Genomic DNA, 57,671 nt, shown 5'->3' with positions numbered 1-57,671 from the left:
GAAGGAACTTTTTCAATAATAAAATTTCCATCAATATCAGACATTGTACCTTTTTTAGTACCTTTTAATAAAATAGATACACCCGGTATTCCAAGTCCTTTTTCATCTACAACTTTACCTTTTACTGTTATTTCATTTTGAAAAAATGGAAACAAATCAAAAGGAAAATTGTTGTGGTTCTTAATGTTTCGCGAAAAATCAAAACGGGTTAATCTTGCTGAATTTGAGTCTGTACTGGCACTGGCAGAAAAATCAAAGAGTAAAACTACTGCTGAAAGCAAAGCGGCTTTATTCCTGACTTTCTTTACCATGCCAAAGTGGTTCTTTGACAAATTCGTTTTCATACGATAATGGTTTAATTGGTTAGTTGGTATAGTTAATAGTTATTAAAAAAAAAATTGTTCAACGGCATGGTTTCGCAGCCGACACAAGACCTTATTTAACAATATTTAAATAATGAGCATAAAAAAACACATTCTGAAAAAAATAGATCCTTTTTATGATTTATTACTAAAGCAAAACTAGATTTTAATCATAAATTGAAGGAGGTCTAAACACAATATGATAGGGGACATTTCACATAAACACTTTATTTACATGACTTTAAAGAATAATATCCAAAAAACACCACTGCTTTTAACGATCATAATTCCTGCAAAAGATTCAATGCTTCCTCCTAAAAAAAAAAGAACTGTGATTTTAAGATTATCACAGCTCTTTTTTGTCTTTAGAGAACAATCAAAAATTAGTCAGCATACTTAAAAGTATAACTTTTTCCCTTTTCAGTTTTGGCATCAAATTCGAATGTCTTTGCTACTGCTGTTCCCTTAAATTCGGCACTGGAAGAAATCACTGGTTTTTCAACTGGCTGGTATTTGTAAAAAGTGTTTGGATTGTTTCCTTCAGCTTCACTTAAGCCAGAACCTTTTAATTGGGTATAAGTTCGCAGACGCATATTTCCTCCTAGGTTCGATTTAATCGTTACAGAAACCAATCTGCCGTTTTTCCACTCCATATTTTCGATTTCAAAACCGCCGCGAGCTTTTAGCCCTTTGATTGTACCATTCTGCCAAACATCCGGCAAAGCAGGCAGTAAACTTAGAGCACCGTCATGGCTCTGAATAAGCATTTCGGCAATACCAGCTGTACATCCAAAATTCCCATCAATTTGAAACGGAGGATGCGCATCAAACATATTGGTATAAGTACCACCATCCGGATCCTTAATAGTTGTATTGGCAGGTTTCAAATTGAGCTGATTCGTAATCAGTTTATAAGCATGATTTCCGTCTAAATATCTAGCCCATAAGCATACTTTCCAGCCCATTGACCAGCCTCGGCTGGCATCTCCCTTGCCAATAAGTGAATTTCTGGAAGCTTCAAAAAGTTCAGGAGTTTTAAAAGGAGAAACTTCTCGCCCCGGAAACACACCCCATAAGTGCGATAAATGACGGTGCGAATCATTTTTGCGATCCCAATCTTCCAGCCATTCCTGCAACTGTGTATATTTTCCAATGCGCATTGGTGGCAGTTGTTGGCGGATTTTTTTCAATTCCGTTACCCATTGTTGATCCTCTTTAAGTATTTCTGCGGCATCAATGGTGTTAGACAGTAAATCAAACACCATCTGATTATCCATCGTGACACCCGCAAAAACAACACAACGTTCCGTACCTATACTCCCATCTGGTTTTACATATTCATACGATTGTAAACCGGGAGTATGTTCCGGGGAAATAGATGGAGAAACTACTAAATATCCAGTTCTCTTGTCTTTAATTAAGAAATCCTGATAAAACTCGGAAGCACTTTTTAGTATGGGATACACTTCTTTTAAATAAGATTGATCTCCCGAAAAAAGGAATTTTTCCCATAAATGTGAAGCAAACCAAGCATTACAAGTAGGCCAGATTCCTGCGGTCGCATCAACAGCACCCGTAGAACGCCATAAATCAGTATTATGATGCAGTGTCCATCCTCGGGCTCCATACATTTCAGAGGCTGTTTGTTTTCCTGTTTCACTAACTTCTTTAATTAACTTTATAAAAGGTTCATGGCATTCTGAAAGATTAGTTACTTCGGCAGGCCAATAATTCATCTCGACATTAATGTTAGTAGTGTATTTACTATCCCAAGCTGGATACTGCCCTGCATTTGGATTCCAAATTCCTTGTAAATTGGCAGGTTGAGTACCAGGCTGAGATGAGGCAATAAGTAAATAACGTCCGAACTGGAAATAGGTTGACACTAAATCAGGATCATCTGCCTTTGAAAATTCAGCAATACGTTGATCCGTAGGTTTATTTATCTGTGGAGAACTACCTAAATCTAACTCAACCCGATTGAATTGTTTTTGATAAAAAGCAATATGATCTTGTCTGGCTTTTTGAAATGATTTGGAAAATGCAAGCAAATAATCTTTAGCTCGTTTTTCGGCATCGGCACTGATGTCTTTGTAATTCTTAAAATTGGTAGCTACCGCTATATAAATAAAGACTTCGTCGGCATTTTTCACATTGATTGACTCTCCTTCTTTTGATTGAATTCCGCCTTTCGCCTGTACTTTTATCTGCGTATTAAAATGCAATAAATTGACTATATTTTCTTCTTTCTCACGGGCACATTTACCATCAACAACAAGTAATTGATTCTGGTTATCAGGTACCGAAGCGGTCACTTTTACCATATTGGTTTTGAGAGGTCCTGCAAAAGAGACATTAAAATTAAGCGCTCCTTTTTTATCTGCAGAAAGTCGAATAATAATAAGCTGGTCTATAAAAGAAGTAAAAACTTCGCGCTGAAAGTTAACCCCGTCTACAGTATATTTAGTCGTTGCAATTGCTGTCTTTAAATCCAGATCTCTGTAAAAATTAGTATACTTTTCATGACCCGGAACTGATAAAACTAGATTTCCAATAGATTGATAAACTTGGCCATGTGAAGTTGTTTTGCGATCTGCAATGATATCAGATAAAGCCAGTTTTTGGGCTTCTATAAAATTTTCATCTTGAAGATAATTTTGAATCTGCTTTAAACTTTTTTTCGCATTTGGATTAACGTTCTGATAAGGACTTCCTGACCAGAAAGTATCTTCATTAATTTGAATAGTATCCGATTGAGGCACACCGTAGACCATGGCTGCTAATCTGCCATTGCCAAGAGGAACTGCATCTGTCCATGCTTTGGAAGGCTTATCATACCATAAAACCAATTTCTTCTGAGCAACGGAATTGAACAAAAAAAATATAAAGAATGAAAATGATAAAACAGATTTATTTAAAAAAAAATTCATAGACTACTATTTAGCGGAAGGTATCCAGTTATCAGATCCATTTAAGACATTTTCCATCGAATACAACTTAGCTTCAGCAACAGAAAGTGCTCTTAAACCTTTCCACTTCGCCCGGCCAGCCATATCAGCTCCTTTTCCTTTGTTGTTGTATTCATACAGATGCAGATCGGCACTGGTAGAAGCATAATCCATACGCCATGTAGTCGGCCATCCCTGCGGATTTAATTCTTTTGCTATTTCACAATTCAACCAGGCTACTTTAGGAAAATTATGCCAGGGGCGCCCCAGACTGAAAGGTTGTTTATCATCATTTTGACGAGGACTGTTCCCAAGAAAAGTCAACTTACATTTGTTAAACACGAAACCGTACTTTTGATCTTTTGGCGTACTCGGAGCTGTAATCCAGCCACCACCGAAACTTCTGATTTCACAGCTTTCAAAATAGCCAATCCCTCCCCCATAGATATAATCTGTTCTACCTAAAATCATACAGTTTTTAAAATAGCTTCGTGTGCCATCTTCCCCCAGCAACATGGTATCCTGGTATCCTAAAAAATTACAATTAATAAAAACATTTTTATCTGATGTAATAAACACTGCCAGAGCCTGCCCAACAGGTCCTGCTGTATTTTGAAAGGTTATATTTTCAGCTCTAAATTCATCTCCCTGAATGGTTACTGAAGCCGAAGTTCGGATATTCTGTCCTTCCCATTTAGCGGCGTCTTCTGCTGGACATTTATTGTTTAGCCCACCTGTACAGTCGAAAATATGATAACTTAAAATCGTTTTTTTACGATTTTCTCCTCTAAATGTGACTTTCTTTTTATCAGCAGGAACAATGATTTTTTCGTTATTATATAAACCGTTTTTTATAAAAATTACCGTGCGTTCTGCTCGATCAGACGGCACTGCGTTAACAGCGTCCTGAATTTTAACATAATCACCGCTGCCATCTATTGCTACTGTAATTTGATCGTTAATCTGAGCCGACAAGCAATTTGATATAAATAATATAGAGACAGTAAAAACAGCCCGTTTGTAAAAGGAATTTTTCATAATTTAAGTTCGAAAGTTATTTATGTGGTTTAGTAAGCTAATTGCTTATAGATAGTTAGTTGGATTTCAAAATTATTTCTGTGGCTTAGCAAGAAAGCCCATTTCAGATAGCCAAGCCTCACATAAAGCTGGCCAGAATTGTGTAGAACCGGGATTATTGCGAAGGGCAATATTATGATCTCCTTGTGGGAAAATATGTAAAGCCGCTTTCACCTTGCCTTTTAAAAGTACTTGATAATATTGAATACTATTGAGCGGATTTACCACATGATCATCAGCTGCACAAATAACAAATGCAGGAGGTGTAGAAGCGGTAACATTTAATTCTCCTGAAAAAAGCTCTTCGTTTTTCGGTTCTGGATTTACACCTAATAAAGCTTCGTAGCTGCCTTTATGGGCATTTTGTTTCATACTAATAGCTCCAGAAACAAGAATTTGAAAATTTGGCTGTATGTGTACTGAATCCAAATCGTCTTTAATTTGAGCATAATCGGTAGTAATTGTGGCAAGATTGGCCGTTAGACCACCTCCCGCAGAAGCTCCCATTACTCCAATTTTCATGGGATCAATTCCCCATTGAAGCGCACGACTTCGAATAATTTTAATCGCTCTCTGTCCATCCATAATAGGACCGAATGGCGGGTTTGTCAAATCTGGAGAAGTGGGTAGGCGATACATTACAACAAAAGCATTTACACCAAAAGTATTAAACCACTTAGCCAATTGAAATCCAGCAATATTATAAGTCAATTTTTTATAACCTCCAGGAGGAAAAATTAAAACCGCCGTTCCTGTATTTTCTTCTTTAGAAGTAAAAAAAGCATATATCGAGGGGACATCAACCTGAGTTATGCGTTCACGGTCTTCTATCTTTTTTAATTTCATTCCTTTGGAATTAGGCATTTTACCCTTTTCCCAGAGCGGGATAATTTCCTGGCTAAAAGCTGTATTTATAGAAGATATGAAGAGAAAAAGAAGTATAATATTTTTCATTTTATTTGTCTTTTTTTATGAAAGGTATTTTTACTAGGGACAAGAAATTATTGCCTTGGATTACATCTGAATTAACCGTTTCAACGAAAACTGAAGCAGGTACTTTCTGAAAGCAATTGTTGACTAATATTGTTTTACAGTTATCTAATTTAAGTATAGGTTGGTCTGCAATCGGTTTTTTAGATTTCACATCATTAAACAACAGTTTTTCACAATTCGTAAACTCAAAAGCAGGGCCTTTTTCGGTTACGATATCTACATTAGAAAAGGTCACATTGCTTGCTAGATTCCCTGTAAAGCCTTCTTTAGCTTCCATATTAATATTCGTAAAAGTAAGTTCATCTATAGGCATTTCTTCTATACCATAAATTACTCCGACTTTATTAATACTTCTTCCTGTTACATTACTGATGGCTATATTTCTAAAAATTGGAGTACGCTCTGAAACGGGTTCGACTTTGGATGATCTATCATAAAAAAGATCAAACGTAAAGGCATTACGGCTTATATTACGCATCACAATATTGGAGACCATAATGTTTTCAACTATTCCTCCACGACCTCTGGAAGCTTTCATTCGGATACCTGCATCTGTTCCATCAAAAACACAATTCGTAATTACAACATTTTTTACCCCGCCGGACATTTCACTTCCAATTACAACACCGCCGTGTCCTGCCAGCATTACACAATTAGTAATAGTAATGTTTTCACACGCTTTTCCATATTCACGCCCATTAAAATCTCTACCTGATTTTATAGTAATACAATCATCACCTACACTGATAAAACAATCCGAGATCCTGACATTCGAACAGGATGAAGGATTAATGCCATCTGTGTTGGGCCCATGAGGTTCTTTATCCGGATTCAAAATAGTCACTCCATGTATCCGCACATCATTACAACCCACAGGATTAATCGTCCAAAAAGGCGAATTTATAATGCGGATTCCCTCAATATTAATTTTATTGCATTCAACGAATTGAATAAATGGTGGTCTAAAAAACTGCGTTTTTAAAGTATTTTGATAATAGGGTTCCACTTGCAGCCTGCTGTTCTGCCTTGCCCAAAGGTTTTGTAATTCGGTAGGCTGCGCAAGCTCACCCTTCGATTTCAATTCTTTATTGATTCTCTTAGCTTCCTCCCACCAAGCAAAACCGTTACCGTCTATAGTTCCTTCGCCTTTAATGGTAACATTGTCCGCATTTTGTGCATTGAGCAAAGGGGCAAATGTTTTCATAAACACTCCCTCATAGCGGACTTTTTGAAAAGGCAGGTAATCTTTAAAATTAGATGAAAATTTCAAAGTCGCCCCAGCCTCTAAATAGATTGTAATATTGCTTTTTAAAGTTATAGGCCCGGTCAGGTAATTACCCGCTGGAAAATAAAGCGTACCTCCGCCCTCTTTTGAAGCGAGAGCTATGACCTTATGAATGACCGCTGTACAGGATTTATTTCCTAAATTATCAGCTCCTAATGCTTTAATATCATAATTTTTAGCCCATGCACTTAGAGAGCATAGAAAAAAGAACAAATAAAAGATTTTTTTTAAAAAAATATATTTCATAATTTAAAATGTGTGATAACAAATGATAGTCTTACAAAATTCAAAGTGCAGCTCCAGCGGGCAGCCATTGATTTTCAATTTTGAAAATAGTATTCAAACACAGCTTATTATTTAGTTCGGTAGAAAGAAAATGAGTCCATTTGACACGTCGGCTTGTCACAGCACCTGGACCATAATTATTACATTCGGCGTAATAAGCCGTTTTTTCACTAGATGGTTTTCCCCAATTGTGCCACCCTTCCTTACGAATATGAGCATCCATAAAGCAGCCGGAAAAAATCACATTAGCATATTCACGCCACGGACGCCCCAAATAAACTTTACGAACTCCAGGCGCGGCCAGAAGTTTACATTTTAAGAAGACAAAACCATATCTGCTGTTTTTAGAAGTATTTGCTGCAGTAATATAAGAATTGGCTTTACTGTATAAAGTACAGGTATAAAAAACAGCTGTAGCAGAACCAAAAATATAATCAGTAGTTCCTTCGATGTAACAATTACTAAAATAGTGACGCCGATTTTCTCCGGCAGTATACAAAGTATCCTGATTACCCAAAAAATTACAATTGTAAGCTTTAAAATAATCTCCTTCAACATGGAGCGCCACGGCCTGACCAACAGCTCCTGCAGTGTTCTCTATTGTTATGTTTTCAATACTAACATTATCGGCAAGTATTTTTAGAGTATAACTTGTAAAAGTGCCAATCGCAGGCTGGCCGTTGTAATTATCAAATGAAATAATGGTGCGCTCTTTGTTTTCACCAATGAGGCATATATTACTATTAAAAGAATCGATAATGATTTTCTCCTTGTAAATGCCGTTTTTAACAAAAATAGTCTTTGCTTGGGAAGGAAAAGCACCACAGGCAGTAACTGCCTTCTGAATCGAAACAAAATCAGCAGAACCATCTAATGCAACCGTAATAGTATCTTTAGCACCTGCACACCATGCTTTCGATAAAGGATATAAAAATAGAAAAAAGTATACTATTAGTGTGATATTTTTTTTCATGGATAGTATTTAAAATAAAAACAACAAATCTGTATGGTCAGTTGTAAGCTTGGAGTATCTTGACTTCTAGGGATCACTTTAAATTAAGATTGCCTAGAGGAGCAAAAATAGAAGGTTCCATATAAAAGAATATAGGGCATATTACAATTACTGCAGGGTGAAATCACAAAAATTGGCAATAAATACTCTTTGGTAATTAAACATGCAGTCAATTAAAAAATCATGTGGGGATAAAAAAGTAATGCTCTCGCTATTTGGAAACATGTGAGAAAAAACACAAAGGAGAAAAGAAACAGCTGAGTACATAGATACATAAGACTATATCTTGTATTTTTTATTGTTCCCAGGTTTATGTTCCTGAATATTTGGTGGCGATCTAGAACAGGTATATAAATATTTCAACTAATACCTCGCTGTATACTATCTGTAAAAAAATGAAATATATTTTTCTTTCCTAGCGTATACAATATTTATTCTTATTAATTGTACTTATAGAGTTAAATCATATATGAAAAAACTCAAATTGTTATTTTTGAATACGAATATGAAGAGAATAAATCTAAAATACTTTTCTTAAAAACTCTCGAATTATTTGAAAATGAAAAACCATGTCAAGATCCTGATTTCAAAATTAAATCTTTAATATCACATTTGAGCTAATCAAATCAACAGTTTTTTAAATTCCTACAGCCGAGAACAGAGTAGCAGCGACATCGAATTTCCTGCCACTTTCTTTCATAAATAATGTTATTACGATTAGTTGGGTAAATGGATCCAGAAACAAAAATATTCCACATAAATGGCATAAAAAAGGATGGTTTCTGATAATATTGGTCAATTTCCCCCTTCATAAAGCGACCCAATGAGCCCGAATTTATTTATCCTCTTTATGATTTTCTATACTTTCGCTGACGCTATCGAAGACAAATCCTTTGCTATTAAATTCTATAGGGTATTCGGGCATAAAATACGCAATTCCCATATAACTTGTCACCACGCCCTGTCCTTGTATGAGTTTATCTCTACTGCGCAGAAAAATGATCGGGCTTATGGTCTTGCTTCCCCCATAACTGATGTATCGGAATTTACCCCGTAGGGTATCGCCTGATATGAGTCCTTCCACAGCTCCAGAATCTTTCATAGCCCTGCTGCCGTAGCAAACTTCATAGCTCCCATAAAATCTCTTTTCATAAGATGCAATGCTTAAAAATGCAGTGTCTTTACCTTTTACTGCCCTGTAAAAAGCTTTTTTTTGCTGTACATCATTACAGCCAGTTATGCACAACAAAGCGATAACCACACCAATTCGGCAAATAACATCTCTTAATTCTTGAAAGTTCATATCGGTAATTTTTAAAATAATATTATATTTCATGTAGACAAAAAAGACATGAAAAGCATAATGATAATCTTCAAAAGTTTTTAATTCATTGTTAAAATCAAAAGTATTTTTTTCAAAATTATATGAACAATGTATCAATTAATATTTGTATCAATTGCTAAAAAAAGCAACATCTAAGTATGGCTTGAAAAAAGCGGCCGTATTTGATTCAATTCAGACACTTCAATGTTCTGTAGCTCTGGGAAGATCTCCTATGATAATGACCTAAACAATTAGCTCTTGCTGCTGCTTTGATCATTTCAGACGTCGCAATACTGTAGATTAGTTCTTGAATTATCAGATATTTAATAATCCACGAATTATTCTTCCACTAATTTTTTTTATTTACTAGTATTATGGAAAATCTTCAAAATAATTTTAGATTACGTAAATATCATTTAACTTCCATATTAACTGTTTAACTTTAGAATTTAGAATTTATAAAAGAAAATGCTTCCCATTTACTTTTATTGATTTCATATAGATAGTTTAATTTTGGAGCTTCTCCAAAATAATTTACTTCCTGCTCTGCTATTTTTTCTGCACCAAGACGTCTAATGGCAATCTGGGAACGGATATTGTCTGCCCCAATATGGAAATAAACTTTTGAAACGAATTGAAAAATATAATTCAACATTGTGGCTTTCACCAATCGGTTTATTCCTTTCCCCCAATAAGCAGTCGCATAAAAGGTATAACCTATAAATATACTATTTTCCTCTTCGTTATAATCGTAAATCCGAGTACTGCCTATTGTCTCTCCTGTTGTTTTATCTACAATTTTAAAGGCTCCCTTACTTTGCAGTGCGCCATCAAAGAAGATTTTGAACACTTCTTTTTTCCAACGGTCTTTGTTAGGGTGCTGCTCCCATATTTTCGGGTCGGAAGCAGCAGCAAATAAGACATCAAAATCTTTTTCCTGTAAAGGATAAAGCAAAACATTATCATTTTCTAATGTAGGCTGAATGTTAATATTCATAATATTTTTTTTTATAATTGACTAAATCTTTTTCCTTACTCTTTGTTATCTTGTTTTTATGTATGGTAATATAAAAAATGACAAGTCGCTTTGTGCTTCAATGTATTTTTACTACTCATTTGCTATCAGCAAAAAGGTACATAACTATCAGTTTATTGCAAATTTCATTTTTGACAGACAGCTATTGGCTGGTGATAAGTAAATTGTCTCTGACTGTAATAGTCTCAAAAATTTATTGCTTCATAAAAGCAATAAATCCTATAGCTTCCTCAAACTGAAATAAGAAGGTATTATAATTTTTTTTTCATCATAATATCTGTCTGTTCATCATCTCCCAATTTGAAAATGTGTTTATCAAATTCAATAAATCCGTTTTTCTGATAAAAGCGGATAGCTCTTGGATTTTCCTCCCAAACACCCAGCCATACATAATTTACATTTTTTTGATCCGCTATCTGCATTGCTTTTTTATACAGCAGCTGTCCCACCTTTTTACCGTGATATTCCCTTAAAACGTAAATCCGTTCTATTTCAAGACTGCTGTTATCCTGGAGCTCTGTTTGGGAATTTCCAAAATTTAGTTTCAAATAGCCAATAACTTTCTGATCTAAAACAGCAAAATAAAATTCCGAATGCTTGTCTGCGATCTCAGCTTCTAATTTTTCTTGGGAAAACCCTTCCTCAAGATACTTACCCATATTTTCCTGGCTGTTTCCCTCCGAGAAAGTTTCGTAAAATGTTTGTCTGCCAATTTTCTGCAATAAACTCACATCACTCATTGCTGCCCTTTTAATTTCTACACTCTCCATATGTTATGAATTATCTCTTGTTTAATTATTATTTATTTTAGTTGGGATACTGCTTTAGGCCCATTATTAACACTATTAATGTAAAAATAAAAAGCAATTGCAGAAAAGCTGGTTCTTTTAATACAAATCCCTATCACTACGTCTCTTCTGCTCCAATTCCTGTCCAAACCCGGCAAAATACAAATGCTGCTTGAGTTAGACCTGCAGTACTTCATATAAACCATTTCAGAATCTCTTGCTTTTTAATTTTAAATATTCCACTCGTAGTTTATCCATTCTATATTTTGCTTTGCCCCCAAACGTTCATAGAATTTTTTACCAGCTTCGTTCCACGGGGCCACCGTCCACTTAATCTGTCCGCAATTGTTTTTTTTAGCTTCTTTTTTTAACGCATCCATTAACTGTTCACCGATTTTTTGTCCTCTGCACTCTTCCTTTACATAAAGCTCTTTCATATAAATTGCCGGTTTGTGCTGCGCTGTATATGGTAAAAAATAATAAACAAGCATCCCGAGAATCTTATCGCTCTGCTCTGCAACAATGCAATAAAAATCAGGCGGATTTTTACGAAAGCCACTTTCGGCAACAATCTCTGGTGTTATTGCAAAAATGTCAATATATTTTTCGAAAATCGCCAAGTCTCTCATTAGTTCCCAAACTTTTTCATTATCAGTTTGAACGGCATTTCGTATTTTTAATTCATTATTATTCATTGCTCTATTATTATTATTATAATTACTCCTAAAAAAAATGGCCATTAAATTGTGATTCTCTTTTGACAATACAAAATTAAGCGGATATTGGATTATATTTGTAGACCAATACCAATAAAATGAATAGGCCAATTATAGAAAAAATATTTAGTCATATTAAAATCTTTAATACTGCTGAAAGAGTCATATATCTTCAGTTATCGGATGAAATCCTGGCTTTAATCAAACAGGGGAAATTAAGAACAGGGGAAAAATTGCCTTCCTCAAGAGTGACTGCAAACCTCTTGCAAATTAATAGAATTACCGTATCAAAGGCATTTGAGGAATTGCAGATGCAGGGCTGGCTGGAAAGCTTTGTAGGTCGTGGTACCTTTGTGTCATCGCACATTCCCGAACTTGAGCCTCAAAAGCTTCAAGACAAAACTGTAAATAGAGCTCAAAAAATTGCTGGCTTTGATCTCTGTGAAAACGAATATTTATCTAATCCATATTTTGTACCTACATCAGAATTTCATTTGGATGATGGTTTTCCGGACCCCAAATTAGCCCCACTTAAAGAACTTTACCGATCCTACCGTAACCAGCTTACCAGAGGTGGATTGTATAATAAATTTGGTAGCTACAGTTTTGCTGATGGTTCAGAAATTTATAAGGATGCACTATCTCGTTACCTCAATGAAACAAGGGGTTTGAAAACTTCTCCTAAAAATATATTATCAGTACGAGGTACTTTGATGGGGATTAACTTGGTTTGCACTGCCCTTATTAATCCAGGTGATGTTGTAGTTTCAGGCATCCCTGGTTGGCAACGCGCTGAACATAATTTTTTACACGCAAAAGCAAAACATATTGGTATTCGGGTAGATGAATACGGATTAGTTGTTGATGAATTAAAAAAAATATGTATGCAAACAAAAGTAAGAATGGTATATGTGACACCTCATCATCATTACCCTACAACGGTTTCACTTCGCATTGACAGGAGATTAGAATTACTTCAACTTGCCAGCGAGTATGGTTTTATCATTTTTGAAGATGATTATGATTTTGATTTTCATTATAACCATCGACCTTTACTGCCGTTAGCAAGTGCTGATGACAATGGGATGGTGATTTATTGTGGCTCTTTTAGCAAGAGCTTTTCCCCCGCCTTTCGTATGGGGTATTTGGCTGCTTCTGAAAATGTAATTGATCATCTTACCAATGTACGTGTATTGCTTGATAGACAAGGTGATCATATTTTAGATAACTCAATGGCAGAATTACTAAATGACGGCACAATACAACGATACCTTAGAAAAACATTGACCGTATATGAGCAAAGACGTGATTTTTTTTGCAGTTTGTTAAAAAGTGAGTTAAGCGATTTTACTGACTTTGCTATTCCTGAGGGCGGTATGACTGTATGGACTAAATTTGACACATCAATTAATCTTGAAATAGTATCAAAAAAAGCCTATAATAAAGGTCTGTATATATCTGATGGCAGAATACACCAATATCCAACCTATAGTAAAAATGCAGTTAGGTTAGGTTTTGCTTCTTCTTCTTTGGAAGATTTAGCAAAAAGTGTGGATATAATCAAAGGCATACTTTAACATATTAATTAGACCTTTTGTTTTTATTGCAGCAAATACTGTAAGTTAGCATCATTCTTAAGGTTAAGTGACCCTTCAATTCATTCACAAAAGCTGCATCTACTGGAGATTTTTTTGTAAAATAAAATATCCAGCCTTTCTGTTGTGCTGATATAGATACCCTCTCTGTTAATACTGGAAAGTATGAAGGATTTTCGCGCGCACTCTGGCAGCGAAAAAACTTAATCTATTTTTGGCTACTAGCCCGGGAGCCAAAAATTTCTATTTAATCACAAATACACATGAACCTCATTTAAAACCAGATTAGTAAAATTTAACATCAAGATTATAATTAATTTCAGCAGTATAAACGGCTCTTTTTATTGATTTATAATTTATTTATAATCCCCGACCTGAAATGGCAACATCACCAGACTAATTTTAAACATTAGTCTTAGAATTCAAAGTCTGAAAAACTCTCTTTTAATTTCAAGTATTTAGAAATTCATTAAGCGCTTTATTGAATTCATCAGGTTTCTCCATCATCGGAGCATGTCCGCACTCAGAAAGATAAACCAGTGTAGCATTAGGCAGCAGAAGTTTAAATTCTTCCGCTACACTTTTAGGGGTAATCCTGTCTTCAATGCCCCAAATTAAAAGCACGGGCAAATCAATTCCGGGAAGTATATCGGTAGTATAAGATCTTTGGGTGATTTTTGCTGTTTTAATGATCTTAAAACATTTTTTATTGTCAGATAAAATTTCGAACACTTCGTCAACAAGTTCTTTCGTTGCACATTTTGAATCATAAAAAGTGTTTGCTACTTGGTGCTGAATGTACGAATAATCATGTCTTCTTGGGAAACTGCCTATAGAATAATTTTCGTAAAGTCCAGAACTTCCAGTCAATACCAGCTTTATCACTTTTTCAGGGTATCTGCTTGCATAGAGTATTGCTATATGTCCTCCCAAAGAATTTCCGACAAGAACCAAGTTCTGTAAGTTTCTACTCTCGATATACTGTTTAAGATCGTTAACAAGGAAATCCAAAATATTTTCCCTGTGATCATCATATATCGGGATTTCAGGTGCATGAATATTAAACGCATCACTAAAGTTGTTTATGACGTGTTTCCAGTTACTTAAACTACCAAATAGCCCGTGCAGTAAAATAATGTTTTGCTTCATCTTTTTTTTAGCAAAGATATTTTTCAACCTGTTTACAAAACGTGATTTCAATCACAAAACAATTGTTTTTTGACCAAACTTACCCTAGCCCTGCTGAGTGCTTCCCGGCTAACATATAAGTATTTAGCTATGCTTGTAATCGATATTTTCCTAATAATAGCAGGCCTATGTTTCAGGAGGAATTTGTAACGTTTAACAGGGCTCTTTAATGATAGAATATATTGGTGTTCTAAGTCTTTTTCGGCAATTTCCTGAAAGATCTGAAGATTCACGCGTGACAGGCTCATATGCAAATCATACAGAGGACTTAATGTTTTAATGTTTATGCGTCTTATCACCGAATCTTCTAAAGCCGTTATAGTTATAGCTGAACCCTTCTTTTGATAATAACTTTCACAGTTTGCCAAAAAATCATCTGCAAAGGCAAACCTAATTATTTTTTCATTGCCCTCATCATCAAAAATGGAGAATGCAAATTTGCCTGAAATTACAAAGGCAGCATAACGGGCAATTCTACCATACGATAAGAAATTTTCACCTTTATTAATTTTTTTCAGGATGGTCATCTGATCCAGCAGTTTCCACTCTTCCGTTGAAACTATAGGATATTTTTTTCTGAGGCTTACAGACCAGTCATTCTGATTATGCTTCATAATATGTTATTTTACTTAAGTTAATTGCAACAAATCTAGAAATATTATCTTACTTGGCTATCAGTTAATTATGATAGAAGATTTTCTTAATTATTATTTTTACATTATTGCCTCTTTTATTTTTTGGTTAAGAACCAGTAATAATTTAGTCTCGTCTTATCAGTGTAGTTTTCAAAATTTCATGTTTAAAATTATTTAAACAAAGGTCATGCATTCTTTTGCACTTAACTTATCCAAAATCCGTAATTTTCTAATCCCATACACTGATATAAAAATGAGCACCATAGAAAGTGCCTGCCTCAAGCAGAAGAGCATTACCAAGTCAAAGATTCTAAAGGTTCTTTAAAAAACTTCATTTACACAAAAGTTTCAACAGGCTTTTTTAATTCAACATGAACGTACTTAATTGCACCAATCAAAAATATTAGAAACACTTTGGTTTATATAATAAAGATCACCTTACGACTATATTTAGAAAAAAAGGTTATTAAGTTTTTTTTAAAACTGAATAACCCAAAATAATTATACTATTGGACTTTTACTTTTATAGGCCAAAGAACGCAGTTTAACTGCGGTGTGCGGATCACAGATTGTTTACTACAATTATTATCTAGGCTGTATCAGATTTAATACGCAAAAAGAATTCGTCAAAATTCCCGGTTATCAGCAATTCACGGCTGCCTATAAAGCTAAACAAAGCAGATAAACTACAGTAGCCCTGGCAGGGATTTTCATCCTTCGAGCCATCAAAAATCCAAATCCAATAAAAAATTGCACTAACTAGTGAAATATCTAAACGCCGTTGCTTTTTGCTGCCAAATCCTATTTATTTGCGTAAATTTCAGTAAGGTATTCTTTTAAGTTTTTTGGCTCTCTGCCTAAAAGCCCAACAAAATCGTTACCCGTTACATTAAATTCGTCCTGAGCCTGAGCTAAGGCAAAAGCCGTAAAAGCACCAATCATATTTGCAGGAGCACCTGCATTTTTCAGTACCTCGCTGAATTCTTCGGGATCTGGAGAAACGTACTTTATATTTTTCCCTGTAATCTCTGATATGTAATCTGCAAGTTGCTGATAGCTGTACGCTTCCACATTAGTAATATTATAAGTTTTTCCTTCATGACCCTGCGTAGAAAGAAGATTAGCCGCAGCTTCGGCTATTTCAGATCGAAGTACAAAAGCCACCTTTCCGTTTCCTGCCGGAAAAAAAACCATTTCAGTATCCAGAACTTTTTCACCTATAAATTGAGGCACAAGATCCATATATAAATTATTCCTAAGTAATGTATAACTAAGCCCGCTTGCCACCAGCTGTTCTTCTGTTTTTTTATGTGCTTCTGTTACAGGAGCTATTGCTGATTTTTCTATCGGTACATTGCTCAATACACCGGTATAGATAATATGCTTTACATCTGCTTGCAAAGCTGCTTTTATAACATTCTCATGATGCAAAGTTCTATTGAGAACATCATTGCTGGAAATAAAAAAAAGTTTTTCAACACCCGTAAATGCCTCTACCAATGAATTATAATCACTATAATCGCCTATGATAAGATTTATACCTTTCCCTTTAAGATCTTTTGCTTTGCCAGCATCTCTGACAAGCGCCGAAATTTCATCTAAAATAATGCCTCTCTTTAACAAAAAATCTATAGTAGCCTTTCCAAGGTGGCCTGTTGCCCCAGTTATCAAAATTTTCCCCATGTTATTATAATATTTTTTTAGATTAAAATTTTATAAGGCTGACTTAAACATAAGTCTTAAGCTTTTTTCATAAAATCCATAATATTTATTTTCTTATGGAACAAAATTATTAAATTTGCTATACAAAAGTAAGTATTGAACTTATAAAAAGCACTATACATAAGTATAGCTATTTAATCTACAGAACCTTATGTACAATAAAAAAAGAAATATCGGATATGAGTCAGTGCAGTAAAGAATATATTCTGGCAGTGAATGACACAATGAACGTATTAATTGGCAAATGGAAAATTCCTATAATTGCAGTGCTGCTCTTAGGCAAAAAGCGTTTTAATGAAATAGAAAAAGCAATACCAAAAATTAATCCGCGTATGCTGTCAAAAGAATTACGTGACTTGGAAAATAATGGAATAGTTAAACGATCCGTTTATAATACTGTCCCAGTAACAGTTGAATATGAATTGACCGCATCGGGATATTCCTTTAGAAAGGTGATTGGGATTATGCTCGAATGGGGTATGGAACATAGAAATGGCTTCATAAATAAAGATAACTGACAAATTATACTGTAAGAATATGGTCTTTCTTGCCCAATTTTTCCACTCTATATTCTTGAGTCCTCTGTTTTTAAGATATTCTTTTACTTCTGACAAATATTTTAGGCCATAATCTATAATAGCTTCCACCCTTTGAATAGAATAATCGGCCTCATTTTCTAATTTGTTGATTACAGCTTCAAGTTTAGAAAGTTTTATGTTGTAAAATTATTTATCTTTTTACATGGATAAAGCCCATACCCAGAGCCTTTACAGATTATTTTTTAGCGACAACTTCTTTCAGGAAATTCTGCATTAAACTCAAAATTTCAACTTCAGCTTCATCTAAAGCAAAATGTCCCCCATCAACTATGTGTATTTCTGCCCCCGGAACATCTTCCTTATACTTCCAAGCTCCTGCAACAGTAAATGAGGGGTCATATCTTCCCCATACAACAAGCATCTGTGGTTGATGTTTTTTTAACCATTCCTGCCATTGGGGATATAATTTGACATTATTCTGGTAATCGTGAAAAAGATTTAGTTGAATATCTGCCATTCCCGGTTTGTTAAGAAACAGGTATTCATCGGTGTAAGTATCAGGGTCAATTTTTTCAGGCACTACTGTGTTGCCTATATGCCTTTGTTTGGTTGCCTCCAAACTTATGAAGTTCTTCTTCACGGCATCATAGTATTTGTCTTTATCAGCCCAAAAAGCCTTTCTTGTATCCCATAGCGGTGAAAGACCCTCTTTATGGCTAACCGCATTCTGTATGATTATTGCCTGGATTTTTTGGGGATTTTTTTCGGCTATCCGCATTCCAATGGGGCCACCATAGTCCTGTTGAACTAATATGAATTTATTTAAAGATAATGCTGAGATAAAACCGTCAATATAAGACGCCAAATTATCAAACGTATATTCAAAGCTATCTGCAGCCGGCTGGCTGCTGTGCCCAAAACCAATATAATCCGGAGCGATGACATGATAGTCTGCGGATAATTCTTTCAGCAAGGGTTGCCACATACGGGAAGAGGACGGAAAACCGTGCAGAAAAAGGATTGTAGGCTTATCTGGCTGCCCTGCTTCTCGGTAAAAAATCGTTTGTCCATTAATTGTAATAGTTTTGTATACAATAGTGGTGTATCGGGTTGAGCTGTCTTTAAACACAGGTACTCTTTTTTTCTGTGCCATAACATAATTTAATGTGATGAATATCATTACAAAAAGGCAAAGGGCAGAGATTATTTTCTGCATAATTTTTTAGATTAATGTTATTTTTTCTCGTATTATCTTTAAGTATTTAACGTAATTGGGTTGGTTAATGAATGTTATTTTTTAATAACCAGATAGACCCCCAAAATCATCAATAATAAACCTGTTGCCCGCGTTATGCTAGTAGGTCGAATGGACACTTGGAACAGACCAAAATGATCTATCACGACCGCACAGATAATTTGCCCTGTAACTATAAGACCAATTGCTGCTCCTATACCAATCCTCGGCGCTAAAATTGTAATCATCACAACATAAAGTGCAACAATAATTCCACCTAAATAGCCATATATAGGAGCAGAAACTAATTGTTGTGTAGTAGGGAATGCCGTTCTTGAAATTACTACAAAAACAAGCATTCCTACCAACCCGACCGCAAAGACCATTAAGCCTGTTATCAATGGATTTCCTATGCTTTTACTGAATGTTGAATTTGTTGCTGCTTGTATTGGTATTAAAGCCCCGGTAATCAAGGCAAGAACAAAATATATGATGTCGCTTTTCATTCTTTATATTCTCTTTTTATTCCTTCTATAAATCCCCTTCAAGAAATTGTGCCCTGCCTAACCCAAAAGACCAGTCTTCCTTTTTATTTTCCACTACTGAGATAATCAGGTCGGTAGGAGGTATTCCTATCTTCTCAAGATTTCGGCTCATTGATGCGTACATAGCCTGTTTTTGCTGGGTACTACGGCCCTGCTGCGTAATTTGTAAAACAACTATCTTATCCGTTCTTTCATATCCAAGACCTGTATCGAGTGCTTTAATTGTCCCTGGTTTATGTTCATGAATTATTTGGTAGCGGTCTAAAACAGGTGTATCAAATGTTTCAATTAATACTTGTTGTATTGTATCTGTAAGAAGTGAAAGTTCTTGTTCTGTTCTACCTTCTACGATATCTATTCTTACTAATGGCATAATATATGTTTAATTAAATAGGTTGGTAATTATAAATTGTTGTCTACTGCTTTTATAAGTTTTTTAATGATTTCGAAAGTTGATTTTTCACTATATTCATTAATAGACTGACCTGTCCAGATACTTACAAAGTCAACATTATTGTTTTCTTTTGCGATCTTTCGTAATTCGTTGGTTAGTTTATTTTGATATGGATAAGGCAGAATTTGTTGAGCTAATTCTGTACTATCAGTGAAAGTATTTCTAATTCCTCTGGCGTAACGTCCTGAAAAACTTTTGGTAAGTACAATGTCTGCTTCATCCAAATTTCTCAAGCGCTGCTTTTCAAATTCCTTTAAAGCACTTTCTGACGATCCTAAAAAAAGGCTGCCTATCTGGAAACCCTGTGCTCCCAATGTCTGCGTAGCCATTAACGTTCTCGCATTGTAAATTCCCCCGGCATATATAAGTGGAACATTAGTGCAGTCATAGACTTTTGATAGTAAAGACAAACCTCCGATTTCAGGAATATTTTCTTCAGCAAAACTCCCCCTATGTCCACCTGCCTCTACTCCTTGAACACAAATAATATCAATACCTGATTTTTCTAAAATAATAGCTTCATTGACAGATGTACAGGTCCCAATAAGTATTGTCCCATTACTTTTTAATTTATCTATGCTCTGCTTGTCAAGATTGCCAAATGTAAAACTTAGAATTTTACAACCCTCAGAGATAATGGCATCAATCTGATCATGATAGTTTTTTGTTCTTATTTCTTCGATTTTAGGCAGATTGATCTCTAAATTATGATGTCCAGCTAAGTGCTCTATAAATTTTTTAACAGATGTATACTTTTCTTTTAGATCCTCTGTAAGTTCTGGAATAGTATTTACAAAAATATTAACTGCAAAAGTTCTATCAACAAGTTTCTTTGTGGCAATTATTGCTTCAATACATTTATCGGCAGGAAGATCCCCCAATGGTAACGAACCTAAACAATTAGCTCTTGATGCCGCTTTGACCATTTCAGATGTCGTAACACCGTACATTGGTGCCTGGATTATCGGATATTCAATATTTAATAATCGAGTTACATCGTTCTTCCAATTCATATCTTATTTATTAATAACACTGAAAATCTTTAGAAAATATTTTTATATTACGAAAGTATACATAAATTTGCATTACTGCAAATGATTAATTATGATATTTATTTATCATAATTAATAATAAATACTAATTATCGACTTGATAATATGAACATTAACGACCTGAAAATTTTTCAAGCAGTTGCTGAACACGGAAGTTTTACTAAGGCAGCCTTAACTACAAATACTGTTCAATCTAATGTTACGGCAAGAATTAAATACCTTGAAGAGTATTTCAATGCAAAGCTATTCATACGTAGCACAAGGAAAATCGAATTAACAGAAGAAGGACTTCTGGTACTCAAAGCAGCAAAGGAACTGCAAGTGATACTGGATAAAACTAAGTCTTCCATCGGCAAGACCTTATTATCACTTAAAGGTACCGTAAAAATAGGATGTCTTCACTCTACAGCAGCTTTAAGAATACCCAGTATTCTTCGAAGTTTTACCAATACATATCCAGATATAGAATTTCGTTTAAAGACTGGTATTACTTCCGATCTAATAAAAGAAGTCCTGTCTTTTAAATTAGATGGAGCCTTTATTTCTGGTGATATTGAAAATAATTTATTAGACACTAAGCATGTAGTTATGGAGGAACTTTGTATTGTAGCATCTTCAATTACTAAATCACTAGAACAATTATCTAAAATCGATAAACCTCTAAAGCTGATTGTATTCAACAAAGGCTGTGCTTATCGTGAGCTTCTCATTGGCATATTAAAAGAAATGGATATCGATAAATATAAAATCATTGAAGTAGATACTCTGGAGGGAATTGTAAATTCGGTTGAAGATGGGATTGGCATTACGCTGCTTCCTCTAGAACTGATAAAAAAAAACTATTCTTACAGAGGGCTTACGACTTTTCTACCTCCGCAAAAATTCTCTAAATGTCCAACATTTTTCATTAAGAGAACAGATTTTCCAATGAACGAAGGATATACATTATTTATTGAGTCAATTATTAATAGTTACTCACAAAATACGCAATAGAACATTCACTATTAATAGGGACAAGATGGCTTATTGTACAGCATGCGATCAGTATGCCCGTTTTTATGAAAAGATGCTATGGTCTGATCCCCGAAGCCTCGAATGAAGTCAGTCCAGAAAACTTTGCCTACCTGCACGACAGGTTATGCTATTTTGAAGGAACACCCCAAAAGTTTGGTACCCAGTTTGAGAGACGCGGTATGTATCCTGTGGAAGATATGAAGCTGAAATGATACGATGTAATAAAGGAAATCCCTTTAAAATATATTGCTTCCTACATTGGTATCACACCTCAGGCATTAAGCCGAATACGTAAAAGAATTTGTTAACCCAAGTTCATTGTTTTGCTTTTTGAATCTGCCGTTCTTTGTAAAAAAACATTAAACCATTAATTATCTTAATTGCAGTATTTTTTTTATCGCTTTTTACTATTAAAATCATTCAAAAAGAATATGCTATCGCACTATCGGCAAGATTGACCTTGTCCGTAATGCTTGTATTTACAGCAATTGGTCATTTTATATTTACCAAAGGAATGTCTTTGATGGTTCCCGAATTTATTCCTTTCAGAATAGCACTTGTTTATCTCACCGGAATAATAGAAATACTTTTTGCAATTGGATTTTTTTTTCTTTCCATAAGGATTTAACCGCCTGGGGTATAATCATTTTTCTAATCGTGGTACTCCCAGCCAATATTTACGCTTCCATAAGGCATTTAAATTATCAAAAAAGCACATTTGATGCACAGGAACTTAGCTATCTTTGGTTCAGAATCCCTCTACAAATTCTTTTTATAATATGGACGTATCTATCCTCTATAAGATAACCAAACTCATGAATTCACCTGATCAGATGATTATTACAACCATTCAATTAAAGAGAAGCCAATACCAATGGTATTCTGGACGTGGTTGTAATCTATCATAGTTTCACCATAACCATGTGAAGCTATTAAATATGCCTTAAGATTACCTTTTATTGGATAAGACCAAGAAAAGTTCAAATTTCCTTTCGTTGCGGTTCCGAAACTCAAATTATGCGTTCCTATAAGTGAGAAAACCTGATCTTTATGCCTGTATATTACATTCATATCCGCTCGCCCAAATTTATCCATGATATCAGGATTATCGTCTTTTGAATCCTCTAACCGCACCCAGGAACGCAGATAAACATTCCAAGGGCCATTTTCTAATCCAATGTGAAAAATAATCCGATTCCAGCTTCGCGAGTAAGGTAGACTTTTCCCATTAGATTCATGGTTCAAGGCCAGACCGGCCATTTGCCCATTAAAGCCAAGAATCTTAAAATGAACCGGAACATTCAAAATCAATTCAGGTTCATAATTAATTTCTCTAAAAGGCCTTGAAAGAGAGCCTTTATAAACCTGCCAATTTGAAATTTGAGTATAGCCAAACCATAAATCAGCTTTACCCCATAAAATATTTTGCAGCAGCTTGGTTTTAAAACTGAATTGAAATTTAACTTCAACATTACTGTAATCAGTTCCTTCTGTAATTCTATATTGTTCTGCTGTATTTCCCGAATGAGGAATTTCATTGGGCTTACTCGACCAGCGCACTGGCAAAAAATAAAGCGGTTTGTAAGCTGTAAGCAAAAATGTTCCCTGTCTTGAAGCAGAATCAAGCTCCCATCGCTGTGAAATAGTTTGCAGTTTACTATAATTACCCTGCGATATATCAATTTGTGAAAATAATGGTACTGTACCAAACCATATCACTAAAAGAAAAATTTGGCTTATATATTTTTGAATCATGTATTTAAACTATTAAGCTAAAATGAATTATATATCTTAAGCACTGCTAAAAAAAGTAACTAATCAAGGAAATTCAAGATATATAAAAAATCACCTTTCTTTTTTATGCTATAACCGTAAATTACTCCTTTCCTTTATGATGATTAGGACTTTCAGGCCTTATAATAACTCGTAAAGAAGGATCAATTGTTATCATAGAAAAAAACCAATTGAAGGAAATTTTTGCTTTGTTTCTGAAGCCTGCAATTGGAATTAGGTGCACGAAGAGCCATGTAAGCCATGCAAAAAATCCGCTGAAATAGCCTGAAGGTAAATCTACTACTGCCTTGTATTTTGAAATTATAGCCATACTTCCTTTATTAACATAACGAAAGGGAATCATCTTTTTACCGGCGTACATGAGTATCATATTTTTAGCCAATAATTTTCCCTGCTGTATAGCTACCTGCGCCAACTGAGGATGTCCATGAGGGTAACTTGCATCTGATGCCAGCAAGCACATATCTCCCAAGGCATAGATATTATCGGTATCCAGTACCAAATTATATGGGTCTACAAGAATTCTTTTTCCCGCTCCCACACTTTGTTCAGGAAGGCCTTTAATCTCGGGAAGAGAAACTCCTGATGCCCATATCAAAATAGGAGAATCTATTTGTTCCCCAGACGATAAAGTCACAATTTCATTATCAAAATCTTTTACTGAGGTATTTAATTTAATCACAACTCCTAATTTTCCTAAGATCTGTAATGCTTCTCTCTGTGACTGCTGACTCATTACTCTTAGCAGACTATCAGATGAATTGACCAGATATATCTTCCCAAACTCCTTTAGTTCAGGATAGTCCTTGTCTTTAATTTTCGATCCCATTTCTGCCAGCATGCCGGCCAGTTCTACTCCCGTAGGACCACCACCGGCAATAACAATATTCGACAGTTTCATGCGCTGGCTTTGATCAGTTAAACGCGAAATTCTTTCAAGGTTGAGGAGCATTTTATTACGCAGATTAACTGCGTCATCTATGCTCTTCATCGAAAAAGCATAATTCTTAATATTCTCATTTCCGAAAAAATTAGTCTGGGTACCTAATGCTAATACTAAATGATCGTATTTCAATACTCCCGTATCCGTTTCTATAAAATTATCTTTAGCTTGTATCGTGAGAAAGGTTCCATTGTGAAAACGGATATTTCGCTTTTTTTGAAACATTTTACGAAAAGGATAGGTAATATTTGTCGTTTCTATAAAAGCTGTTGCAACTTGATACAACAGTGGCGGGAAAAAATGATAGTTATTTTTATCGACCAGTGTAATATTGAAATCCTGATCCTTGGATAATTGTTTTGCAAAATTTACACCTGCAAACCCTCCCCCTACTATAACAATGTTTATTTTCTCCATCTTAAAAATAGCTTTTTTGTTATCTGAAATTGTTGAATAATACTTTTTGTCCTTTCTCATTTATAATCCCGTGAAGAAAGAAACTGTTTATATAATTGAGAACCTGATATCGGTCGGAGTTCTTTATCGAATCAGCTTCCATAGCGTGATCCATCTGATAGAAATACAATTCAGCTGTAAGTTTTCCATCAATATATTTTCGATAAATCCCTTCAGAAATACCTCGCTCAATATTTTCAATAAAAAAGGGCAAAAATTTTTTAATTCTGGTGAGCATAATCATATTATGAATCTCAGGATAAAATTTTTTTAGATCGTATATAAATAAAGGCTTGAATACAAATACATTGATCTGCATATACTGAAAAAAACTTACCAGTTCTGAGGTTGCATCAGTAGAAATTTCAGGAAGCATTCTAATATACTGTTCAGTCTTGCTTAAAAGATTACGTACAATTTCCAAAACCAGTATTTCCTTACTTGCAAAACACTGATACAAGGTCTTTTTAGAGATGTTGCTGCCATTGGCAATTTGTTCTATAGAAGTTCTCTTAATGCCCCGCTGCGAAAATAGCAGGGAGGCAGTTTCTAAAATTTCTGTTTCTTTTGTTGTCATAACATCCTTTATTTCAATTCTCCTATAGCTTTTTTATAACCTGCCAAATTGATTTTATATTCTATTTTAGCCTCAATTATGTCCGTATAGGCTTCCTGCCAGATTACCTGGGCCTCCAGAACATCCTTGCCGATTATGGTTCCTGCCTTGTAGCGGTCACTGGCAAGCCTTAAATTCTCCTCTGCCTGAGCCAATGATGCTTTTGTCAGATTTATTTTTTTATGAGATTGGTTCAATTGCAGATAAGCATTCTGTATTTCAATAGTAATAAGTTCTTTGTTTTGCTCTAAATCTGCCTTTTTAGACTCAATTTTAAAGTTTTGCTCTTTTACCTTATTAGCATTTTTTCCCCAGTCAAAAATTGGAACATTAAGAGTTAAAAGACTGTAATAAGTTGCCAGATTATTACTCCCATTGGAGAAATTAACATCTTTTCCAAAAGACCCAATACCACTAAGGGAAAGTGCTATCTGGGGCTTTATATCTGCTCTTATTACTTTTGATTGAATTTGCTCTGCTTCAATAGATTTTTTAAGTATATCAATTTCTGGTCTTTTTTCACTCAGGCTTTCTGCAGGCCAATCCATTATAGGCTCAAAGTCGCCATTTACTTGGTCGGTTACACTAAAATCGATATTACCGGGCTGTCCGATCACTTGGGCAAGATTAAGCATGGAAAGAACCAAAGCATCATTAGCTTTTATAATATCAAGTTCTGCCTGATTAAGATTTACTTCGGCTCTGAGTAAATCATTCTTATAGGTCAAACCGGCATCTACCTGATTTTTAAGATCAATCTTGAGGCTTTGAAGTCTTTCCTTATACTTCAGAGCAAGTGCTATCTTTTCTTTTGCTTGGACTACCTGCCAGTAATCCTGTTCCATCTCCAGCAAAATCTCTGTTTGGGTCATTATTTTTTGGCTGTCATACACCTCAACATTTTTTTCGGCAGCTTGCTTATTGTACCTAACTTTTCCTCCGGAATAGATTGTCTGCTTAACATCAATACCGACATTTGCCAGAACAGAAGGAAGATACTGTGTTAAGGGATCCCCAAAATGGGCTCCGGTAAGTGAAGCATCTAAAGTAGGAAGTGCACCTGATTTGACACTCTTGCTAGCTGCTTTTGAAGCATCTAAATCAAATTGTGCACTTTTAATAGTATTATTGTTTTCCAAGGCCATCCTGCGGCAATCCTCCAAGGTTAAAACCTTATTTTGGGCAAATGCCTGCGGTTTGACAGCCAGCAACCCGATCAGGGCGATTATTTTAAAAATGGAAACTAATCTCATGACTTATATTTTTATTGAATATCAAATTATATGAACTATATATGCGTTGTTTCAGGCAATTCTTCAAGACCGTGGAATTGAGGTTCCGGCTTTACAAATTTGTAATACATAACAGGAATTACAAATAAAGTAAGCACCATCGAAACGATTAATCCAAAAGCAAGGACACTGCCAAGGGGAGACCACAAAGGAGATTTACCTACAATTAAAGATATTACACCAACAGCACCTGCTGAAGAAGTAAGAAAAATAGGTCTCATTCTTCGTTTTGCAGCGGCTAATGCTGCCTCACGTATAGTATAACCGTGATCTCTCACCAATTCATCTGTAAAATCTACCAGAATAATACCATTACGAACCACAATACCAATAAGGCTAATAATTCCCATAAAAGCAGTCATTCCCATAGGGTTTCCGGTAATGTAGAGCCCAAGAAAAGCTCCCAAAAGACTTAAAAGAAAAGTTGATAATACAATCAAAGCCTTATTAAGCATTTTAAATTGAAAAAGCAATGTCAGAAAAATAAGCAGCAGGCTGACTCCAAGCGCCATTAACATACCAGGCATGTTTTCTGCGGAAGACTCTGCATCGCCGCCATATTTTATACTAATGCCATCGGGAAGTTTAATACCTTTAATTTCGTGATCTACCTCTGCAATTATTGTAGCTGCTTTGATTCCCGATTGTGCCTCTGAGGTTATGGTAAGAGTTCGCAAACCATTACGGCGTGCAATAACTCCAGTATGCCATGAGGGCACGATATCGGCCACTTCCTTGAGAGAAACTGTATTTCCGTAAGACGTTGTAAGGTGTAAGTTCTCTAAAGCACTGAAATCCTTTCGACTTTTTGGATCGAGTCTTAAAAAAATATCTACTGATTTGTCTCCTTCCCATATTTTTGAAACAGAATTACCTTTTAGTCCTGCACCAAGAGTTTGTGTAATTGACTGATGAGATACTCCAAGACGCGAAGCTGCATCTTCTTTAATTTTTAAACTCACCCCTACATAGTCCTGCTCATAATCACTATGTACCCAGTTTGTACCTTCTGTCTTTTCTAAAATAGCCTTTACCTGCTCGCCTATACGTTTCTGGTCGTTCATGTTGTTTCCTATTACACGAATTGCAATTGGTGAACCTTCCTGCAGACTTAACTGCCTGAATCTGATATAGCCATCTTTTACAAATCCTTCAAATTTTGGACGATATTCTTTAACTAATTCATCAGTAGCATCGTTACCGGAGGTAGTAATAAAAATCTGCGCAAAATTTCTCTTGGGTGTCTCAGGAGCATAAGTGGTTTGAAAACGCGGAGAACTTGTACCTACAAAGCTGGCTGTACTTATTACACGTTTATCTTTCTTTAGAACAGCTTCTACAGCTCGTACAGTCTTATCTGTTTCACTTAAGGCTGTTCCGCTCGGCATCCAGACCTCAACATTAAACTGGTTGCGCTGGCTCACCGGAAAAAATTCCTGCTGTACATTTGAAGCGACAAAAAAGGCAAGTAATACTGCCGAAACTGCACCTGCCATAGTAAGGTTTGGTCTATTGAAACAATATGTAACTGCTTTATCAAACAAATCCTGTAAAAGGTCCAGCATGGATTTTCTTTTTTTCTTACTCTCTGGTTCCTGTTTATGCAGTCCTTTTTTAATAAATACAAAACACATATACGGTGTAAGAAAAAGAGCTATTAACAACGATGCAAAAAGTGCTACTGCTATAGTTACAGGAAGGGATGCCATAAAATCTTTAGCGATCCCATGCATGAAAATCGCAAGAGGCAGAAAGGCAAATATAATGGCCAACGTAGCGGTAAAGATAGACAGTGAAAGCTGCTTGGCCGCTTTCCATGCGGCATCCCAAGGTGTAATACCTTCATCTAGTTTTTCAATGTAATTGTCAACAACAACAATAGCATCGTCTACGAGCATTCCTAGAACAATAATTAAGGCAGCAAGGGATACTTGATGCAGTTCAATCCCTACCATATTCATTACACCAAATGTGACCATAACTGCAATAGGAGCAGCCAATGAAGATACAGCAGCCATCCTGAATGGAAGCAGAAACATAACCACAACAATTACCGAGATGATCGCCAATCCGAATTCAATCATAAAATGACTGATACTTTCCTGAACTACTTCCGGCTGGCTGAAAATAGTATTAATCTTAATATCTTCTGGAAATTTTGTCTGGAGTTCATGGAGTTTTTCATCAATCTGTTCTCCAAATGCTACGATATTGTTCCCTGGCTGCATTTCTATAGAAAGCAGTACCGCTTTATCTTCTCCTATACGAATAAAAGATTCTTCTTCTTCATAGCGGCGTTCAATATTTGCCACGTCTTTAAGCCTTACAATGGTTCCGTCTGTTTTTGTATAAATAGTTTGATTGGCAATCTCTTGCTCGGATTTATATTGTCCCTGAGTAAATACTGGAATCGTATTATCAGTAATGATCATTTCACCGGAATAACCCGTTACATTGTTTTTTTGCAATACATCGACTATTGTTGAAATATCAAAACCATACTGCTGCATTTTAAGATCGTCTATATTAATATATATCTGCTCTTTCTGTCCGCCTGAGCGATTAATTTTAGAAACCTCTGGAATAGTCTTCAGAGCATCTTCCATTGCATCAAGGTATTTATCGAGTTCGGCATAACTGCGGGTTTTAGAAGAAACCGTTATGATTTGAGCTGTAACATCCCCAAAATTACTGTTTACTGTAGGCCCATCAACACCTGAAGGAAGATTAGATTTGACAACAGTGTTCAACCCGTGCTGCAGAGTGGACCAAAATTTCTTACGATCCTTAATTTTTGGATATAATTCGACTGTTATAAAAACCTTTCCGTCTTTGGTCTGTGACCGTGTTTTATTTTTGTCAACCTCTTCAAAAGAAAACAGGTACTGCTCTATCTTAGTGGTAACCTGCTTTTCCATCTGCACCTCATCAGCTCCCGGATAGAAGGCATAAATCATGGCAGTAGGGGTATCAATTTTCGGGTCTTCGGCTCTTGCCATATTCTTAAGCGAATATATACCAAAGAGAACCAGCATTGCTGTGATTACAATAGTAACCTGTTTGTATCGCATCGCTGCTTCTATGAAATGAATTTTACGCTTTTCCATTTTTTATGATTGATTATAGAAATATTAAGATGATTAAAATGTTACGGTATCTCCATCGCTGATCCTTGTCTGACCCTGAACTACAATTTTATCCTTCTCCTTAAGACCATCTTGAATTATAATTTCCTGTTTCCCAATAATTTTCCCTACTGTTATGCGCTGTCTTACTGCCTTATTACCGTTACGTATTACATAAACATAAGTAAGGTCATCGGTATCTCTTACCACTGAGGTTGCCGGAATAGCAATAACCTGCTCGCTTCGTTGTGGCTTAATGGTAACATCTGCCAGCATTCCCGGCAGTAATCTCTTGTTATTGTTGTTTATTTTAATCTTTACTGTGTAAGACTTTGATTTATCATCAGCCTGTGGATTAATAATATCAATTCGCCCTATTATTGAATCATTAAGGGTTGGAATAAAAACTACCGCTTCCATACCTTGCTTGAGTAGTCCTACTTCACTTTCCGGAACAGTAATCTTAGCGTTTACCAAATCTGTTTTTATAATATTAAATGCCGGAGTTCCCGGAGCAGCCGAGCTTCCTCTTTCAATATAGCGTTGGGTAACAATACCTGTCATAGGAGAATATAAACGGGTATCTGAAAGCTGCTTCTCACTTGTCCTCTTATTTGCCTCTGCCTGTTCGAGCTGCATTTTTACATCTATATAATCTTTTGCAGGTAAACTTCCTTTCTTATAAAGTTCATTTCGCCTGTTAAACAAATCCAGCGATTGAACATAACTTGCATTAGATATTTTTAGAGAATTGCTATAGGTTGTACCGTCAATACTTGCTAATAACTGTCCCTGCCTAATGGTCTGTCCTTCTTGTACAGCGACATTATTGACCACCCCTGAGACAGCAAAACTGATCTGAGCAGTATTATCTGCTTCTATAGTGGCTGAATAATTAAGTTGCTGCAGGCGATTTATCGCTTTTAATGGCAGGATAGTTACTTTTAAAGGAGTTACTGTTTTAATCTCTGTCTTACTATTACAGCCAAATACTGTTGCAAGAACCATAAAAGAATACAGATGAATTTTTATTGTTTTCATTTTAATAAGGATTATTAGATATGATAATAATTTATTTACAGGGCAAAGATATCCTGAGCATTACCCTTGAAAAAGGTTGGCTAAACGGGAAAATTGGTCTAATTGTCGTTTCTAGTAATGAACGATGACATGTAGTAAATACAAAAGTTTTCTGATGTTTTCACAAAAGTTAAAAACACAATTAAGATATAAAGCGAAAAATGAAAACGTATTTTCAGATAAGTAAAAAAAACACAGGTTTAAAAATATGCTTTGATCAATTATTTATAAAGAATTGCGATAGTCTTTAGGAGATCTTCCCATTACGCGTTTGAAGAATTTACCAAAAAAAGACTGGTCACTGAAGTTAAGCTCCTCTGCTATCTCAGCAATACTTAATTTTGGGTTATCAAGAAGCATCCTGGCCTCCTGAATTACAAAACTTTCGATAATTTCGCTGGCTGATTTTAAGGTAACCTCTTTGACTGTCTCTGTGAGGTACTTAGAAGTGATATTTAGCTGAGATCCGTAAAAATGTAGACCACGCTCCTTTTTAGAATGCAATCTAACCAGATTTGTAAAATTAATGACCAAATTTTCTTTACGCGATATATTTTTATTTACAGCCCCAGAGTATTTATCTCCCAAAGCCATTATCTCATATAGTAAAGAGGAAAAAGAGAGATGCAGTAGCTCTTTTCCGTAAGGATGTCCAGGAAGATTGGTCTGGTTATGAGCTAGCTCAATAAAACGTTTATGTACTAATTGAGCATCCTGCTCTTCAAGAGCCCATTGAGGAGAATATTGGGTATTAAAATAAGTAAAAACATCGGTAGCAATAATATGACGGGCAAAACTTTCCAGAAATTCTGCCGTGAAAAAGATTACCGAGGCTACACAGTTCTCATAACTGTTTAATATCTTAATATCATAAGGAGTGAATCTTAGCAAATCATTTCTTTTTACATTATAGTCCTTAAGATTTAGTCCTAAATTTGCTTTTCCTTCACTGACAAGAATCAGCATAAAATAATCTGATCTGAAATAATCCAAAAAAGGTTCATATAATAAAATAGACTGAGCAATATTTATTGAAAAACCATCAATTCCAGAATTGATCCCAAAAATATTATCAGTTTTAAGATTCTGCAGTTTAACCACCTGCTGAGTACCTTGCTTTTTACCCATTAGTTATTGTTTTATAGCTATCGCAAAACAAATGTTTTCTCTGAAAAAACTCCTTTAATTTTCTATATTACCGCTTAATTATCATGCAAACAGAAAATATAGATGTTATTGTATAATTATAATGATGGTTATAATATTAAGAGTGTCAAAAGTTTCACGCCTAATGTCAATCAAAAGGCACAAAAGTGTTCAATATTCATAATAGTTTAAAATTATAGTAAAAACTTCTTATGTGCTTACTATAATTTTTTATTAAGAATCCAAATAAAAAGACATATCTTTTTTATCCCTTTTACTTTTAATAAAAGCTAATAATATGAACTCAAAGATATTTATTTTATTCCTTTCGTTTAATAATTAATCCTTAATAATTATTAAATTGTTCTATTCTGCGAATTCTCATAAGGTGTTACTCAAAGTACTTTTAAACCCATTACTCCCTGCAATGGCTCCATATCTAAATATTAAATTTCAGAAATTATTTATTTTATGTGCTTTAAAAAAGGGAGGGGATATCTTTTTTGCCCCAAAAAGCTAAGACGGTTTTTCTAAAACTTATAGTAAAAATTTTATGCCATAATCGTGAAACCAAAACTCCGGATTGGGGTTCGACCTCCTCATCGCCAGATAAACACAATACAAGCCACTGAAAGACAGTGGATTTTCCATATGTTTGTTTTGTATATTTACTATTTTTCAATAGACTTTTGAATATTACTAAAAATCCTTTGAAGTAAATTTCTCTTCTTTCCATAATATTCAACACTGCATGGCATGTTGTATGAAAAATCTTTTTTTTTGTTATTAGTGTTTTTTTACCTTCAGCATGACTTCCGGTAACTAAACTTGCGTATTGATTTGAATAATATTTGGAGAGAAACTCTACAATTTCCTCAGCTATTTTTTTACTTTTGTATAAAAAAGCACAATAATACATAATATTTCATTCAATTATAACAAAAAAATTAAGTGTTTTTCTTAAAAAACACAACATTTAAATAATCTAATATTAACAATAAATTTAACTATATGACGGACTTAAATTTTCCAGAGATTTCAAAAGAAATCCAACAAAGCGTTTATGGAGCATGCGGAGGTTCTAACTCTAATGATCCTAATGCTGGATGGTATGATAATGGTGATGGAATAACTATTATTGGTAATGGTGGTTCAGGTGGCGGTGGTGGATCTGACGATGGTTGGGGATTTGAATGGTTCTCACAAAATGGCAATCCAGATAATAACCTGCGTCAATTTATGGTTGATTTTTTAACTTCTGTTAACAATGGACAGATTCAAACTGCGCCTCGACCATGATGACAAATAATTCTAATTCGAAATATATATTCTTTTTACTAATATCGTTTTTATTTTTATTTTCTTGCAGAGGGCAGAGTAATCCAGAATGTCTGACAGCGCTTAACGAGAAGATTTCCCCTCATGTCAATGAAAAAAATAAGATTGGTGAGGTTATTAACTTAAAGGATGACTTAAATTGTTTTGACTGGGATTCCCTGATCATAATAATGCCGCTTTATTTAGATGGCAGGGCAGAAAAGGAACTTGGAATTACATTTCCGAAAGATGCTGACTATACTTTGGAACCAAAAAGTTCAGCCATTTTCCTGTTTGTAAAGGATAAGAAAGTGGTGCATTCGATGCTTCAAAAAGCAGAGGTAAACAAAGAAGTTTTTCATTCATACAAGTCGGTAAAATCTTACAGTTTTATTCAACTGCTTAATAATTATGGTAACGCCAACTACTATGTTATAATTCCTAAAGAAAAGGCCGTTTTCGAAACTTATCCTATAGTTTATCATGATGAAAATGGAAAAGAAGCATCTAATCCTGAATACGGATTAGGTGTTAAAGTCAAGAATTAAATATTGTGTGGACTTCAATACATGGATGTAATCTAACTATTGCTGCAATTCTAATTTAAAAGTAGCCGTCTCAGAACAAAATTTGAGACGGTTTTTTTATTGGACCTCATTTTGATTGGAAGAAAAAATTGAATCTATGCTGCAATTTTCTTTCTTAAGTTGTGTTTTAAAGCCATTAATTCAAACTCTAATTCTACTTTTTGAAGTCCTTTTAATGAAAATCGTCAAACCATTATTATGCTTGAGTTGAGCAAATACAGGTTCTTATAGTGATTTAATACGCCGAAAGTTAAGTGGAGTGGATATCATTTTTACTACAAAATTCGATATTCACTATTCCATAATTCACTGCAACATCAATTAAACGGATTCAAAATATTTGTAATTGCTTATCGTAAAAAAAACGTACTTTTGTCTCCGAATTAATTAAAGAATTAAAACGTAAATTTAAACGGATTTCAATCAGTCTGAAACTTTCAATATTTATAAAAACAGCGAAAATTTCCATGGCAGATTCGTGGCGCAATAAAGAAAAAAATATTAGGAATGCAGTATAAAAGCGGGATGTGACGGTTTTGTTCGAATCCCTCTTTCTCCGCCAGTAGAAGTTTCAAAAGAAGCTTTAAAAATCAAAAGCCTAAACATCACTATTTAAAGGCTTTTTCGTTTTTGCATACTTTTCAAAAAGCACATGTTTTCCGCTCAAGACATAAATCTTTTTTTAATTGGTTATATTTACAAATCACTTACAGTTGTTAACAATCACATTTATTAAAAAATTATGATCAAATATAGATTATATATATTTACTAGTATTTTATTTTTTTTTAACACTAAATCTTTTGCTCAATCAGATATAATTAAACAAATAGATTCACTGATTAAATGGTCTGACAAAATCGGGATATTTAATGGTAGCATACTTGTTTCGAAAAATGACATAATACTTTATAATGAGTCAATTGGTTTTACTAATGCCTCAAAAACTATTCCGCTAAACACTAATTATAAATTCCATATTGGATCCATTACAAAAGAGTTTAGTGCAGTAGCATTAGTTAAATTACAAGAACAAGGTAAATTAAAATTAGACGACAAGGTTTCTAAATTTATACCCGAACTCCCCTATTGGTCCAATGGTATTACCATTAAAAATCTGTTGCAATATACCTCTGGATTGCCAAATGTTAACTGGAAGACCATAAAAAATGACATAGACTTGTTTAATGGTTTAAAACAGATCGAAAATCTTGATTTTATACCCGGGTCTGATTATTATTATAATATGAATAATGTTTTTTTAAGACAATTTATAATTGAGCGCATAACCGGAATGTCATTTAAATCATATGTAGAAGAGTTTTTATTCAAGCCGTGTAAAATGAATTCTTCTGTAATGAGTCCTTATAGCAACGAAGAAAATTTTGCAACAGGATTTAATAATGATTTTATAAATGATCCTAAAGAATTGCCCTTGACCGGAGGCACATATCTTACTACTATTGATTTATTAAAATGGGAGAAATTCCTTTATGCCAATAAATTGATTACTAAAAAATCATTATATCAAATAGGTCAGAACTTTGATATAACGGATGCTCAATCCGGATTGGGTCAAGTTACATTTAAAAGGAACAATTTAGAGTATCATATGCACGACGGCAGAGCCGGAAATTTTGAGGCAATACTACTTTCAGATCGTAAAGAAAAAATTAAGATCATTTTATTAGGCAACAATCATAATGGAAAAGTTAAAGAAATAGCACAAGCTATCAGAGCAATATTAAAAAATGAAAGTTACCAATTCCCTAAAAAATCATTTTTTATCCATTATAAAAAACAATTGAATAGTTTAAGTGGTACTGAAATAATCAATCTTTACAAAAGTACACAATCAGACGAGCATAATCTTTATGATTTAGATAACGCAGATGCATTAAATGATGTCGGACAATTCTTTTTGGATAATAATCGATTGGAGGACGCTATTAAAATATTTAATATAAATATGGAGAGATTCCCTTGCTCATCTATACTTTATAACGGGTTAGGAGATGCATATTTTGGACAAGATAATTTAGATTTAGCCCTCTTCAATTATAAAAAGGCACTTGATTTAGATCCTAAAAATAATAGCTCAAAAAAAATGATTGCCAAATTAAACAAATCAAGGCAAAGCAATTAATTCATCCCTAAAATTATTTGCACTTTAAAATTGTTTTTGAATTAAATTTTTAAGTAATTCTTATATAACAAAAACTCTCCTTTAAAAAAGAAGAGTCTTTGAGCTGGATCTAAAATCAGGAATCATTAACCCAAAAACTCTTTTCTGGAAATTTGTCCTGATTTGGGATTTTCTACTTGTAATACCAAAAGCTGAGCACAATATGGTTTTTAAAATAAAAATCCCCAATAGTTAAAGTAAACTCCGATAAGGAGGATAGAAAACAGGATTGTAATAGTGGTAGTTCCATTTGAAATATACTTAAAATTAACCGCAAAATGCAGCGACAAAAGAGCTGTAAGACCAATAAAGACCCATAAAACAGCAAATAAGTAATTGAATTTATCCAATATACCAAAAGCCAGTATGTAATGATTTTGTTGAGCAGTGTCGTTGATCGCTAGTAAAAATGAAATAAAGATAAAAACCCCTAAGATTGATGTTATTATAATTAACAGCTTTAATAGTTTATCATTTATTACCTCTTTTTTATTTTTAAAAAAGGAAAAACCAAAGTTAAATACAGCGATTAATAAAATAGAAATAGCAATAAAAAATGGTGTGAAAAATAGTATATTAAATTCGTTTATACTATTTGCCATATTTGAGATTGCGTTATTTGGTTTCACTCCTGTAATGAAATGTACTTTTGTATCTGACAGTACATTTGTGAAGTTTGGTTTTTTAGTTGGATCAGCCATAAAATCATTAATAATTTTCATAGCGCTCATTGTAAAACTCGGAACATGACCAGAAGCTGGAATAGTTACAAAGGAACTATTTTTTAGTTTTTTTGAAAGCATTAATCCATTGGAACTTGGCGTTATGGGATCAAATTCTCCGGAAAAAATCAATACCGGTATATTTGAGGCATAGAACGTAGATAAATCATTTTCAGATTTGTTTTGTGCCATTCCTAAATTCCATTTTTTACAAACCTCAAAATCAGACCTATAAAAGGACAGTCCACCTTTTAAGTCTTTATAATTTAAAGATTTTTTGTCAAACGCACTCAGGGAATTAAAATTTAAGGTTTCATTACAGCTTACACAATAATACATTCCATAATCTAAACTCAATGCTCCTGAAAAAGCAGTTACAAGTGAGCTTAATGCTTCTTTGTTTCCGTGATTAAATTCGGTGATTAATAAAGGTAATACCTGAATTAATTTTTTACTGTAAAGTGCTTGTTGAATTGAAATTTTAAAATCTTCCGCATTATAGGTAAACTTTCCACTTGGGATAATTTTTTTATCTACATTAACTGTTATTGGATTTTTGGACAATTTATCAATTGTATTATAAAAGACTTTTTCTAAATCCGGATATTGTTGATTACAATTAGGATCATTCTTACATGCCTCAAACACCTTGTCCAGACTGGTGATAAAGTTTGCCGTGTTTTGGTCATAATATTGGGCAATATCCGAAATTGCCGAATCTAAAACTAACGACTCAATATCTTCGGGATAATTGTTTGCATACACCTGCGCCACATACGTCCCGTAAGAGGTTGCGTATACATTCCAATTTTTTAGGTGCAATGCTGTTTTAAGGGCATTTAAATCATTGGCAATAGAGTTGCTATTGTATTGTGTTATATCAATGCCTCTTTTTATTAAGCTTTTCTTACAGCCAATTGCTTCAGTTACTTTCTCCTGTTCGTCTGCTATACTGCTTTGATTTTTTGCTAGTATTTCTAAAAATTTATTTCCTAAATCCGGACATAACTTAGGCAAAGAATTTCCAGTTCCTCTAGCGTCTACTAATACTATAGTATAACTATTCCTTAAAGGGTTATTTAGCCAGGTATCTATACTTGCAATACCTCCGGCGCCGGGCCCGCCTTCTAAATACAAAATAGTTTTTGCATCCTTAGCTTTACTTTTTAAGATTGTTACAGCAATTTTGACTTCTTTACCATTATTTTTATTCCAATCTTCGGAGACCGTCAGATATTTAAACTCGACAGTATTATCTGTTTTTTCATTTTTAGAAAAAAATGAACTTGTACTTTCGAATTTAATTTTCTTGGTTTGAGCGGATACATACACTGGTATCATTCCCACTATCAAAAACAGTATTATGAGGTTTTTCATTTTATTTTAACTTTTAAATTATTAGTTTTTATTGTACTTTTTTAGTACAACATTATCAATATGTGCATTTAACGAAACATAACATTTATAATATTGATCAATTTCAATTTCTTTCAAATAGAATTTTTCATCCTTTATACTGGTTGCATTTTCAAAAATTTCAAATGATTTTAAGGGCATTGATAATCCTTGACCATACGCTTTCATCACGGCTTCTTTTTGTGTCCAGTAATCAAAAAAGGCATTCTTTTTATTTTTGGAAAGCGAAATTCTTTTCCATTCACTTTCTGTCATCTGAAATTTAAAATCGTTAATTCTCATATCAGTAATAACTTCAATATCAACGCCAATTTCATATTCGCTACAAAATGCACATATTACAATTTCTCCGGAATGCGAGATATTAAAATTGACTGAATCTCCTTCAAAATAAGGTTTACTAAACTTGGTGTATTTAATTTCCTTATCCCGAAGATCTACCTTTTTGATTTCTTCGATTCCATTAAAAAGCAATACTCTTCCCATCAGAGATAACTGTGCGTCTTGCCATCTTCTGTATTTTTTTATTTTCTGTTGAAAATCTGCTGAAAATTTTGGCAAATGATCTTTTAATAGACTCTCGTGGTTTTCTTCACAGAGATATGAATAATAGACATAAATCATAACTAAAAGCTTTAAAAGTTAAACTCAAAATCAAAAACTGCATTTTTTTCTAGTTCTAATTGGATATCCAGTAAATGAATTTCAATTTGAGGAGTATTTATTATATCATTTAACAAATCACAATATTTAAGTGCAATTGTTTTCACCGTTTCTTCCTTATATAAGTCACAATTGTAATCAATTGTACCTTTGAGTTTATGATCGCTTTCGAACAAATTAAATACAAGTGGTATTCTGCTGTATTTATTTTCAGTTTTATAAATGCTAAGTTGAAAATCATTCAGGTCAGTTATACTCTCAAAAGAAAACTCCGGATTCTGATAAACCAGCATAATATCTGAAAAAGATTTTTTTATTGCCTCAAAAGGAACTTCCTGATATTCACTAATGTTCAATATATTTGTTTGCGTGTTTTTTAGTAAATCATTGAAGGTTTGTTCAGCTTCAATTTGTGTTCGAAGGATTAGAGGTTTCGCAAACATTCCTATTTGATTCAGTAACTCCGGAGCCTCTCTTCCTGAACTTACAGTCCCGATCAAAATGTCATTATGATCTGAATATTTATGTATTAAAACATTCAGTGTTGTTATCAAAATAGTATAGAAGGTAACTTGTTCTCTTAAAGCCAATTGTCTCAAAGCCAAAGTAGTTTCGTGTGTTAATTCAAAAGCAAATGCATTTCCATTTTGCAGGTTTGCATCTGTTTCAAAATCCCTATCAAATGAATCTTTTGAAACATAATTTTGAAGATACTGGGTCCAAAACGACATATTTATCCCATAATTATCCTTCGCCTTTTTATTAATCCATTCTGAGTAATCTTTAAATTGAAGTTTTGAATTCTTGGCTTCTGTCTCTTGTAATGAAGCGTTTTCATTATAATAGCCAATCAGCTCTTCGATAAAGAATTCTAATGATAAACCATCCATTATAATGTGATGTGTACAGAAAAGTAAAATAAAACGATTTTCATCTGTTTGCAATAATTGTACTCTCAATAATAAGTCAGTCTCCAGATCAAATGCTGTAGTAGTGAATTGGGATATAGCTTTTTTAACACTTTTATTTCCTGACTTAACAATAGGAATTGAAAAATTTATATTCTCAAAAGAATTAATTTTCTGGTAAGGGATTCCATCCAACTCTACAAAATTTGTTCTAATTATTTCATACTTACGAATTACACTATTGATGGCATTTGTGATTCGGTTTATATCAATTTCACCTTCAACTTTATAGGCAGAAAACATGTTGTATGCAATTGAAAAATTGATATGTTGAGATGCCAGCCAAATATTGTATTGAGATGGAGTCAGATCATATAAAGCTTTATTTTGCGCTGATACTATAACTGATGATTGTTCCTCACGCAGCTCTTGAAGATAATTAGCCAATAATTCAATTGTTGGATATTCAAAAATAGTTTTTAAGGAAATATCAAACGAAAGCTCCTTTGCTATAAGTCCTGTTAATTTAATTGCTTTTAGTGAATGCCCGCCAAGAACCAGAAAATTATCATTTAGACTTATTTCTTCTTCAACATTTAATATTTCTTTCCAGTATTGAGACAGTTTAATTTCTAAATTTGAAACTGGTTTTTTAAAATTATCCAGATTTTGTTGCACCGTTTGTTGCGACAAAAATTTCCTGTCGACTTTCTGGTTTGGTGTAAGTGGGAATTCTTTTACGGCAACAACTACATTTGGAATCATATAATAAGGCAGTTTCGTCTTTAAGTCCTTAAGAATTGCCTCAGTATTAAGCTCCTGATCTTCTGTTAAAATATAAGCTACTAAAAAAGCTTCTTCCTGACTCCCTTTTTTCACCACTACAACTGATTCTTTTATTGCAAAAATGGTGTTTAATTGTGCTTCTATATCACCCAATTCAATTCTATATCCTCTAATTTTGACTTGGTTATCATTTCTTCCCAGAAACTCAATTTCTCCTTTATCATTCCATTTTCCTACATCTCCTGTTTCATAGAATAAACGCTTATCATCAAATGGATTTAAAGTAAATTTTTCATTTGTAAGTGAAATATTTTTGTAATATCCTTTTGCTAATCCATCTCCGCCAATATAAATGGCTCCTTGAGTTCCTATTGGCTGTGGAAACAGATATTGGTCGAGTATGTAAATTTTAGTATTGTTTATTGGTTTACCAATGTTTGAAGCATCTTTAGGCTGTTCTATTTTTTTTATGCTCGACCAAATAGTAGTTTCTGTAGGACCGTACATATTCCAGACTTCTAAACTGCTCTTGATTAATCTTTCGGCTAATGACTCACTTAACAAATCTCCACCACACAATATTTTTAGACCTTGATCTCCTTTCCAATTTGCATTAAAAAGCATTTGATAAAAACTTGGTGTTGCCTGGATTATGGTAGGCTTGATTTCTTCTAATTTTTCAATGATTAAATTAGGATCCTGCAATATTTCCTGACTTGCAATATACAGAGTGGCGCCAGAAAGCAAAGGGACAAAAAATTCTAAAATTGAAATATCAAAAGAGTAAGTCGTAACCGAAAATAAAGTATCAGTAGTCGTCACGCCCGGCTCTTTCTGCATGCTGGTTAAAAAATTAAGCAATGATCTATGCCCTATTTCTACTCCTTTTGGATTTCCTGTTGAACCTGATGTATAAATAATATAAGCAGTATCTGCAGCTGTGATTTTTTTTCTCACCACCCCTTCAAGTTCCTCTAATCCCTCGAAAATGTTTTCTAAGGTCAATACTTCCACATCCTCTAATCCTGCCAGTTCATATCCTTTTTGGCTAATGAGTACTTTACTGGCACTATTTTCAATAATATAGCGCAATCTGTCTTCTGGAAAAACGGGATCAAGTGGAATGTATGATCTGCCGGCCTTTAATATTCCCAACAAAACAACTACCATATTTGCCGATCTGCTCATTAAAACAGCTATTGGAGATTGATCCTCCCCGCCATAAATACCAATAAGCTTTTCTGCAATCTGGCTCGATAATTTATCAAGTTCACAATATGAATACGACCTATAATGATCTTTTAATATTATTTTACCCGGCATTTTAGCTGCCTTTTCACTAAATAAGCCCAGAATGGTTTCTCCTTTTGGATAATTTACCTGTGTATCATTGAATTTAACCAGCACTTTTTCCAATTCATTCTCCGAAAGGTATTGTAAGTCTCTTAGTTTTTTTTCAGGATGGTTTAAAACCTCAAAGATCAGATTCTCAAAATGATTGGTAATTTCTATTATTGCTGATTCATTAAAATAATTCAGATTATAATCAAAATCAATTTTTACATCTTTCAATTCATCAAATTCTCTAATGTATAGTGCTAACGCTGCTCTCTCGGATTGATGACTCAATGGAATAACCTCTGTTGCTGTGCCGTGAAAATTGCTAGAATAATTTTGCTTTTCATATGAAAGGGTAATATTGAACAATTTTTCTTTTTCCTGAAATAATTGAAGTTCCTGAATTAGTTTTCCGATCGGAAATCTTTGGTGTCTGTAATCATTCCTTAATTGGTTTTTTAATTCCTGGGTAAATTGTTGTACTGTCAAATTAAAATCAATTTTCACCCTTAATGGAGAGATTCCCATAAAAAGACCAACAGTTTTCTTATATTTAGCACTACTTCTGTTTAAAACAGGCAGGCCTATTGCAAAATCATCATTTTGCTGCTTTCTTCCAAAATAGGCATATACGATTGCCAGGATCAAGTGAAAAGTACTGCATTTATAAGCCGCCGCTACTTGATTTAGTTCATTGTAAAGCGCTCTTTTAATGATCAATTCCTTGCGGCTGCTTTTATTGCCAATTGTTACATGTGCTGTTTTATCAAACAAATTTTCTGGTAAAATTTTAAACTTATCTTTCCAATATAACGCATCTTCTGTAAAAGAATCTGAAGTTTGATACATTGCATCATCCTCTATAAATTCCTTGTAAATAAAAGGATAACTTGTTTGTACAGCACCAAATTCTAAAATTTCATTATAATTTTGAACTAATCGCTGAAACATTAATGAAGTTCCCCAGCCATCTGTAATAATATGGTGGTATACTGAGAACAGATAATGAAAACCTTCTTCAACTTTTACTAAAGTAAAAATATGTAAAAGACCTTCTCCAAATAAATCAAACGGTTTGGAGAATTCTTGCTGCATGTATACATTAGCGCTTTCATACGGATTTTCATTTTTTGAAAAATCTACCAAACCTAATTCAGAATTGTGCTTGTCTACTATTTTTAAATCGACATTATCGTGTTTTTTTACCAATTTGGTCCTGTATGTGTCATGCTGATTTATAACTTCAATGTAGGCTTTCTGAAATATTTCGATGTTTATTGATCCTTTAATTTCAATTTTTGCACCAATATTATATATTGGTTCAGTAGGATATATTAGCTGTTCAAGATAAATATCCTGTTGTGATAGTGTTAATTTCATAAAAAAAATTTTAAATGATATTTAATGCCATAACGTTTCAAGTGCTCTGTTATCAGTGGACTTCACAGCTGTATCCTTGATTATTTTGCCGAAATCAAATTTTAAAATCCTGTCGGCGTGTTTAAAATAGGTATCATCATGCGTAACAGCAATAATGGTTTTTCCTTCTGCTTTTAGCTTACTTAACAAATTTTCGTAGAAAAATTTTCTAAAATGAGGATCCTGATCGGCTGCCCACTCATCTAAAACCAGAATTGGTTTATTTTCTAAAAGAGCAAATATCAATGACATTCTTTTACTTTGTCCTTTTGAAAAATTTCTTCTGGCAGATTCCTCTTTATCATCCAAAACAACTTTATCCATTTCCAGTAGTTTTAAAAGCTCCACGTATTCTTTATTATCTTTTAGCTTGTAATTATCATAATTATGAGAGAAAATGTGATTGTTTGTAAATACTGCTGCTGTTAAATTTTGTAATTCGACAGATGAATTTATGGGAGCATCGTTTAATAATATTTCTCCTTGAGAAGGTTTATATAAACCGGTTAGAACATTGATAAAAGTACTCTTACCACTACCGTTTCCCCCAACAATAAAGATCATTTCTCCTTTTTTTACGGTCAAATCAATTGGTCCCAGACAAAATGATTTTTCTTTCGCGCTGTCTTCATAGTCAAAACCTATTGCATTAAATTCCAGCGAATCAAATTCTAAATCTTGTTTAACCAAAACCTCACTGCTATCATTTTTAAAATCTTCAAGAAACTTCATTATTCTGTTATTGGCAACAATAAAACGGGTATAAATATTTTGCATATTTATAAGGTTATTGATAGGACCAGTAATGAATAATAGAATAACAACGTACGAAACTATATCTTCTTTTTTAAGTAAATCCAGGTTGGGCAAGAGAAAAAGAATTACTGCAATGACCAGATAAAAGCCATATTGACTTATCAAATTAATAGATAAGAATATATAATTTACTTTAAAGTCCAGTTCTTTTGCACGTTCCCGATTTGGTCCCAAATGCACATTTAGTAAATTGAGTCTTCGTTCTAAATTTATTTTCAGCTCCTTAAATCCCTCAATAACATCGTTTACATATTTATAGTAATGTTCATTGTATTTTCTTAGTTCACTCACCTTTTGCGACATTGCATTAATTACAACAAAGTAGATCGCTCCAATAACCACAATCAAAACAATAACCACAAGGGCGGCATAAACAGATAGCGTAAATAAGTATACAACGCAGAGCAGCAGCATAAGCAAGGAATTAATGGTATGGGTTACTACTTCGGGCAAGGAAGAAAATATTCGTAAGTCTTCTATAGCAGTATAAAATCTCTGAGACCCCATTTTCTCTAATGTTATCAGGGGAGTGTTTAGTATTTTATTAAAGATTTTCTTTTCATTGTTGTACAGTATCTCGTACGAATAAACGTTGAGCTTTTTTTGAAAGAATATATTCAGCAAGTAAGTGTATATGACAATCGAAACAAAAACGATTCCCATATAATCCGTTTGAAATTCTTCTTTTCCAGAAATTACATTATTGATAATGTAAACAATTCCGAAACTCAGAATCGTATTGGGAAAGGCATAAAGCAGTATATATAGAATTTGTGAAAGTTTTAATTTTAGCATTTTTTTATTTTTTAAATCAATATTAGTTTTTGCTTTATTTTTCAATAGAAGCCTGACAGCAGCTCATAATTATATTTCCTAACTCAAAGGGATGGTCATGAATAAAAAAGTGGTTTCCTTTTAAAATTTTAAATTCAAGATCCATATTGGTAAAATTGCTCCAATTTTCGATTCTGCTATTGAGTTCCTCTTCATTGCCCATCATGGCAAAAATTGGAACGTTTATCTGTATTCCTTTTTCTGAAAAAAAGTATTTCTCAAGACATTCAAAATCAGCACGCATTATCGGAGCAAAGTATTGATACAATTCCTCATTATCCAGCACCTCTCTTGGTACGCCGCCGAGTTTTTCCAGAACCTCTTTAAATTGAAAATCATCTAATAAATAACGAATAATATCTTCTTCTTTTTTTATTCCTGGACCTGGATTTCCTGATACAATCAATTTTTCAGGAGGATCGCCAACAGCCTCCAATCTCTGTGCTAGAGAAAGACTAATGGTCGCTCCCATGCTATGCCCGAATAGTACATAAGGAGCATCGTTTCTGAGTTTTTTTATCTGAGAAAAATAGTCCTGAATTACTTCGCTTTTTGTTTTCAATAATTTTTCACTAAACCGTTTTCCCCGTCCGGGCAGTTCAAGAGCAATAAACTCAATATTGGGATCTATATATTTTTTAAGAAAATCATAGGAGTAAACGCTGCCACCAGCAAAGTGCAGTAGAAATAGCTGAAACCGATTAGTTGTATCCATGTGTATTTAGTTTTATGAATGTCAATTTTTTATATCCTTTTAATTTTGATGCATTTGGTTGTCTCCCCTGGAATTAATAAACTGCGTTTTTTTCCTTAACCAGTCCCAATAATGCTTTTAAACCGCTGTCGAGTGAAATCTCATTTTTCTTTTTTTCATAGAGGTCATTGCTGCACAAAATTTCAATTTCTAAAGCGTTATTAAATAAAATAGCTTTCATCGAAACGGTATTTGATACCGTTTTATAGTGTTCTTGAGTTACTTTTACCTCATTTGTCCCGGCTTCTTTAACCTGACTTTCATCTAGTAAAAAATTATAGCTTCCCACAACATTCTGGTCAATATCCTTTTGCAAATTGCTTTGGACCTCTTGTTTAATAATTTCGTAAGGAGTCAATTGATGTAATCTCGCTTCTAAATAATTCTCATAGGCAGAGAAGATATAATCCTGATTAAAGTCATAATTATCCTTTATTTTTTTATAGGGTACAGGCAACCCGTTGTTTATAACACCGGGTAATAATTCTAAATTAATTCCAGGGATAACGGCTTCACGGCAGGTCACTAAAATTGTAAACAAATCTTTAAATTCGATCGCCGCTTGGGTTAACAAAAATTGGTATAGGCCATTACATAAGGCATTAATAGGAAGATTCATTTTTTTACCCAGCGCTGTTATCTCATCAAATCTCTTACCTGTAATCCTTATTTTTTGGCAAACAGGATGATTATCTTTTTTAATACTGCTCACATTGTCATATAATAGTCCCTTACTTAGCGTATCTATCCAATATTCTTTCTCTTTTAATCCATCCCCAGAAGCAAGAAATTTTTTCTGCCATTCGATGAATTTAAAATAATGGACATAAGCTACCCCTGGTAGATTTTTATGATTTTCAAAATAATCGGTTAATTCCTTATGTACCATTTTTGTTGAATAATCATCCAGTAAAGAATGATGAATACACAAATACACTTCTGCTGTACTGGTATTTTTATCTACTAAAAGATTTACTCTTATTAATTCTTCGTTGATTATATCGTATGCTTTGTTATAATTTGAAACGATTTGTGTTGAAATCTCATCCTTATCATTATTATTCAAAATGGTGAATTTAATTTTTTGATCTTTCCCCGAAATGAATCTTTGAATCAGCTTATCGTTTTTAAGTTCATATCGCACACATAAGGATGGAAACCTGGAAATTAAATGTCTAAATTCATTTTCAAAATTATCTTCCTGAAATTCCGAAACTTTAAATTTTAATACCACCTGAGAAAAATCAAGCTTTGTGTAAATACGCTGGTTAAATGAAAGTTCAGATTCCTCATTAATTTTTATTTCACCTGCAACATTATCCTCTACAGTATTATCAACTTTATTTTCAAGAGCACAAAGATCAGATTTTATCATTTTTGCCAAATCTTCTAAAACCGGATGATGCAGAAGATCGGTGATTTTCAAATAAAAGCCGGCATTTTTTAATTGCGTAATTATTTGAATTGACTTAATAGAGTCACCTCCCAAATTATAAAAACTGTCTTTTATGCTTATCATATCATGTTTCAGAACTTCTGAACATATGGAAACCAAAAGTTTCTCTTCTTTGGTTTTAGGCGCTGCATATTCTTCCTTAATTAAATCCTTTAATTGTATGGCCGGCAAAGATGATCTGTCGACTTTTCCGTTTGATGTTAAAGGAATTTCTTCTACCTGAACATAATAGCTTGGAAGCATATAATCAGGTAAGAGAGCGCTTAAATTTTGCTGTAAAACCTTCTTATCTAAAGCAATATCCGAAATGTAATATGCTACAATATTTTTATCTTTATCCACTATTACAACACACTGGCGTATTGATTTTTCAAGTGAAAGGGATTTTTCAATTTCCCCCAGCTCTATTCTGTGACCTCTGATCTTTACCTGATCATCCTGTCTTCCTTTATATTCAATGTCACCACCAGATATCCATCTTCCGATATCACCTGTTTTATACATGCGTTCTCCCGAAATAAAAGGGTTATTGATAAATTTCTCCGAATTCAGCTTCGGGCGGTTAAGATATCCTCGTGCCAGGCCTGCGCCAGCAACATACAGTTCTCCAAAAACTCCTTCAGGAACCAACTGTTTTGATTCATCTAATATGTAGCAGCTTAAAGTAGGAATAGCTTTTCCGATATTTGACTGCTCAAAATTTATCTCTTTTTCACCAATCTCTTTGTAGGTAACATGAACAGTAGTCTCTGTTATGCCATACATATTAATGATTTTTGCTGCAGGATATTTTTTATTCCAGTCCAGTAGCAAGAACGGGTTTAGCGCCTCTCCTCCAAAAATTATATTTCTTAGCTTAAAATCACGCTTTTTATTTGACTTTTCACAATCTATCAGGTTATAAAATGCCGAAGGTGTTTGATTAAGTATAGTTACAGACTGATCGTATAATAGTTCTAAAAACTCTGGTGTGTTTTGTGCTACTTCTTTGGGTACCACTATTAACTTTCCACCATAAAGCAAGGCACCGTACATTTCCCAAACCGAAAAATCAAAACTATAGGAATGAAACATAGTCCAAACATCATTTTCATTGAAATCGAATAAAGGTTTTTCGGTAAAAAAGAGTCTTACAACGTTTCTATGTTCCAATAAGGTCCCTTTTGGATTACCTGTTGTACCTGAGGTATATATAACATAGGCAAGATGATGCGGCTTGATATATTTTTTCAGATTTTTTGTTGAAAATTCTTTTTGTATTGCACTGAATTTTACCAGTTCTTCCTGACCTATTACCACTTTACACTCACTATCCTTTTCTATATAAGCGATTCTTTCATCAGGATAATTTACATCGATAGGCACGTAGGCTGCGCCAGATTTTAAAATCCCTAAAATCACCACAATCATTTGCTCAGATCTATCGAGTTTTATTCCTATTAGATCATCCGGTACAATATTGTATTGTTTTCTAAGGTATAGGCCTAATTGATTTGCCTGTTCATTTAGCGCTCTGTAGCTCAAAGTTTTACCCTGAAAAACTACCGCTGTATTATCCGGAGTTCTATCGACTTGTTCTTCAAATAAATCAAGAATTGTTTTATCTTTTGGGTAGTTTGCCGCAATGTCACCAAAACCGTTTACCAATTGTGTTTTTTCGGTTTGTGTTAAATAATTTATATTTTTAATTTGCTTGTTTTCATGCAATGAAACTTCAGCTAAAAGTTGTTTGAAATGCTGTAAAAATTTAACAACCGACTCCCTTTCGTAAATGTCGTTATTGAAGTTTAATACTAAATTTAAGTCTTCGCCTACTTCTGTAAAATGAAATTCAAAATCACATTTACATCTCTTGGTGCCCAAATTTTTAATTTCGTCTGACTTTTCCTGGCTAAATGCGTCCTTTTTAAAGGCTATATTGTTATATGTAACAGACATATCGTACAATGAATTGCGACTCAAATCTTTTTGAATGTTCAAATCAGATACCAGAACATCAAATGGATAATCCTGATACTCGTAAGCTAATAATGTGTTCTGTTTTAAACGTTTAAAAAAAGAAAGAAAGCTTTCATTTTGATCAATTTGACTTCTTAAAACCAATGTTTTTGCGTAGTACCCTATTTGATTGTAAAGTGCTTTTTCCTGTCTTCCTGATATTGGAAAACCAATAACAATATCATTTTCATTTGTATACTTGTTAACCAATACTTTGACAACTGCCAAAACGGCTATAAACAAACTGCTTTTTTCTGACTGGGCCATTTTTCGCAAATTAGCGAGAAGATCAGACGAAATGTTTGTTTCCAACGAATATCCGTTGTAGGTTTTAAATCTTGGTCTCTTTTTAAAACTTAACAAATCCAGAACAGGCAATTTGCCTGATAACTGACTCAGCCAATATTCTTTATGCTTTTGTAAACTGCCATCCAGAATTATTTTAGATTCCCAGGCAGCAAAATCTTTATATTGAATTTGTATTTCCTCTACATTGGCACGATTTCCCGTTAAGAGCGCTTCATAATAAAGTCCGATTTCTTTTTCTAATATTTCCATCGACCAGCCGTCACAAATAATATGATGAATATTGAAATAAAAGACATACGTTTCGTCTGATATCTGAAAAAGGGAAATCCTCACTAGCGGTCCATTTTCCAAATCAAAAGCCTGATTGGAATCCAGATCGATAGCCTCTGAGATGATCTTCTCGTAATTTGCGTTTTCTCTCAGATCTTCAATTGGCACATTAAATGCCAGCTGGTTTCTCTCCAGTACAATTTGTTTTAATACTCCCTGATTGTCAAGTTTAAAAACAGTTCTCAATATTTCATGTCTCTCAATGACGCAATCTATTGCCTTGATAAACAATTCTTTGTTGGAGATACCATTTATAACTTTCTGTAAAGGCATATTGTGAGCAATTGATGCTTCTTTGAACTGGCTCATAAACCATATACCTCTCTGACCTGAAGAAACTAAATAACTATCTGATTTTTCGACTAATGAAATAGCAGAATTGTTAGACTCTTTTTTATTTTTTAAAAAATTTATCACTTCATTTTTGTTGTCTTTAATCTTCTTTAAGACATCCGAAGAAATTTTATTTTTAAACGATATTATTTCTATATTTTCCTCCTCATTAAGTACTAATTGGATATCATCATTTTGTAGATCCTTAAAAAGGCTTTCTATTTCTTTTTTCATTGTGCTAAGATTTTTCGTGATGCTTAAAGTCTGATGGCTATGTAATTGTTTTTTTACAGAGACAAATTATTGTTTGATTATATTTTTTTACTGATCTAAAAAACTGTGGCTTTTCTTTACAGTTGTATTGTATTTTAAATACCCTATTACGTTTTTTAACCTCTACTGACTCCACTTTATCCGAGAAATAATCGTGAAAGAAATTAAAAAATCTGCTCTCGGCACAGATACTTGGATAGTGATTTCTCTATACTGTAGCTGTGCGATTCAACAACATGCATGAAAAATTGTTTTTTAATATTCAATTGTTTTTTCACCAAACAATCTCTCTGCATCTATTCCTCTTTTAATACATTCATTTACCAATTTGTTAGATTCTACTATTGGTCTTGATTCATCTGTATATTTAATAGAACTGATAAATTGAAGCCAGGGTTCCAATCCCATTGCGTAAACAAATACATTTTTAGGATTAAAAATATCAACCAGTGAGATCCCCTGATCGAAATTGCATCCTGCTAATCTCCTGGAGAAATCTTTATCTCTTTCGAGTTTTTCTGAAAGTAAAGGCCCGTAAAGCCATGATAATGGGGCGCCATCACATTCCATTCCCAGAAATAGTATGTCTACATCACCTACAATATTATGAATCCTTTCATATATTTTTGGTTCGATATTACAGGAGTCAGCTACAAATAATACTTTAAAGTCATTATGAAGTTTTACATGGTAGCAAAGTTTAGTTCTAATATCAATATCGGAGTGTTCGCCCAGAAAAGGCAGCCCGGTAATGGTACACTTATCCATTTCGATACTCTCCATATCATCTAATTCTATTACGTTTTGGAAACCAATATTTTTAAACATCAGCCTTAAATTAGGATCCTGAAGGTTTCCTTTTCCGCTACTTGGAATTATGATGTTTTTTATCGAATGGCGCAATTGCAGTAAAGTCTCCAGTAAGATATGATCCTGATGATTATGGGTAATCAAAACATAGTCTATTTTCTCGGGAAGATCGTTTATTGTATATCGCTTTACATCTGTTTCGTATCCGTCATAACTGATTACCGGATCAATTAAAATTGAAATTTCATCGGTTTCAACTAAAACACAGGCATGACCAAAATAACGGGTCCTAACGCCTTTATTGGCATATTTTTCATATTCAGCAGGAGCCTGATTTGTAAAAAAGGAATCAAATAAACCCTCCTGCTCACTTAAAATTCCCAAGGTATTTTTGATTTTATTATAATCAGATGGAATTCTTTTCATTTTAAACAATTCATCAATAAGATTTGATTTAAATGGCACGTCTAAATGAATTAAATTTTCATCATTTAATCTTGGTGTACTTAAAACAAAAGATCTTGAGTCATCGGCTTCTACAAGTTGTAAAGAGATCGATTGTGAAGATTCTTCATAATATTTACTTTTATAGAGTAAGGCCTCAAAAAATCTGAAATTTGGATTATTGTTCAAATCATAATACAATTCAACAAAGCCTCTTAAAATTTCAGGAACTTTTTCATATAACGCATCCAGAGAATATCCTTTTGCCTCTTTTTTCAGCATATCGGTAAGTTCTATTATGGCTTCCCGAAATTCAAGCACATCCTTTCTGCTTGCAAGTGTTGTATCATACAATTCTTTAATTTCCTCAACGCGGCCTCCGTTGTAATCAATAAATGGCCCTCCTAGCATTTTAGGATCTTTTACCGCGGCAGCGTGTATTTTTGGATTCTTAATATAAGATTCCATAATTTTTAAATGTCTGTCTTTTATATTCATAGCCGCTGTGGCAGGAGATACTAAATGAGGCCAGGCATACCATCTGTCGATGAGTCCTTCAATTGCGACATTCAATTTTAAATAACGTTCTTCGTTTGTTGTGCTCATTTTCTTTAAGTTTTAACGGTGTATATTTTTTTTACTAAATGGTTATCTTATCCACAATCTCTCTGTGAAGGTTAGATTCCTGCGAGTTTTTCTCAATTTGTTCTGACAGTTCCCCAATGGTTGAATATTGAAATAAATCTGCTATTTTGATTTTTAAATCAAACTCTTTTTGTATTTCTGAGATGATAGTAATAGCTTTAATACTATGACCACCCAATTCAAAGAAATCATCTGTTGTGCTTATTGTTTTTACTTGTAAAACATCCTGCCAGATTTTGGAAAGCATTTTTTCTACATCACTGCAAGGGGCAATATATTGGTTTCTAATAATATCAGCATCAGACACTTCAGGTAGTGCTTTTCGATCTACTTTCCCATTTGTGGTGAGCGGAATTTTTTCAACTTCAACATAATAATTAGGAATCATGTACAGCGGCAGTTTGTCTTGAAGATAGGTTCTTAATTCCCTTTTATTAACCTCTTCAATACTCACATAGTAGGCAACAAGTACTTTTTCTCCTTTTTGCTCTTTTGCCTCTACCACAACCTTTATCAATTCGTTAGAAAAAGCCGCTAATACTGATTCAATTTCCCCTAGTTCAATTCGGTGTCCTCTTATTTTTAACTGATCGTCTACTCTTCCTAAAAATTCTACCGTACCATCAGAGAGCCATTTGCCTAAATCTCCTGTTTTATATATTTTTTCTCCTTTTTTGAAAGGATTTGAAATAAATTTTTCGGCAGTTAACCCTATTTGATTCAGATAACCTTTTGCTAATCCCTTACCTCCTATACAAATCTCGCCAACAATTTCTTTAGGTTGTAACTGATGTAAATCATCCAAGATGTAGATATCAACATTCGACAAAGGTTTTCCTATTGGTACACTATTGGTCGTATGCTTACTTCCCTTTTCTTTTTTATAAATTGTCGCACAAATACTGGCTTCTGTTGGTCCATATTCGTTATGATAAGTACCATATTGCAGAAATTGATTGATTTTTTCAATGTTTGGTGATTCACCTCCTGTAATTAAAGTACTTAATCCTTTTAGGGAATTGATATCTATTATTTTAAATATTGCAGCAGGTAATGTTGCCAGTTCAATTTCATTTTCTATGATATAATCTGCTAAAAGGGCCGTGTCTTTTCTTTTATCTTCCCCTATAACGTATAAGCTGCATCCAGATAAGAGTGCTACAAAAATTTCAGAAATCGAAGCATCAAATGAAAATGACAGATATTGTAAACTTCTTTTTGCTTCTTTGATTTCTAAAGCATTAATTAAGGAAAGAATGGTATTCACTACTCCTGCATGCTGTACCATTACACCTTTTGGCTGGCCTGTAGAACCCGATGTATAAATTACATATGCTAAGTCATCGGGCGATATGCTTACCTTTTCAATCTGATCTGTTATTTTTAAATCCTGATTATTCTGGTCCATTAAAAATAGATCTCCTGTATAATAATCTAACCCTGAAGTGCAGGAATCTTCTGAAATCAGTAATTTTAATTGTGTATCTTCAATTATGAATCTTTTGCGATCGTGCGGCAATTCAACATCAATAGGAACGTATACACCTCCCGCTTTTAATATGGCAAGAATAGAAATAATTGACCACTCGCTTCTATTTAAATGTACCCCAACCGGCTCTCCTTTGATAATATTAAACTTGTTTGTTAAAGTGTCCGAGACCTGGCTAGAAACAGAATCTAGTTCTCTGTATGTCAACTCCTTACCATCACAAAAAACCGCAATATTATCCGGAGTTCGCGCTAATTGGTCTGAAAATAAATCTACAAGCGTTTTATTTGTTAAAAAATGATCTCCGTTAGTATTAAAATCTTCAAGGAGCTCTTCTTTCTCCACTTTCGTTACATAATCAATATCAGTTAGCTGAATTTCTGGGTCGGAGCAAAATTGTGCTACCAAGCCTGAAAAATGAGCCGAAAGATTTTTTATAAGTCCTGTATCAAATACATTTGGGTTGTATCTGAATTCAACCTTAAATGCTTCTGCAGAAGGCGCGATAATTGTACTGAAATCATAATTAGTCTGCTCAAAAACATTAATTTCCTCGATCGTTAATTTTTGTTCTTTTTGGCTGTATAACTCATCTATATCTTCTTTTACTGCTTCTTGTATGAGGTAATTTTCAAATACCATTAAGTTATTAATCAGGTCCATTCCCGGAATACTTTGAGACTGCACTTCGGATAAATTTATATAATGGTGCGCAGTGCTTTTCAAAATTTCAGTATGCAATTTTTTTAAAAACGTTTTAGGACTATCACCTTTGTCGTATTGCACACGAACAGGTATCGTATTGATAAAAAGCCCCACCATATTTTCGACACCGGAAAGTTCTCCGGGTCTTCCTGAAACTATTGAACCAAAAACGGCATCTTTTGTATTGTTATATCTTGAGAGTAAATATCCCCAAACCCCCTGCATAAATGTACTGGGCGTTATTTCAATTTCCTGGCACAGATTTTTTAACTTATCAAATAAATCGCCTTTGATCTGGAAAGATTCTTTTGCTAATTTCGAATTTCCTGCCAGTTCTTTTTTCCTTTTAAAAGGAATATTGGTAGCAGATTCAACGCCGCTCAGATAATTTTTCCAATAGTTCAATGAAACATTTTTATCTACATCTGAAAGCCAGTTGATGTATTCTGAATATTTAGCCGGCTTTGAAAGGTTGTTTGCCTGACCTGTGTTAATAGAGGTCAAAATACTGTAAAAATCATTGACAAGAATACTCATGCACCAGCCGTCCATTAAAATATGGTGATGGCTCCAAATAAATACGAATTTCTCAGCGGTTATTCCTAAAACGGTTAATCGCATTTGAGAGGGCTTCTCCAAATTAAAGCCCTTAGTTTTATCCTCCTCTTTTACTTTTTCAATATACTGCTCTATTGTATCGTTTTCAGAGATTTCTTCATACGAGAAATTACTTTGAATATTTTTGTACACGATTTGCAAAGGCACACCTCCTATATCATTAGTAAATCTTGTTCGTAAAATAGAATATCTGGAAATTAATGCGTCATAAGCCTGCTTAACCGAGTCTATATTTATTCCTTCGGTATTTATTGTGTAAGCAAATTGCTCAAAATAAGCAGGACTTGACTTATCTAATAACCAATGATAATACATTCCTTGCTGCAAAGGAGATAAGGTATAAATATCTTCTATGTTATGATCTTCATTTAAAGCCGTTAGTGCTTTATAGGTGATTTTTTTATACGTTAAATCAGAGGGCGTTAAATGATTTTTCTTTTCTGCAGCTAGTGTTTCTATTAGATTTTCAAGCTGGTTTTGATAAGATACCACTAGATTCTCTATGGTTTCATCATTAAATAAAGTATCAGCGTAGCGAATTGACATACTTAATTGACCAGAAACCATTATCCCGGAAACATTTAGCAAAATGGTATTGTTGCTATTGGCAGGGTCTATGGATCGTCCTATATTCTCTGATGAAAATTCAAATAATACTTCTTCTTTATTACCCCCTACATTATTTCCAAAATCTCCAAGATAATTAAACTGAATACTGGGAGCCATATCATTTGTAAATCGTTTGTCGAGATAATTTAAAATACCGTAATCTATACCTTTGTTGGGTATTTTGCGTAGAGATTCTTTTACTCTCACTAATACATTTCCATCGGATTGTGATACATCTAAAACAAACGGATAAACACTTGTAAACCAACCAACTGTTCGCCCTACATCTATTCCATCGATTATTTCTTCCCTTCCGTGTCCTTCCATTTTAACAACACTTTTTTCAACTCCAAAAACATCCTGTATGGCGAGTCCAAGCCCCGTAAGCAATATGTCATTGATTTCAGTGTTATAAACATCATGAACCTGAGTTTGCAATTTTTGAGTAAGGTTATGGTCCAAAACAAAACCGTTAGATTTTTCTGTTTTTAAAGCACTCTTCTCATCTTTATAATCCGTAGGCAATAAGGCAATTTCTTCCTTAGTGATTTCTTCCCAATACAGCCTGGTTTGCTGAATTTTTTCACTCTTGGCATATTCTGCCTGACGAGATGCCCAAAGTTGAAATGAGTCTGTTTTTAATGGCAGGTTACTTTGGCCATTTGCTAAATAAGTACTGTACAAGTTAGACAAATCTTCCAAAAGAATACGCCATGACACACCATCAATAACCAAATGATGAACAATTAATGCCAAACGATCGCCATCAGACATTCTAAAATGCCCTACCTGAAATAATATACCTGAATTTATATCAAAGCCAGATTGCAATTTTGCTCCCAATTGGTTTAAGGATTCTAATTCATCTGACTGCTGTGTTAAATCATAAAAATTGATTTTGTAATGTTCCGATACAGAATCATGGTTATATTGCGACCATGAATTATTTTCGAATTTAAATTCCATTCTTAACGCATCGTGATGCGCTACCAATGCTTTAATACTTTGTTCGAGCACTAAAGAATCTACTGCTGATTTACTTTTTAATAAAACAGACTGATTGTAATGGTTTTTATTAGAAATAGCATCACTCTCAAAAAAATAATATTGAATTGGCGTTATTTTTACTGCTCCTGTTATTTCTGATTGATCGACAACATTTAAATTCGATTTAACCAATTTTGCTAAGTCTTCAAGAATAGGATTTCGCAAAATTTGATCTACTTTGAGTGTATATCCCATTTGCTTTAATCTTGAAACTACTAAAATTGATTTAATAGAATCTCCTCCTAGATTATAAAAACTCTCTTTTATACTGATGTTTTCATATTTTAAGACCTCAGACCAGATACTAGTTAAAAGTTGTTCTTCTTTAGATCTTGGTGCGACATATTCTTCTTTAATAAAATCTTTTTCAGCTACGCCCGGCAATACTTTATAATCAATTTTTCCATTTGATGTTAAGGGAATAAAATCCAATTGAACGTAAAAACCCGGAAGCATATAATCTGGTAAAATCTTATTTAAATTATTTTGAAGCGCTTTTTTATCGATTTTTTTATCTGAAACATAATACGCAACAATATATTTTTCTGCATTGAATTCACTAATTTTTACCACAACCTGAGTAATATCTGGAGAAAAACCAGCT

39 protein-coding genes and 1 pseudogene (1 of these 40 running past the window's edge) are annotated in these 57,671 nt (G+C 33.8%); 7 read left to right on the top strand and 33 right to left on the bottom strand.

The window, feature by feature from the left end; genetic code table 11:
- The 10 genes from IRZ78_RS13045 to IRZ78_RS13000 form a co-directional block, all read right to left on the bottom strand.
- Window positions 1-344, bottom strand: partial view of a TonB-dependent receptor gene (locus tag IRZ78_RS13045; RefSeq protein ID WP_228520470.1) — the 5' portion only. It extends 3,025 nt beyond the left edge of the window; the window shows 344 of its 3,369 coding nt (coding positions 1-344); its start codon is at window positions 342-344; the stop codon falls past the left edge of the window.
- 401 nt (window positions 345-745) lie between these two features.
- Window positions 746-3,292 (bottom strand): glycoside hydrolase family 95 protein, encoded by a 2,547-nt coding sequence (locus tag IRZ78_RS13040; protein WP_194616963.1) that lies wholly within the window; start codon window positions 3,290-3,292, stop codon window positions 746-748.
- Between the two features lie 6 nt (window positions 3,293-3,298).
- The gene (locus IRZ78_RS13035; protein ID WP_194616962.1) at window positions 3,299-4,285 is read right to left on the bottom strand and encodes a pectinesterase family protein; all 987 of its coding nucleotides are present in this window, start codon (window positions 4,283-4,285) and stop codon (window positions 3,299-3,301) included.
- A 135-nt stretch (window positions 4,286-4,420) separates the two neighbouring features.
- Entirely contained in the window at window positions 4,421-5,341 is a 921-nt protein-coding gene (locus IRZ78_RS13030) for an alpha/beta hydrolase (protein ID WP_194616961.1), read from the bottom strand.
- Window position 5,342: 1 nt separating this feature from the next.
- Window positions 5,343-6,911, bottom strand: coding sequence for a glycoside hydrolase family 28 protein (locus IRZ78_RS13025; RefSeq protein WP_194616960.1), 1,569 nt, complete (start codon window positions 6,909-6,911; stop codon window positions 5,343-5,345).
- Between the two features lie 40 nt (window positions 6,912-6,951).
- A complete protein-coding gene (locus tag IRZ78_RS13020; protein ID WP_194616959.1) occupies window positions 6,952-7,923 on the bottom strand; it encodes a pectinesterase family protein in 972 nt (323 codons plus the stop codon).
- Window positions 7,924-8,797: 874 nt separating this feature from the next.
- Complete coding sequence (locus tag IRZ78_RS13015) at window positions 8,798-9,265, bottom strand: hypothetical protein (protein ID WP_228520469.1); 468 nt, start codon at window positions 9,263-9,265, stop codon at window positions 8,798-8,800.
- Between the two features lie 463 nt (window positions 9,266-9,728).
- Window positions 9,729-10,283 (bottom strand): GNAT family N-acetyltransferase, encoded by a 555-nt coding sequence (locus tag IRZ78_RS13010; RefSeq protein WP_194616958.1) that lies wholly within the window; start codon window positions 10,281-10,283, stop codon window positions 9,729-9,731.
- Window positions 10,284-10,573: 290 nt separating this feature from the next.
- Window positions 10,574-11,092 (bottom strand): GNAT family N-acetyltransferase, encoded by a 519-nt coding sequence (locus IRZ78_RS13005; RefSeq protein ID WP_194616957.1) that lies wholly within the window; start codon window positions 11,090-11,092, stop codon window positions 10,574-10,576.
- A 248-nt stretch (window positions 11,093-11,340) separates the two neighbouring features.
- Window positions 11,341-11,805, bottom strand: a complete 465-nt coding sequence (locus IRZ78_RS13000) for a GNAT family N-acetyltransferase (protein ID WP_194616956.1) — start codon at window positions 11,803-11,805, stop codon at window positions 11,341-11,343.
- Window positions 11,806-11,924: 119 nt separating this feature from the next.
- On the opposite strand from IRZ78_RS13000, the gene IRZ78_RS12995 reads away from it, so the two are divergent.
- Window positions 11,925-13,403 carry a PLP-dependent aminotransferase family protein gene (locus IRZ78_RS12995; protein WP_194616955.1) on the top strand — a complete coding sequence of 493 codons (1,479 nt, stop codon included), beginning with the start codon at window positions 11,925-11,927 and terminating at the stop codon, window positions 13,401-13,403.
- A 468-nt stretch (window positions 13,404-13,871) separates the two neighbouring features.
- Here IRZ78_RS12995 and IRZ78_RS12990 read toward each other — a convergent pair whose 3' ends face one another.
- The 3 genes from IRZ78_RS12990 to IRZ78_RS12980 form a co-directional block, all read right to left on the bottom strand.
- On the bottom strand, window positions 13,872-14,570 hold the full coding sequence (locus tag IRZ78_RS12990; protein ID WP_194616954.1) for an alpha/beta hydrolase: 699 nt from the start codon (window positions 14,568-14,570) through the stop codon (window positions 13,872-13,874).
- A gap of 47 nt (window positions 14,571-14,617) precedes the next feature.
- Window positions 14,618-15,223: a Crp/Fnr family transcriptional regulator gene (locus tag IRZ78_RS12985; RefSeq protein WP_194616953.1), complete on the bottom strand. Its 606-nt coding sequence runs from the start codon at window positions 15,221-15,223 to the stop codon at window positions 14,618-14,620.
- Window positions 15,224-16,045: 822 nt separating this feature from the next.
- The gene (locus IRZ78_RS12980) at window positions 16,046-16,927 is read right to left on the bottom strand and encodes an SDR family oxidoreductase (protein ID WP_194616952.1); all 882 of its coding nucleotides are present in this window, start codon (window positions 16,925-16,927) and stop codon (window positions 16,046-16,048) included.
- A gap of 218 nt (window positions 16,928-17,145) precedes the next feature.
- Here IRZ78_RS12980 and IRZ78_RS12975 point away from each other — a divergent pair, with 218 nt between their 5' ends.
- A complete protein-coding gene (locus IRZ78_RS12975) occupies window positions 17,146-17,484 on the top strand; it encodes a helix-turn-helix domain-containing protein (protein ID WP_228520468.1) in 339 nt (112 codons plus the stop codon).
- A gap of 256 nt (window positions 17,485-17,740) precedes the next feature.
- Here the strand turns inward: IRZ78_RS12975 and IRZ78_RS12970 are convergent, their stop codons facing one another.
- The 4 genes from IRZ78_RS12970 to IRZ78_RS12955 all read right to left on the bottom strand — a co-directional run bounded on the left by IRZ78_RS12970 (window position 17,741) and on the right by IRZ78_RS12955 (window position 20,751).
- On the bottom strand, window positions 17,741-18,721 hold the full coding sequence (locus IRZ78_RS12970; protein ID WP_228520467.1) for an alpha/beta hydrolase: 981 nt from the start codon (window positions 18,719-18,721) through the stop codon (window positions 17,741-17,743).
- 74 nt (window positions 18,722-18,795) lie between these two features.
- Window positions 18,796-19,245, bottom strand: a complete 450-nt coding sequence (locus IRZ78_RS12965) for a DMT family transporter (RefSeq protein WP_194616951.1) — start codon at window positions 19,243-19,245, stop codon at window positions 18,796-18,798.
- A gap of 25 nt (window positions 19,246-19,270) precedes the next feature.
- Entirely contained in the window at window positions 19,271-19,657 is a 387-nt protein-coding gene (locus tag IRZ78_RS12960) for a tautomerase family protein (protein WP_194616950.1), read from the bottom strand.
- Between the two features lie 29 nt (window positions 19,658-19,686).
- Window positions 19,687-20,751 carry a nitronate monooxygenase gene (locus tag IRZ78_RS12955; protein ID WP_194616949.1) on the bottom strand — a complete coding sequence of 355 codons (1,065 nt, stop codon included), beginning with the start codon at window positions 20,749-20,751 and terminating at the stop codon, window positions 19,687-19,689.
- Between the two features lie 144 nt (window positions 20,752-20,895).
- Between IRZ78_RS12955 and IRZ78_RS12950 the strand changes: the two genes are divergently transcribed.
- Both IRZ78_RS12950 and IRZ78_RS26155 read left to right on the top strand, forming a co-directional pair.
- Window positions 20,896-21,783: a LysR family transcriptional regulator gene (locus tag IRZ78_RS12950; protein WP_194616948.1), complete on the top strand. Its 888-nt coding sequence runs from the start codon at window positions 20,896-20,898 to the stop codon at window positions 21,781-21,783.
- A 242-nt stretch (window positions 21,784-22,025) separates the two neighbouring features.
- Window positions 22,026-22,112, top strand: a pseudogene (locus tag IRZ78_RS26155) (Crp/Fnr family transcriptional regulator); the annotation flags it as partial.
- A gap of 532 nt (window positions 22,113-22,644) precedes the next feature.
- Here the strand turns inward: IRZ78_RS26155 and IRZ78_RS12945 are convergent.
- From IRZ78_RS12945 to IRZ78_RS12910, 8 genes are all read right to left on the bottom strand, one after another.
- Entirely contained in the window at window positions 22,645-23,559 is a 915-nt protein-coding gene (locus IRZ78_RS12945; RefSeq protein ID WP_194616947.1) for a phospholipase A, read from the bottom strand.
- 121 nt (window positions 23,560-23,680) lie between these two features.
- On the bottom strand, window positions 23,681-25,018 hold the full coding sequence (locus IRZ78_RS12940; protein WP_228520466.1) for an NAD(P)/FAD-dependent oxidoreductase: 1,338 nt from the start codon (window positions 25,016-25,018) through the stop codon (window positions 23,681-23,683).
- Window positions 24,978-25,574 carry a TetR/AcrR family transcriptional regulator gene (locus tag IRZ78_RS12935; RefSeq protein WP_194616946.1) on the bottom strand — a complete coding sequence of 199 codons (597 nt, stop codon included), beginning with the start codon at window positions 25,572-25,574 and terminating at the stop codon, window positions 24,978-24,980. Before IRZ78_RS12935 ends, IRZ78_RS12940 begins: the two co-directional genes overlap by 41 nt.
- Before the next feature lie 8 nt (window positions 25,575-25,582).
- Entirely contained in the window at window positions 25,583-26,866 is a 1,284-nt protein-coding gene (locus IRZ78_RS12930; protein WP_194616945.1) for a TolC family protein, read from the bottom strand.
- Window positions 26,867-26,901: 35 nt separating this feature from the next.
- Complete coding sequence (locus IRZ78_RS12925) at window positions 26,902-29,976, bottom strand: efflux RND transporter permease subunit (RefSeq protein ID WP_228520477.1); 3,075 nt, start codon at window positions 29,974-29,976, stop codon at window positions 26,902-26,904.
- A 69-nt stretch (window positions 29,977-30,045) separates the two neighbouring features.
- Complete coding sequence (locus IRZ78_RS12920; protein WP_194616943.1) at window positions 30,046-31,071, bottom strand: efflux RND transporter periplasmic adaptor subunit; 1,026 nt, start codon at window positions 31,069-31,071, stop codon at window positions 30,046-30,048.
- Window positions 31,072-31,335: 264 nt separating this feature from the next.
- The gene (locus tag IRZ78_RS12915) at window positions 31,336-32,238 is read right to left on the bottom strand and encodes a helix-turn-helix domain-containing protein (RefSeq protein WP_194616942.1); all 903 of its coding nucleotides are present in this window, start codon (window positions 32,236-32,238) and stop codon (window positions 31,336-31,338) included.
- 496 nt (window positions 32,239-32,734) lie between these two features.
- Window positions 32,735-33,175, bottom strand: a complete 441-nt coding sequence (locus IRZ78_RS12910) for a hypothetical protein (protein WP_194616941.1) — start codon at window positions 33,173-33,175, stop codon at window positions 32,735-32,737.
- Between the two features lie 92 nt (window positions 33,176-33,267).
- Here IRZ78_RS12910 and IRZ78_RS12905 point away from each other — a divergent pair, with 92 nt between their 5' ends.
- The 3 genes from IRZ78_RS12905 to IRZ78_RS12895 all read left to right on the top strand — a co-directional run bounded on the left by IRZ78_RS12905 (window position 33,268) and on the right by IRZ78_RS12895 (window position 36,306).
- Entirely contained in the window at window positions 33,268-33,555 is a 288-nt protein-coding gene (locus IRZ78_RS12905; protein WP_194616940.1) for a hypothetical protein, read from the top strand.
- The gene (locus IRZ78_RS12900; protein ID WP_194616939.1) at window positions 33,552-34,121 is read left to right on the top strand and encodes a hypothetical protein; all 570 of its coding nucleotides are present in this window, start codon (window positions 33,552-33,554) and stop codon (window positions 34,119-34,121) included. Before IRZ78_RS12905 ends, IRZ78_RS12900 begins: the two co-directional genes overlap by 4 nt.
- Before the next feature lie 781 nt (window positions 34,122-34,902).
- Window positions 34,903-36,306: a serine hydrolase gene (locus IRZ78_RS12895; RefSeq protein WP_194616938.1), complete on the top strand. Its 1,404-nt coding sequence runs from the start codon at window positions 34,903-34,905 to the stop codon at window positions 36,304-36,306.
- A gap of 209 nt (window positions 36,307-36,515) precedes the next feature.
- Here IRZ78_RS12895 and IRZ78_RS12890 read toward each other — a convergent pair whose 3' ends face one another.
- The 8 genes from IRZ78_RS12890 to IRZ78_RS12855 all read right to left on the bottom strand — a co-directional run.
- Window positions 36,516-38,444 carry an alpha/beta fold hydrolase gene (locus IRZ78_RS12890; RefSeq protein WP_194616937.1) on the bottom strand — a complete coding sequence of 643 codons (1,929 nt, stop codon included), beginning with the start codon at window positions 38,442-38,444 and terminating at the stop codon, window positions 36,516-36,518.
- 21 nt (window positions 38,445-38,465) lie between these two features.
- Complete coding sequence (locus tag IRZ78_RS12885) at window positions 38,466-39,107, bottom strand: 4'-phosphopantetheinyl transferase superfamily protein (protein WP_194616936.1); 642 nt, start codon at window positions 39,105-39,107, stop codon at window positions 38,466-38,468.
- A gap of 11 nt (window positions 39,108-39,118) precedes the next feature.
- A complete protein-coding gene (locus tag IRZ78_RS12880) occupies window positions 39,119-43,558 on the bottom strand; it encodes a non-ribosomal peptide synthetase (protein ID WP_194616935.1) in 4,440 nt (1,479 codons plus the stop codon).
- Window positions 43,559-43,579: 21 nt separating this feature from the next.
- Window positions 43,580-45,208, bottom strand: a complete 1,629-nt coding sequence (locus tag IRZ78_RS12875) for a cyclic peptide export ABC transporter (RefSeq protein WP_194616934.1) — start codon at window positions 45,206-45,208, stop codon at window positions 43,580-43,582.
- 34 nt (window positions 45,209-45,242) lie between these two features.
- On the bottom strand, window positions 45,243-45,962 hold the full coding sequence (locus IRZ78_RS12870) for a thioesterase domain-containing protein (RefSeq protein ID WP_194616933.1): 720 nt from the start codon (window positions 45,960-45,962) through the stop codon (window positions 45,243-45,245).
- A 73-nt stretch (window positions 45,963-46,035) separates the two neighbouring features.
- Window positions 46,036-50,661, bottom strand: coding sequence for a non-ribosomal peptide synthetase (locus IRZ78_RS12865; RefSeq protein ID WP_194616932.1), 4,626 nt, complete (start codon window positions 50,659-50,661; stop codon window positions 46,036-46,038).
- Window positions 50,662-50,955: 294 nt separating this feature from the next.
- Window positions 50,956-52,560, bottom strand: a complete 1,605-nt coding sequence (locus IRZ78_RS12860; protein WP_194616931.1) for an MBL fold metallo-hydrolase — start codon at window positions 52,558-52,560, stop codon at window positions 50,956-50,958.
- Window positions 52,561-52,594: 34 nt separating this feature from the next.
- A partial coding sequence (locus tag IRZ78_RS12855) for a non-ribosomal peptide synthetase (RefSeq protein WP_194616930.1) occupies window positions 52,595-57,671 on the bottom strand: 5,077 nt, incomplete at its 5' end.

The organism is Flavobacterium sp. CSZ, assembly GCF_015350725.1.
Lineage (GTDB): Bacteria > Bacteroidota > Bacteroidia > Flavobacteriales > Flavobacteriaceae > Flavobacterium.
This window is presented reverse-complemented; position numbering and strand designations above follow the sequence as displayed.

Excerpts from the sequence above, each read along its gene's own strand:
- IRZ78_RS13040 (WP_194616963.1), bottom strand. The coding sequence starts at position 3,292 with ATGAATTTTTTTTTAAATAAATCTGTTTTATCATTTTCATTCTTTATA.
- IRZ78_RS13030 (WP_194616961.1), bottom strand. The coding sequence starts at position 5,341 with ATGAAAAATATTATACTTCTTTTTCTCTTCATATCTTCTATAAATACA.
- IRZ78_RS13025 (WP_194616960.1), bottom strand. The coding sequence starts at position 6,911 with ATGAAATATATTTTTTTAAAAAAAATCTTTTATTTGTTCTTTTTTCTA.
- IRZ78_RS13020 (WP_194616959.1), bottom strand. The coding sequence starts at position 7,923 with ATGAAAAAAAATATCACACTAATAGTATACTTTTTTCTATTTTTATAT.
- IRZ78_RS13015 (WP_228520469.1), bottom strand. The coding sequence starts at position 9,265 with ATGAACTTTCAAGAATTAAGAGATGTTATTTGCCGAATTGGTGTGGTT.
- IRZ78_RS13010 (WP_194616958.1), bottom strand. The coding sequence starts at position 10,283 with ATGAATATTAACATTCAGCCTACATTAGAAAATGATAATGTTTTGCTT.
- IRZ78_RS13005 (WP_194616957.1), bottom strand. The coding sequence starts at position 11,092 with ATGGAGAGTGTAGAAATTAAAAGGGCAGCAATGAGTGATGTGAGTTTA.
- IRZ78_RS13000 (WP_194616956.1), bottom strand. The coding sequence starts at position 11,805 with ATGAATAATAATGAATTAAAAATACGAAATGCCGTTCAAACTGATAAT.
- IRZ78_RS12995 (WP_194616955.1), top strand. The coding sequence starts at position 11,925 with ATGAATAGGCCAATTATAGAAAAAATATTTAGTCATATTAAAATCTTT.
- IRZ78_RS12990 (WP_194616954.1), bottom strand. The coding sequence starts at position 14,570 with ATGAAGCAAAACATTATTTTACTGCACGGGCTATTTGGTAGTTTAAGT.
- IRZ78_RS12985 (WP_194616953.1), bottom strand. The coding sequence starts at position 15,223 with ATGAAGCATAATCAGAATGACTGGTCTGTAAGCCTCAGAAAAAAATAT.
- IRZ78_RS12980 (WP_194616952.1), bottom strand. The coding sequence starts at position 16,927 with ATGGGGAAAATTTTGATAACTGGGGCAACAGGCCACCTTGGAAAGGCT.
- IRZ78_RS12975 (WP_228520468.1), top strand. The coding sequence starts at position 17,146 with ATGAGTCAGTGCAGTAAAGAATATATTCTGGCAGTGAATGACACAATG.
- IRZ78_RS12970 (WP_228520467.1), bottom strand. The coding sequence starts at position 18,721 with ATGCAGAAAATAATCTCTGCCCTTTGCCTTTTTGTAATGATATTCATC.
- IRZ78_RS12965 (WP_194616951.1), bottom strand. The coding sequence starts at position 19,245 with ATGAAAAGCGACATCATATATTTTGTTCTTGCCTTGATTACCGGGGCT.
- IRZ78_RS12960 (WP_194616950.1), bottom strand. The coding sequence starts at position 19,657 with ATGCCATTAGTAAGAATAGATATCGTAGAAGGTAGAACAGAACAAGAA.
- IRZ78_RS12955 (WP_194616949.1), bottom strand. The coding sequence starts at position 20,751 with ATGAATTGGAAGAACGATGTAACTCGATTATTAAATATTGAATATCCG.
- IRZ78_RS12950 (WP_194616948.1), top strand. The coding sequence starts at position 20,896 with ATGAACATTAACGACCTGAAAATTTTTCAAGCAGTTGCTGAACACGGA.
- IRZ78_RS12945 (WP_194616947.1), bottom strand. The coding sequence starts at position 23,559 with ATGATTCAAAAATATATAAGCCAAATTTTTCTTTTAGTGATATGGTTT.
- IRZ78_RS12940 (WP_228520466.1), bottom strand. The coding sequence starts at position 25,018 with ATGAGAAAGGACAAAAAGTATTATTCAACAATTTCAGATAACAAAAAA.
- IRZ78_RS12935 (WP_194616946.1), bottom strand. The coding sequence starts at position 25,574 with ATGACAACAAAAGAAACAGAAATTTTAGAAACTGCCTCCCTGCTATTT.
- IRZ78_RS12930 (WP_194616945.1), bottom strand. The coding sequence starts at position 26,866 with ATGAGATTAGTTTCCATTTTTAAAATAATCGCCCTGATCGGGTTGCTG.
- IRZ78_RS12925 (WP_228520477.1), bottom strand. The coding sequence starts at position 29,976 with ATGCGATACAAACAGGTTACTATTGTAATCACAGCAATGCTGGTTCTC.
- IRZ78_RS12920 (WP_194616943.1), bottom strand. The coding sequence starts at position 31,071 with ATGAAAACAATAAAAATTCATCTGTATTCTTTTATGGTTCTTGCAACA.
- IRZ78_RS12915 (WP_194616942.1), bottom strand. The coding sequence starts at position 32,238 with ATGGGTAAAAAGCAAGGTACTCAGCAGGTGGTTAAACTGCAGAATCTT.
- IRZ78_RS12910 (WP_194616941.1), bottom strand. The coding sequence starts at position 33,175 with ATGTATTATTGTGCTTTTTTATACAAAAGTAAAAAAATAGCTGAGGAA.
- IRZ78_RS12905 (WP_194616940.1), top strand. The coding sequence starts at position 33,268 with ATGACGGACTTAAATTTTCCAGAGATTTCAAAAGAAATCCAACAAAGC.
- IRZ78_RS12900 (WP_194616939.1), top strand. The coding sequence starts at position 33,552 with ATGATGACAAATAATTCTAATTCGAAATATATATTCTTTTTACTAATA.
- IRZ78_RS12895 (WP_194616938.1), top strand. The coding sequence starts at position 34,903 with ATGATCAAATATAGATTATATATATTTACTAGTATTTTATTTTTTTTT.
- IRZ78_RS12890 (WP_194616937.1), bottom strand. The coding sequence starts at position 38,444 with ATGAAAAACCTCATAATACTGTTTTTGATAGTGGGAATGATACCAGTG.
- IRZ78_RS12885 (WP_194616936.1), bottom strand. The coding sequence starts at position 39,107 with ATGATTTATGTCTATTATTCATATCTCTGTGAAGAAAACCACGAGAGT.
- IRZ78_RS12880 (WP_194616935.1), bottom strand. The coding sequence starts at position 43,558 with ATGAAATTAACACTATCACAACAGGATATTTATCTTGAACAGCTAATA.
- IRZ78_RS12875 (WP_194616934.1), bottom strand. The coding sequence starts at position 45,208 with ATGCTAAAATTAAAACTTTCACAAATTCTATATATACTGCTTTATGCC.
- IRZ78_RS12870 (WP_194616933.1), bottom strand. The coding sequence starts at position 45,962 with ATGGATACAACTAATCGGTTTCAGCTATTTCTACTGCACTTTGCTGGT.
- IRZ78_RS12865 (WP_194616932.1), bottom strand. The coding sequence starts at position 50,661 with ATGAAAAAAGAAATAGAAAGCCTTTTTAAGGATCTACAAAATGATGAT.
- IRZ78_RS12860 (WP_194616931.1), bottom strand. The coding sequence starts at position 52,560 with ATGAGCACAACAAACGAAGAACGTTATTTAAAATTGAATGTCGCAATT.